Origin of the sequence: Clostridium rhizosphaerae, assembly GCF_016765585.1 — a bacterium.
Classification (GTDB): domain Bacteria; phylum Bacillota; class Clostridia; order Clostridiales; family Clostridiaceae; genus Clostridium_AT; species Clostridium_AT rhizosphaerae.
This window is the reverse complement of sequence record NZ_JAESWC010000002.1, coordinates 1,441,785-1,499,455: the sequence shown is the minus strand read 5'-3', so window position 1 is coordinate 1,499,455 and position 57,671 is coordinate 1,441,785. Positions and strand designations below refer to the sequence as shown.

Here is a 57,671-nt window from a genome sequence, read left to right as displayed (position 1 = left end):
CTAATTATGGTGCTCTTAAGGATACATCAAAATTAAGTATATTCCTTATAATGCTTACTGTTACTACATCATCTATTTTCTTAATGTGGCTAGGTGATCAAATAACGGTAAAAGGGCTTGGAAATGGTATATCGTTGTTAATATTTGTTAATATTATTTCAAGACTTCCTTTCCAAGGTTATCAAATTGCGGGACTCCAAAGCGCGGAAACAGTTAATATAGTAGAGGTTATAATATTTATAGCAGTTGTTGCAGCACTATTAGTTGCAGTAGTTGTAATGAGTTTAGCAGAAAGAAGAATACCAGTTCAATATGCTGGTAAAACAGTAGGAAATAAGACTTTTAAAGGTCAAACTACTCATATTCCAATTAATATGAATAGTTCAGGGGTTATTGCTATAATATTTGCATCATCAGTTATGGCATTTCCAGAAACTATTGCTCAGTTTTGGCCGAATTCAACTGTGTTTAAGGCAATTACAAGTAGTATCTATAGTCCGTTTAGAAGAAATTCCTGGGAATACGCATTAGTATTCTTTATATTAATTTTATTCTTTGCGTGGTTTTATACTCAAATTACCTTTAAACCAGATGAAATGTCAGAAAACATGCATAAGTCCTCTGGATTTATACCTGGAATAAGACCTGGTGAGCAAACTGCAAAACATATAGAAAAAGTATTAAGCAGAGTTTCGATAATTGGTGGAATATTTGCAGGCATAATAGCAGTGTTCCCTGTAATACTTGAAGGCTACACTGGGTTTAAAGGAATACAATTTGGAGGAACTAGTATATTAATTGTAGTAGGAGTTGCTCTAGATACATTAAGACAAATGGAATCACAATTAGTAATGCGTCATTACCAAGGATTTTTAAAATAATAAATTGGAGATGGTGCTGTTGAAAATTGTTTTATTAGGCCCTCCTGGAGCTGGAAAGGGAACTCAAGCTAAGTCAATTTGCAATAGATTTTCCATACCTCATATATCGACAGGTGATATCTTTCGAAATCATATTTCTAAAAGAACTCCACTAGGAATTGAGGCAAAGAAAAGCATCGACAGAGGAGAGCTTGTATCTGATGAATTAACTATTAACTTAGTTGAAGAAAGATTAATGCAAGAAGATTGCAAAATCGGATTTTTACTCGATGGGTTTCCAAGGACAGTTATTCAAGCCAAAGCTTTGGATGAGTTCTTAGAAAATAAAGGTGAAAAGTTAGATACTGCTTTACTTATTGATGTTCCAAAAGATTTTATTATTGAACGTATGAGTGGAAGAAGAGTTTGTCTTTCTTGTGGAGCCAGCTATCATATAAAATTTAACCCTCCGAATTATGAAGGTAAATGTGATGTGTGTGGTAGTGATGTTACTCAACGAAAAGATGATAAAGAAGAAACCGTTAAAGATAGGTTACAAATTTATCATGATCAGACTCAACCATTGATAAATTACTACAAAGTAAAAGAAATGCTTTCTATAGTAGATGGAACTCAAGCAATAAACGATGTTTTTAAAAATATTTGTGACATTCTAGGGAGTGGTAATAAATGATAATTATAAAAAATGATATAGAAATAGAATATATGAGACATGCAGGAAAACTTGTTGGAGAAACTCTGGCAAGACTTGAAGAGATAGTGAAGCCTGGAATAACCACTGCAGAGTTAGATAAAATAGCAGAAGAGTTCATACTAAAACATAATGCTAAACCATCATTCAAAGGTTATAATGGATTCCCTGCCTCTATTTGTGCGTCAGTAAATAACGAGGTTGTTCACGGAATTCCTGGCAGTAGAGTTTTACAAGAAGGAGATATAATCAGCGTTGATTGTGGTGCTATTTTAAATGGTTACCAAGGTGATGCAGCAAGAACTATTCCTGTTGGTAAAGTTTCTAGTGAAGCTCAAAAGCTGATCGAAGTAACTAGGGAAAGCTTTTTCAAAGGAGTAGAATATGCTAAAGTTGGCAATAAGCTTTCTGATATATCTTCAGCAATACAAACTTATGTTGAGAACTTTCACTTTTCAATTGTGCGTGATTTCGTAGGACATGGAATAGGTAAAGATATGCATGAAGATCCAGAGGTACCTAATTTCGGTAGACCTGGTAGGGGACCGAAATTAAGGCAGGGAATGGTTCTTGCTATTGAACCTATGGTAAATATTGGTCAGTATGGAGTTGATGTACAATCAAATGGATGGACAGTTGTAACTAGGGATGGATCTCTTTCAGCACATTACGAAAACACTGTAGCCATTTTAAATAATGGTCCAGAAATACTTACTCTTATCTAATGAGGTGGTTACATTGACAAATGCTGAATACATTGGCAATGTTGCTTTATCAAAATCTGGAAGAGATGAAGGTCGTTACTTTATCGTCGTAGGTATAATTGATGAGAATTATGTCTATATTTCAGATGGGGATTTAAGAACTATTGAAAAGCCAAAAAAGAAAAAGATAAAACATCTTAATATTACTAATATTTCAGCAGATGAAATAAAAAACTTGCTTTTAGCAGGTAAGAGAGTTAGTAATAGTATGGTAAAAAAGTTCTTACAGTATATGAACTCTAGTGAGGAGGTTTGATTACCTTATGTCTAAGGATGATGTTATTGAAATGCAGGGTAAAGTTTTAGAAGCTCTGCCAAATGCTATGTTTAAAGTTGAACTTGAAAGTGGTCATGAAATATTGGCACATATATCAGGTAAACTAAGAATGAATTTTATAAAAATAATTCCAGGTGATAAGGTCACAGTGGAGTTATCTCCATATGATTTATCACGTGGTAGAATAACATGGAGAGCAAAGTAATAAGGAGGGTTAACCATGAAAGTTAGACCATCAGTAAAACCAATATGTGAAAAGTGCAAGGTTATAAAAAGAAAAGGAAGAGTAATGGTTATTTGTGAAAATCCTAAGCACAAACAAAAACAAGGTTAGTAGATGTTAATAATGTTTTAGGTGCGGCTGACGATAGAAGATATATTAATTTACTATTGGCCTAAAACTTAAAATATATATAAATAAATTTGCTTTCAATTGATTAATACCTAGGAGGTGTAAGATTTAATGGCAAGAATAGCAGGTGTTGACCTACCAAAGGAAAAAAGAGTTGAAATAGGTCTGACATATATTTATGGTATTGGATTACCAAGTTCACAGCGAATACTAAAGGAAACTGGAGTTAATCCAGATACAAGAGTTAGAGACCTAACTGAAGAAGAAGTTAATGCACTTAGAGATTATGTAAACAAGAACTTTAAAGTTGAGGGTGATCTTAGAAGAGATATCGCTCTTAATATTAAGAGACTTGTTGAAATAGGATGCTATAGAGGCATGAGACATAGAAAAGGTCTTCCAGTAAGAGGACAAAGAACAAAAACTAATGCAAGAACAAGAAAAGGCCCAAAGAGAGCTATAGGGGCTAAGAAAAAGAAATAGTAGGGAGGTAAGAGAATGGCAGCTCAGTCTAAAGTAAAAAAGACTAGAAGAAGAAAAGAGAGAAAAAATGTTGAGCATGGCGCTGCACATATTAAATCCACTTTCAATAACTCTATAGTTACACTTACTGATAAAAACGGAAACGCTTTATCATGGGCGAGTGCAGGTGGATTAGGATTTAGAGGCTCAAGAAAGAGCACTCCATACGCAGCTCAAATGGCTGCAGAAACTGCAGCAAAGGCAGCAATGGAACACGGATTAAGAAGTGTTGAAGTATATGTAAAGGGACCAGGAGCTGGTAGAGAAGCTGCTATCAGATCACTTCAAGCTGCTGGATTAGAAGTAACTTTAATTAAAGATGTTACTCCAATTCCACATAATGGCTGCAGACCACCTAAGAGAAGAAGAGTTTAATTTTTCTCTTAGTCGTATAGAATAATACAGGAGGTGTAGATTTAATGGCAAGATATACTGGAGCTCACTGCAGAATATGCAGAAGAGAAGGAATGAAGCTATTCCTTAAAGGGGATAGATGCTATACAGATAAGTGTGCATTTGCTAGAAGAGGCTATGCACCAGGACAACACGGACAAAGTAAAAAGAAGTTATCAAACTATGGTGTTCAATTAAGAGAAAAGCAAAAGGCTAAGAGAATCTACGAATTACTTGAAGGTCAATTCAGAAGATACTTTGAAAAAGCTGATAGAATGAAGGGAATGACTGGTGAAAACTTGTTAAGACTTCTTGAAATGAGATTAGATAACGTAGTATTCAGACTAGGTTATGGTTCATCAAGAAGAGAAGCTAGACAGTTAGTAAATCATGGACATTTCTTAGTTAATGGAAAGAAAGTCGATATTCCATCATATGGACTATCTGCTGGTGATGTTATAACTGTTGCTGATAAGAGCAGAAGCAGCGAAAGATTCAAGATGTTCGCTGAAAATCCAAAAGCTCTTCCAAATTGGTTACAAGGTAATGTAGAAAACTTTGAGGCTAAGGTTGTTGCTGAACCATCAAGAGCTGATATAGATGTTCCAGTAAATGAAACACTAATAGTTGAGTTATATAGCAAGTAATTAAATTAGAATCAGTTGCCCTCAAAATAACATTAATTCAAATAATAAGGAGGGTTATAGTATGTTAGAAATAGAAAAGCCAAAAATAGAATGTGTCGAACTTAAAGAAGATGGCAGCTATGGCAAGTTTGTAATAGAACCATTAGAAAGAGGATATGGTATAACTCTAGGTAATTCATTAAGAAGAATATTACTTTCTTCATTACCTGGAGTTGCTGCAACCTCCGTTAAAATTGAAAATGTTCTTCATGAATTCTCTACTGTTCAGGGAGTTAAGGAAGATGTTACCGAGCTTATTTTAAATATAAAGGGCTTGGCATTGAAGATGAATGGTGAAGGTGCTAGAACCATATATATAGATGCAAAAGGTGAAGGTGAAGTAACTGGTGCAGATATAAGAACAGATGGAGATGTAGAAGTAATAAATAAAGATCTACATATAGCTACTTTAGATGCTGATGGAAGACTTTATATGGAGATAGCTGTTGATAGAGGCAGAGGTTATGTATCTCAGACTAAGAATAAGTCTGAGAATCAAGGTATTACAGTAATACCTGTAGATTCTATATATACTCCAGTAAAAAGAGTTAACTTTACAGTAGAAAATACTAGAGTAGGTCAAATTACTGACTATGATAAATTATCTCTAGAAGTATGGACCAATGGAACTATAAAACCAGACGAAGCTATTGGTTTGTCTGCTAAAATACTTATTGAACACTTTAAGTTATTTATGACACTAACTGATCATGCTAATAATGTTGAAATTATGGTTGAAAAGGAAGAAGATAAAAAAGAAAAAGTCCTTGAAATGACCATAGAAGAATTGGATCTTTCTGTTAGAAGCTATAACTGCTTAAAAAGAGCTGGAATTAATACAGTTCAAGAACTTACACAAAGATCTATGGATGATATGATGAAAGTTAGAAACTTAGGCAAAAAGTCTTTAGAAGAAGTTGAACAAAAACTTGCTGCTTTAGGACTTGGCTTAAGAATGAGTGATGAATAATACACAAGTATATGGTGTACCGACGATTGTAAAAAGGAGGTAAAGACATGGCAGGATATCGTAAATTAGGTCGTCCAACTGACCAAAGAAAAGCAATGTTAAGAAACTTAGTAACTAGTTTTCTAAAACATGGTAAGATAGAAACTACTGAAACAAGAGCTAAAGAAACTAGAAATATAGCAGAAAAAATGATTACTCTTGCAAAAAGAGGAGATCTTCATGCTAGAAGACAGGTTCTTGCATTTGTTACTGAAGAAACTGTAGTAACTGATTTATTTGAAAAGGTAGCTCCAAAGTATGCTGAAAGAAATGGTGGATATACTAGAATGTACAAAGTAGGTCCAAGAAGAGGCGACGGAGCTGAAATAGTTATACTAGAGTTAGTATAATATGAAAAGGGATTAAGTTAAACTAGCTTAGTCCCTTTTTTGTAATAGAGGTGTTTTTAATGAATGAAAATATGGTAGAGTTTAGAAACCTTACTTATAAATATACTGCTAATGAAGGTGAACAAGAAAAGACAGCTGTTAATGACGTTAATCTCGACGTCAAAAAAGGTGAGTTTCTTGTTATTCTAGGACGTAATGGTTCTGGAAAATCTACTTTAGCAAAACATGTTAATGCATTGCTTCTACCAAGCGAGGGAAAAGTTTTTGTTGACGGACTAGATACTTCAGATAGCAACCATTTATGGAATATAAGAAATAAGGCTGGAATGGTATTTCAAAATCCTGATAACCAGATAGTTGCAACTATAGTAGAAGAAGATGTTGCTTTTGGTCCAGAAAATTTAGGGATTGATCCATTAGAGATAAGGCGCAGAGTTGATGAGGCTTTAAAAAATGTTGACATGTATGATTATAGAAGGCATGCTCCTCATTTACTTTCAGGTGGGCAAAAGCAAAGAATAGCTATTGCAGGAATTTTAGCAATGAGACCAGAATGTATAATATTTGATGAACCTACAGCGATGCTTGATCCATCAGGAAGAAAAGAAGTTATTAAGACAATAAAGAGTATAAATAAAACATATGGAATTACCATAATACTTATCACTCACTTTATGGAGGAAGCAGCAGAAGCAGATAGAATTATTGTTATGGACCAAGGTGAAATAATAATGGAAGGAATTCCGAGGGATATCTTCAGCCAAGTTCCAGCAATGAAAAAGATAGGACTTGATGTTCCACAAGTAACGGAACTGGCTTATGAGTTGAAGCAAAGTGGAATTAATATAGATACTAATATATTAACAATAGATGAGATGGTGGAAAAGATATGTCAATTGTAATAGAGAATCTGTCACATGTTTATATGAAAGGATCACCTTTTGAAAAAAAAGCCTTGGATAATGTTTCACTAACTATAAATGAGGGAGAATTTGTTGCACTTATTGGTCATACTGGTTCTGGTAAATCTACTCTTATTCAGCACATAAATGGACTTTTAAAACCGTCAAGTGGAAAAATATTAGTTAATAATATTAATATAACTGAGAAAGGTGCTAAATTAACTGATATAAGAAAAAAAGTTGGTTTAGTTTTTCAATATCCAGAATATCAACTTTTTGAAGAAACAATTGAGAAAGATATAGCCTTTGGTCCTAAAAATTTAGGGTTAAGTGATGAAGAAATAAGTAAAAGAGTTAAGCGTGCTATGGAAATGGTTGGCCTCGAATATGAAACTTACAAAGATAAATCTCCATTTGATTTAAGTGGTGGTCAAAAAAGAAGAGTTGCTATTGCAGGAGTAGTTGCAATGGAACCGAATGTTTTGATATTAGATGAACCTACAGCAGGATTAGACCCTAAAGGTAGGGATGATATATTAAATCAAGTGAAAATTCTTCATAAAGAATACAATATGACGATAATTTTGGTTTCACACAGCATGGAAGATGTAGCTAAAGTTTCCGATAGAATATTAGTTATGCATAAAGGTAAATGTATTTTAGATGGTAGACCTAGTGAGGTATTTAAGGAAATTAATACATTAGAAGATGTTGGTTTGGCTGTACCACAGGTTACATACTTGATGAAGGAGCTAAAGGACAGAGGCTTTAATATATCAGAAGATGCATTTACAATAGAACAAGCTAAGGAACAAATACTAAAGAATGTAAGGAGAGGTAAAGATGATTAAAGATATTACAATTGGTCAATATGTGCCTGGAGACTCCTTTATTCATAAGTTAGACCCTAGAGTTAAAATACTAATTTCTATTGTTTATATAGCAGCTCTTTTTATAGTTAATAACTTTGAAGGATACATCTTTATTATTGCATTTACCGGTTTATCAATTGCAATATCTAAAGTTCCGGTAAGGTATATATATAAAGGCTTGAAACCTATATTTGTATTGCTTCTATTTACAGCTTTAATAAATATATTTATGACCAGTGGAGATGTGATTCTATTTAGATGGAAGTTCCTTAGAATATATCGTGAAGGTCTTGTTTTGGCTGCCTTTATGGTATTAAGGTTAAGCTTTTTGATAGTTGGAACCTCATTATTAACGCTCACTACATCTCCTATTGAGCTTACAGATGGAATAGAGAAGCTATTAAATCCCCTTAAGAAGATAGGGGTGCCAGCTCACGAACTTGCCATGATGATGACTATAGCTTTAAGATTTATTCCTACACTTATGGATGAAACTGACAAGATAATGAAAGCTCAAATGGCAAGAGGGGCGGATTTTGAAAGTGGTAACATATTTAGAAGGGCTAAAAATTTAATTCCTTTATTAGTACCATTGTTTATAAGTTCATTTAGAAGAGCTGATGAACTAGCAATGGCAATGGAGGCAAGATGCTATAGAGGAGGAGAAGGTAGAACCAGGATGAAACAATTAAAGCTTACAGGCAGAGATGTTACAGCTACCTTTGCAACTATGGTATTCGTTGCTTTGTGCGTTGCAGGCAGATTTTGGTGGAAAGCAGTATAATTTTTTCTTGGAGTTAAATTATGAAAAATATAAAACTTATTATTGAATATGATGGAACAAATTATGCTGGCTGGCAAAGGCAAAAAAATGCTGTTACAGTGCAACAAAGATTAGAGGAAAGCATAGAAAAACTGACAAATGAGAGGCTTGAAGTTATAGGTTCAAGCAGGACTGATGCCGGGGTACATGCTAGGGGTTTTTGCGCTAACTTTTTTACAAACAGTACAATTCCACCACAAAAATTTAAAGAGGCTATAAATAGTAAATTGCCAGAGGATATAGTAATAATAAATTCAGAAGAAGTAGAAACAAATTTTCATGCAAGATATTCTTGTTTAGCTAAAAGTTATAGTTATACTATATTAAATAGGGAACAGCCACCAGCAATAGATAGAAAATATGTATATCACTATAAAAAAGTATTAGATCATGAGTCTATGAACAGGGCTTGTAAATACTTTATTGGTACTCGTGATTTTTCAGCTTTCAAAAGCACAGGAAGTTCTGTGAAAACTTCGATAAGAACTATAAATGATGCTGAGATTATAAGAATTGGAGATAAAATTATATTTTCTGTTAAAGGTGATGGATTTTTATATAATATGGTAAGAATAATGACTGGAACTCTCATTGATGTTGGGGTAGGTAAATTAAAACCTCATGATGTTTCAGATGTTATCAATTCTAAGGATAGAAACAAGGCAGGGAAGACTGTACCTGCAAAAGGATTATGCTTGGAAGTTGTATATTATAATTAAAGGAAATTTATTGACACACCTGGTAGAATGTATTATAATGAGTAATGTTGTATTATGTAGTGTATAAGATCCACTAGCCCCGGATCTTGACATAGATAAACGTTTTTTATGTAGAGCTCAGGGAGGGAAAAAGATGAAATCATACTTAGCAAAGAAAAATGAAGTTGAAAGAAAATGGTATGTTGTCGATGCAGCTGGAAAACCACTAGGAAGAGTAGCTAGCCAAGTTGCAACAATATTAAGAGGAAAGCATAAGCCAGTGTTTACACCAAACGTTGATACTGGAGATTTCGTAATCATTATAAACGCTGAAAAAGTTGTTTTAACTGGAAAGAAATTAGATCAAAAAATGATGAGACATCACTCATTATATCCAGGTGGATTAAAGGAAACTCCTTACAGAGAAGTTTTAGCAAAGAAACCTGAATTTGCTTTTCATGAAGCAGTAAGAAGAATGCTTCCAGATGGACCTTTAGGAAGAGATATGCTTAAGAAATTAAAGGTATATAGAGGTTCAGAGCACAATCACGAAGCACAAAAACCAGAAGTACTTGAGTTAAAGTACTAATCGGAAGCAAAGGGAGGATTAATAATGGCTAAAGTTCAATATTTTGGAACTGGTAGAAGAAAAAAATCTATAGCAAGAGTTAGACTTGTACCAGGAGAAGGTAAAGTAACAATCAATAAGAGAGATATAGAAAACTACTTTGGATTAGAGACATTAAGATTCATAGTTAATCAACCATTAGTATTAACTGGAACTAAAGAAAAATTTGACGTAATAGTTAATGTGCATGGTGGTGGATTCACAGGTCAAGCAGGTGCTATCAGACATGGTATTACTAGAGCATTAATGAAATCTGATGAAAATCTTAGACCAGAACTTAAGAAAGCCGGTTTCGTAACAAGAGACCCAAGAATGAAGGAAAGAAAGAAATACGGTCTTAAGAAGGCTAGAAGAGCTCCACAATTCTCAAAGAGATAGTATTTAAAAAAGAGGAAATTTTCCTCTTTTTTTTATTTTTTCAATATATATAATGCAAAAGTTCTAATATATTAACTATGTCGGAAAAATTCTTGAAGATTGGGTATTTTGTAACATCATTAATGTAAAAATGTTATTGTTTTACATATAAAGTCTTGGTTTTTTCCAATAGTTTAATAAACTAAAATTTGTATTATAACATAAACTAAAATAATTAATTTATAACTATTCTATCGTATTAAAGGGAGGGATTTTATTGCATTATGATAAAGTATAGGTGTACGCTAATTTTAGTAATAATGATTTTAATATTTTGTGCAATTTGTAGTGAAACAAAAGCAAAAGCAGAAGGTACTGTTAGAGAAAATAAAAAAACAATTTTGATTGATGCAGGTCATGGAGGATATGATGGAGGTGCAGAAGGTAAAAGTGGTATAAAAGAAAAAGATATTAACTTGCAAATAAGTCTAAAACTTAAAGAGAAGCTTAGTAAAAATGGATATAATATTATAATGATAAGAGATGAAGATAAAGATTTATTAGAAGGTAAAAAGAGAGGGGGTAGCAAGAAAGCGGAAGATCTGGCAAATAGGTGTAAGATTAAAGAAAAGTCGGATATAGATATGTTTATAAGCATACATCAAAATCATTTTCCACAAGGCCAATATTATGGTGCTCAGGTTTGGTATTCTGATTTTAAAGAAAGTAAATTACTAGCTCATATAATACAAGAAAACTTTAGAATTGATTTAGATAAAAATAACAAACGAGTAGAAAAGCCAGCAAAGGATAATTATAAGATATTAAGATGCAATGATCAAATGCCTTCAGTTATCGTAGAATGTGGATTTTTATCTAATACTGAAGAAGAAATAAGATTAAAAGATGAAAAATATCAAGAAAAAATAACTGATTCCTTAGTTAAGTCTATAAATAGCTACTTTGAAGAAGATTAAGAAATTTATAAAAAGCGACATATTCCCTAGGAAATATGTCGTTTATTTAATAGGTATGATTTTTAACTATCATAATCTATAAAATTTGAAATAAAAATTTCAAATTCTCTTAAAACTTATTGAAGTTGAAGATACAATATGGTATTATTAAGTTGACTAATGGATTAGTCCATTAGTCCATTAATCTTGAGAGATAGGGAATAAAAAGCTTACTTTAAATTAATAAAATAAAGAAGTAAAGGTTTTTATTGCATGAATTATTAGGTTTGGAGGGATTTGTATAGAAATACAATTGAATAAAGAAAGTGGAGTTCCACTGTATTTACAAGTAAAAAAACAAATAATGGACCTTATAAGAAACGGATCTCTCAAGGTTGGAAATAAAATGCCAACAGAAAGGGAGCTTTCAGAAAAACTGAAATTGAGCAGAAATACTGTAAGCACAGCTTATAAGGAACTTGAACAAGATGGTGTTTTAAAATCTTATCAGGGACGTGGGACATTTGTAGCCGAAGAAGCTAAACCTTGGAAAACTGAGGGCATAAAAGAAAAGATAATTAAATTTGTAGATTTAGGGCTTGAAGAAGCTTTAGAAATTGGAATGGATGCTGACGAGTTTCTTGAAATTGTAGCACAAAGAGTAGAAGAAAAGAAAGAACATATGAGTAAAATGACGGCTGTTTATGTTGAATGTAATGTTGAACAAGCTAAAATGTTTAGTCAGCAGTTAAGCAGCAGTACAAATATGAATATTTCTCCTCTTACTTTATCAGATTTAGCACAAATGGATAGCAAAACTAAAGAAACTATTGAAAAATCTCAAGTTATAATTGCAACCTTTAATCATGTGAATGAGGTTAAAGAACTTACGCAAGATTTTGGACGAGATGTACTTGGAGTAGCTATAAATCCAGATTTAAGCACTATAGTAAAAATTGCAAGGTTTCCAGATGGAATTAAGTTCGGATTTATTTGTATATCAGAGGAGTTTAAATTTAAGATAAGAGGTGCTTTGGAAGAAGCAGGACTTGGAAACTTGAATATTGTGTATTCAAATACTCAAAATGAGGAAGAATTAAAAACAATAGTAAATAATTCTGATGTGCTGATAGTATCTCCAGGAAGATACAATGAAGTTAAGAAATATAATAAATTTAATAAAGAAATTATAAGATTTTTATACAGTTTGGATAATGGCTCAGTAAAAGCCTTGAAGTCTAAAATTGTAGAAATAAATTATCAAAAATAATGACTAGAAGTTATTATAATACAGGAGGAATAATATGAAAACTATAGTTCTTGGTGTAATAGGATCAGATTGTCATGCAGTAGGAAATAAGATTTTAAATCATGCATTAACTGAGGCTGGTTTCAATGTAATAAATATAGGGGTTCTTTCACCACAAGAAGACTTTATTAATGCAGCGGTTGAAACAAATGCTGATGCAATATTAGTATCATCATTATATGGACATGGCGAAATTGACTGCAGAGGATTAAGAGAAAAATGTGACGAAGCAGGACTTAAAGGAATAAAGCTATATGTAGGTGGTAACATAGTTGTAGGAAAGCAGAATTGGCAAGATGTTTATAATAGATTTGTAGAAATGGGATTCGATAGAGTATATCCACCAGGAACATCAACTGAGATTGCTATAAAAGATTTAAGAGAAGACCTGGGAGAGTAATAAAGGATTAAGAATAAGAAATTAAGAATTACACTAGATAAAAGATGATTAACTATAGTTCTTAATTATGAAATTCTTAATTTAGGAGTGATAAAATGAAAGCATATTTGCTGATTGATTTTGGCAGTACTTATACAAAGCTTACTGCTGTTGATATTGAAAGTGAAGAAATATTAGCTACAGCGAAAGATATCACAACTGTTGAAAGTGATATTATGACAGGTTTTGATAAGGCCTATGAAAATTTAATGAAGCAGCTTGAGGAAAAGAATGTAGAGTTTGTAAAAAAGCTGGCATGTTCTTCTGCAGCAGGTGGGTTAAAGATGGTTGCTATAGGCTTAGTGCCTGAACTTACTGCGGAAGCTGCCAAAAGAGCTGCTCTTGGTGCTGGTGCAAGAGTACTAAAAGTATATAGTTATGAATTGACCTCTAGAGAAATAGAAGAAATAAAAAATTCTAATTTAGATATTATACTATTAGCTGGAGGAACCAATGGAGGCAATAAGGAATGCATAATCCATAATGCAAAAATGCTTGCTGATGGAGGGGTAAAGCTTCCTATAGTAGTAGCTGGAAATAAGGTAGCAGTGGATGAAATAGAAAAAATATTTAATACGACAGATATATATTATAGAGTTACAGAAAATGTTATGCCAAAACTAAATACATTAAATGTAGAGCCTGCTAGAGAAGAAATAAGAAAAATATTTATGAATAAAATTATTGAAGCTAAGGGTATGAAAAATGCTGAAAATTTTATAAGCGGAATTTTAATGCCTACACCTGCAGCTGTACTTAAAGCAGCAAGAGTTTTAAGTGAAGGCAGTGATAAAGAAGAAGGAATAGGAGATTTAGTAGTAGTAGATATAGGTGGAGCAACTACTGATATACATTCTATTGCAGATGGGGAACCATCAAAGCCTGGAGTTACGTTAAGAGGTCTTGAAGAACCTTTTGCAAAAAGAACCGTAGAAGGTGATCTTGGTATGAGGTATTCTGCTCTTTCACTTTGGGAAGCGGCAGGGACAAGAAAAATACAGAAATATCTGCAGAATAAAGCCATTAATGTAGAAGAAAATTGTAAATACCGTTCAGAGAATATTAAGATGGTGCCTGAGACAGAGGAAGAAATAAGATTTGATGAGGCAATGGCAAAGGTAGCAACTGATATGGCTATGGAGAGGCACGTAGGAGTAATTGAAAGCGTATACACACCTATGGGAATAATATATTCGCAAGTAGGTAAAGATTTATTATCGCTAAAATATTTAGTTGGAACGGGTGGTGTTCTCGTTCATAGCAATAATCCAGCAGAAATATTGAAAGCAGGAAGCTTTGATATAAATAATCCTACTTATTTAAAACCACAAGCCCCTGGGTATTTATTAGATAAAACTTATATAATGTCTGCTATGGGATTATTAGCAGAGGAGTATCCAGATATGGCAGTTAGAATTATGAAAAAGTATTTAATTGAGTTGTCATAATACAAGAGGCATGACAATTGATAATTGTCATGGACATATAAGGAATACAGGAGGGTAATAATGGAACTTAAAAATAAAAGATTAACAGAGGAAGAATTTTTTAGTCAAAGAAATGAAGTCTTAAATCAATGGCCAACAGGAAAAGGTATAGATCTAGATAAAGCAGTTGATTATTTGAAAAAGGTACCTGAGCATAAGAACTTTTCTGCTAAACTTAAAAAAGCAAAGGAAGAGGGAATTACATTAGCTCAGCCAAGAGCAGGAGTTGCTCTAATAGATGAACATATAGAACTTTTAACTTTCCTTCAAGATGAAGGCGGAGCAGATTTGTTGCCATCTACTATAGATAGTTATACAAGACAAAATAGATATGATGAATGCGAAGTTGGTATTAAGGAAAGTATAGCAGCAGGACGTTCACTTTTAAATGGATTTCCTGGAGTAAATCATGGTGTGGAAGGCTGTAAAAGAGTATATGAATCAGTAAATCTTCCTCTTGAAGCGAGACATGGTACTCCAGATGCTAGGTTACTTTCTGAAATAATTCATGCAGCAGGATGGACTTCAAATGAAGGTGGAGGAATATCCTACAATATACCATATGCTAAAAGCGTAACTATGGAAAAATCTATACTTGACTGGCAGTATTGCGACAGACTTGTTGGTTTTTATGAAGAGCAAGGAATCGCTATAAATAGAGAACCATTTGGACCATTAACAGGAACATTGGTACCTCCAAGTACTTCTAATGTTGTAGCAATAATTGAAGCATTACTTGCAGCAGAGCAAGGCGTTAAAAACATTACAATAGGATACGGACAATGTGGAAATATAGTTCAAGACGTAGCTGCTATAAGAGCACTTGAAGAGCAGGCAAACGAATATTTAAAACAATATGGATATAATAACGTTTATATAACTACAGTTTTCCATCAATGGATGGGAGGATTCCCACAGGATGAAGCTAAGGCTTTTGGTCTTATCTCAACTGGTGCAGCAACTGCAGCACTTGCAGGAGCTACAAAGGTTATAGTTAAAACTCCTCATGAGGCTATCGGAATACCTACAAAAGAAGCTAATGCTCAGGGAATAAAAGCAACTAAGATGGCGTTAAACTTACTTAGAGGACAAAAAATGTCAATGTCTAAGGAACTTGAAACAGAAATTGCTATAATAAAAGCAGAAACTAAGTGTATGCTTGATAAAGTATATGAACTTGGAAATGGTGATTTAGCTGTTGGAACAGTTAAAGCATTTGCTAATGGAATAGTAGATGTTCCATTCGCTCCAAGCAAATATAATGCTGGAAAAATGATGCCAGCAAGAGATAATAATGGAGCAGTAAGATACTTAGAGTTTGGAAATATTCCGTTTACTGCTGAGCTAAAAGCTTATAATAGAAGAAAGCTTGAAGAAAGAGGTAAATTTGAAAGAAGAGATGTAAGCTTCCAAATGACAATAGATGATATTTTCGCTGTTGGTAAAGGTGTTCTTATTGGAAGACCCGAAAAATAATGAAGAATGATTGCGGAAAATCCCTTAGGGGATTTTCTATAACATAATATTAATATTTTAACGGAAGAAGGTTTATTATTATGAAAATTATTGATGTTGTTTGTTCTGGTGGAAGAACAGGATTTTATTTTGATGACCAAAGAGCTATAAAAAAAGGAGCAAAGCACGATGGTTTCACATATGTAGGTGAAACTGTAACAGAAGGCTTTAAGGCAGTAAGAGTAGCTGGAGAATCTATATCTGTTATGCTTATACTTGAAGATGGTCAGGTAGCACATGGCGATTGTGCTGCAGTTCAATACTCAGGTGCAGGCGGAAGAGATCCTCTATTCTTAGCAGGTGATTTTATACCAGTTATTGAAGAAAAAATAGCTCCAAAGCTTATAGGAAGAGAATTAACAAGCTTTAAGGAATTGGCAGAAGAATTTGATCACATGACTATAGATGGCAAGAGACTTCATACAGCTATAAGATACGGTATAACTCAAGCTATACTTGATGCTGTAGCTAAGGCTAAGAAAGTTACTATGGCAGAAGTAGTTAAAGATGAGTACAATACTGAAGTAGATATTAAGAGAATTCCTATATTTACTCAATCTGGAGATGACAGATATGATAATGCAGATAAAATGATAATTAAAAATGCAGACGTTATGCCTCATGCACTTATAAATCATGTTGAAGATAAACTAGGTCTTAAAGGAGAAAAACTTTTAGCTTATGTTGAATGGTTAAGAGATAGAGTATTAAAGCTTAGAACCAGCGAGCAATATCTTCCAGTATTTCATATAGACGTGTATGGAACTATAGGAGTTGCATTTAATAATGATATTAAAGCTATGGCTGATTACTTAGGAACTTTAGAAGAAGCTGCAAAGCCATTCCATTTGAGAATTGAAGGTCCAATGGATGTTGAGCACAGAGAAAGACAGATGGAGGCTCTAAGAGACTTAACAGCTGAACTTGACAATAGAGGAATAAATGTAGAGCTAGTTGCTGATGAATGGTGCAACACTTATGAAGATGTAGTGTTCTTTGCTGATAACAAGGCTGGGCATATGCTTCAAATAAAAACTCCAGATTTAGGAGGAGTAAATAATATAATAGAATCAATACTATACTGTAAAAAGAAAGGCGTAGGAGCTTATTGCGGAGGAACTTGTAATGAAACAAATCGTTCTGCAGAAGTTACAACAAATATTGCTATAGGCTGTGGAGCAGATCAATGTCTTGCTAAGCCAGGTATGGGTGTTGACGAAGGATATATGATAGTTAACAATGAAATGAATAGAGTAGTTGCACTTGTTAATAGAAGAAAAAACAAGTAGCAGAGCTAATGAAGAATGAAGAATTAAGAATGAAGAATGAATGATGGGAATCCCTTAAGGGATTTCCTATGAATAATATTATTAAAAAGTCTTATAGTGACTTTTCTCCAACATTCTTCATTCTTCATTTTTTTTATTCTTCATTTGTTTTATATTTTTAATAAAAAGGAGAGTTAGAGATGAGAGAAATTCATGTTGATGAAATAATAAAAGCTGTTAGAAAGCTTTGCATAGATGCTAATTACTATTTGTCAGATGATATAAAGCAAAAGCTTGAAGAGGCTTATAAGGAAGAGAATTGGTCTATAGCTAAAGATATACTTGAAAAGATACTTGAAAATGCAGGTATTGCTAAGAATCAAAATATGCCTATGTGTCAGGATACAGGAATGACTTGTGTATTTGTTGATTTAGGGCAGGATGTACACATTGTTGGCGGAATGCTTGAAGATGCTATTAATGAAGGAGTACGACAGGGATATGCTGATGGATATTTAAGAAAATCAGTAGTAAAAGATCCTTTAGATAGAGTTAATACAGGAGATAATACACCAGCAGTTGTACATTATGATATAGTACCTGGAGATAAAATTAAAATAACAGTTTCTCCAAAGGGCTTTGGTTCAGAAAATATGAGTAAGCTTAAGATGCTAAGACCTGCTGATGGTGTTGAAGGAGTTAAAAACTTTATTTTGCAAACTGTTAAAGAAGCGGGACCTAACCCATGTCCTCCTATAATTGTTGGAATTGGAATAGGTGGTACTTTTGAAAAATCAGCATTACTTGCAAAGAAGTCTCTTCTTAGACCAGTAACAAAGAGAAACGATAATCCTTTCTACGCAGAGCTTGAAGAGGAATTGCTTCAAAAGGTTAATGCACTTGGAATAGGACCACAAGGCTTTGGAGGAAGAAGCACAGCTCTTAGCGTTAATATTGAAGCTTATCCAACTCACATAGCAGGACTTCCAGTAGCAGTAAATATAAGCTGTCATGCAACAAGACATGCTGAAATTGAGCTATAAAAATTATTAAGGGGGACAAAAGTTATGGAAAAGAAAATAACAACTCCGCTTACAGAAGAGAAGGTTAAAGACCTTAAGGCAGGAGACAGCGTATTTATTACAGGTACTATATATACAGCTAGAGATGCAGCTCATAAAAGATTAGTTGAGCTTTTAGATAAAGGAGAAGAGCTTCCTATAGATGTTAAGGATGCAATAATATATTATGTTGGACCAACTCCTCCTAAGCCTGGAGAAGTAATAGGTTCTGCAGGACCTACTACAAGCTATAGAATGGATCCATATTCTCCAAGACTATTAGATATAGGGCTTAAAGGAATGATTGGAAAAGGCTTGAGAGGGCCAGAAGTAATAGATTCAATAAAACAAAATACAGCAGTATATTTTGCTGCAATAGGAGGAGCTGCAGCACTTATAGGAAAGTCAGTTACCGAAGCTGAGATAGTAGCTTATGAGGACTTAGGTGCAGAGGCTATAAGAAAACTTGAAGTTAAGGATTTTCCAGCTGTAGTTGTTATAGACTCTGAGGGAAACAATTTATATGAGATAGGACAGAGACAATACTTAGACAGCATTAAGTAAATTAATAATAATAATTAACAATTAAGAATTAAAATGAATTTAAATAGATTAATAGTAAAGTTTATAGTAGAATTATCATGTATTTAAACTAAGGCTTTGCTTAGCAAAGCCTTTTTACATTGTTAATTATTAATTAAAAAGAGGTTGGTGATTTTATGAAGATAACCAAAGTAGCAAAAGCAGGTACATTAGAATCTAACGATATACTAATCATGGTTATGCCTAATGAGGACGGTGGAATAGAGCTTGAACTTGAGAGCATAGTTATGAAACAGTTTGGTGAGCAAATAAGAAAAGTTATTTTAGATAAAATAAAAGCTATGGGAGTAGAAGATATTACAATTAAGGCTCAAGACAAGGGTGCTTTAGATTATGCTATTGAAGCAAGAGTTGAGACTGCTGTTAAAAGGGCGGTGAGTGAGTAATGAAAAGATTAAGAAGGACTATGCTTTTTATGCCTGGAAATAATCCTGGAATGCTTCTTAATGCAGGAATACTTGGAGCTGACTCTGTAATACTAGATTTAGAGGATGCTGTAAGTATATCGGAGAAGGATAGTGCAAGAATATTAGTTAGGGAAGCAATAAAGAATATAGACTATTCGAATGTAGAAGTAGTAGTAAGAATAAATCCATTAGATAATGAATTTGGAGCAGATGACGTTGAGGTGATAGCGAGAGTAAAACCTGATACTCTTATGGTTCCAAAAGCAGATGAACAAGAAATAAAGACTGTAGATGAAATGCTAAATAGAATAGAAAAAGAAGAAGGCTTTGAAGAAAACAGTATTAAAATAATACCATTGGTTGAAACAGCTTATGGACTTGAGACAGTTTATGATGTAATAAGAGCTTCAAAAAGAGTTGTAGGTGTTCTTTTAGGTGGTGAAGACTTAACTGCTGATTTAGGAATTAAAAGAACTAAAGAAGGAGAAGAGATTTTCTATGCCAGAAATAAAGTAGCTACAGCTTGTAAAGCATTAAAGGTAGATTCAATAGATACACCTTTTACAGATACAAATGATTATGAAGGTTTGGCTTTAGATACTGCAAAAGCAAAAAGTCTCGGCATGACAGGAAAAGCTTCTATAAATCCAAGACAAATAGACACTATACACTCCGTATTTGCTCCTACAGAAGCAGAAATTAAACATGCACTTAGAATTCTTGATGCTATGGAAGAGGCAAAGAGAGAAGGCAAAGGCGTATTTTCAATAGACGGAAAAATGGTAGATGCTCCAATAATAAATAGAGCAACCAATACAGTGGAGCTTGCCAAGATGTTGGGAGTGATAAGATAATGAAAAACGTATTAGGAAGAGAAATTCCGGAATATATAAATGGATATGGATCAGTTAATCCTTTTGAAGGCGCTTTTTCAAACATGGGGATAAAGGAAAAAAAGGCTGTTAAAGTTACAACTGTTACTCCTTTTGATAACAAGGTATTGGAAAGTATTGAAGAAGCCATAGAAAAGATAGGACTAAAGGATGGAATGACAATATCTTTTCACCATCATTTAAGAAATGGCGATTACGTTTTAAATATGGTTCTTGAGGTTATACATAAGAAAGGCATAAAAGACCTTACAATAGCAGCAAGTTCTATATTCCCTGTACATGCGCCTATGGTGGAACTTATAAAGAATGGTACAATAACAGGAATATATGCTAACTACATGTCTGGCCCTGTAGCAGAAGCAGTATCAAGAGGATATCTTAAGAACTGTGCTGTCATGCAAACACATGGTGGAAGACCTAGAGCTATAGAAAGCGGCGATTTACACATTGATGCAGCATTTATCGCAGCTCCAACAGCAGATACCTATGGAAATATAAATGGAGTAACAGGAAAATCTGCCTGTGGTGCATTAGGATATGCAGTATCAGATGCAGAATATGCTGATAAAGTTGTAGCAATAACTGATAATTTAGTTCAGTATCCAGCATGCCCAATTGAAATAAGTCAAATATATGTTGATTATGTTGTTAAAGTAGATTCTATCGGAAACCCAGCAGGAATAGTTTCAGGAACTACTAAAATAACAAAGGATCCTGTAGGACTTAAAATTGCTAAAATGGCTGCAGAAGTTATGAAAGCCTCAGGCATAGTGAAGAATGGTTTGTCTTTTCAGACTGGCGCAGGTGGAACCGCCCTTGCAGTAGCAGCCGAGCTTAAGGAAATTATGAAGAAGGAAGGCGTTGTTGGAAGCTTCGCTGCAGGCGGAACAACAGGATACATTGTAGAAATGCTTGAAGAAGGTCTGTTTAATTCTTTGCTGGACGTACAATGCTTTGATTTAAAAGCTGTTGAATCCTATAGAGAGAATCCTAAGCATCAAGCAATGTCAGCTTCCATGTATGCAAATCCTCATAACAAAGGTGCAGTTGTAAATAATCTGGACGTTATGATATTAGGAGCAACTGAAATAGATTTAGACTTTAATGTAAATGTAACAACAGGCTCTGATGGAAAGATAATGGGAGGTTCTGGAGGACACAGCGATACTGCTGCAGGCTCTAAGCTTGCTATTGTAGTAACCAACCTTGTAAAGGCAAGGCTTCCAATAATTAAAGAAAATGTTACTACAGTAACTACACCAGGTGAAAGCATAGATGTTTTAGTTACTGAAAGAGGCATAGCAGTTAATCCTAAGAGAACTGACTTAATTGAAAAGCTTAAGGAAACTAATTTGCCTGTTATGACTATTAAAGAACTAAAGGATTTAGCAGAAAAAATTACAGGGAAACCTAATAATATAAAATTATCTGAAGACATAGTTGCCGTAGTTGAGTACAGGGATGGAACAGTTATTGATGTTGTTAGAAAGGTAATTGATTAGGAGAGAGTAAAATGTATGGATTAGAAGTCCAGAGATTAAACTTAAATTCTAAAGAAGATAAATCTGAATTAGAAAAATTCTTAAATAAATTTGATTTAGGTTTAGATAATGATATAGATTATTCCTTAGTTATAAAAGAACAAGGTGAGATTAAAGCAACCTGTTCTAAAGCTAAAAATATACTTAAATGCTTTGCGGTAGACGAAGCTTTAAGAGGAGAGGGAATAACATCCACTTTAATAACAAGTTTAATAGACAGGTTATTTGAAGAAGGAATATACCATAGTTTTATTTTTACAAAGCCTAAAAATATATCAATTTTTTCATCACTAGGATTTAAGACTTTGTATAAGGTTAAAGATGTAGCGCTGCTTGAAAGTGGAATGTATAATATTAATACTTATATTGAAAAAGTGATTAAAAAATACGATATAAGTACTAATAAAAAGGCAGCTCTTGTCATGAACTGCAACCCTTTTACTCTTGGACATAAATATCTGATTGAAAAAGCATCAGAGGAAAATAAGGAAGTTTTAGTCTTTATAGTAGAAGAAAATAAATCCTTATTTCCTTTTGATATAAGATACAAATTAGTAAAAGAGGGAACAGCTCATCTAAAAAACGTTAAAGTTATACCTGGTGGGGAATATATAATTTCTTCTGCCACCTTTCCTTCTTATTTTCTAAGAGAAGAGGGAGAAAAACTAAGAGCATACACAGAACTTGACGCGGGTATTTTTGCAGAATATTTTTGTAAAAAACTTAATATAAAAAGAAGATATGTTGGCACAGAACCTTATTGCAGGGTAACCAATGCATATAATGAAGCTTTAGGAGAAACACTAAGTAGCAATGGAATAGAGCTGCGTGTAATTCAACGTAAAATATATAAAGAGCATGCTATAAGTGCTTCTGAAGTAAGAGATTATATAAGACAGAATAGGATGCATGAATTGAAAGATATAGTACCAGATGTAACTTGGGATTTTTTAAATTCAGATGGTGCCAAAGAGATAATTGAAAAAATTAAATCCAACAATACACCACATTAATTTAAATTTATATACGGAGATTCTTTATGAATAAAGCTTATAAAATATCGGATATTGCTTTTAAAATCAGTAGTTTTGCTATACAGGCTATTTCTTATGAAGCAGCCTGTTTTCCTTCTCCTGGTCTAGTTTCTCCAGTGTCAGATGGGGCTCATAAGGACATGGAGTATTTTATGTTTCTTGATAGTACTGTTTCACTCATCAAGCCATTAATTCTCTGCTGTGAGGCAGGACTAACCAATGATGCACCTAAAGAAATTTTTAAAGCTATTCGACAGATTGGTATTATTGGTGAAAATGAAATGTTTAAAGCAACGGGTGGGATAAATACTCATAAAGGAATGTTGTTTTTGATGGGAATAGCTTGTGCAGCTGTATCTAAGGCTTTATACGATAACAAGGATTTTAAAGCAGTAAGGCAAATAATAATGGATATGACTGAAGGAATGACACAAAGAGAATTAGAAACTAAAAAAGGTTTTCCTGATGACAAGTTATCACACGGTGAAAAATTATTTAAACAGCATGGAATTTCAGGAGTTAGAGGAGAAGTAGAGAAAGGTCTTCCTATAGTCTTTGATTTTGCTATAGACTTTTATAATAAAACCAAAGAACTTTATATAAATGATAGACTAATACATACTCTAATTGGGATAATGCAGTTTTGCGAAGATACAACAATACTTCACAGGCACTCCATAGACGTGCTTAAAGAAGTTCAGGCTAAGGCTAAATTCGTAACAGCCTTAGGAGGAATGAAAACAGATTTTGGAGTAGATGCTGTTTATGAAATGGATAAAGAATTTAAAAGAAGAAATATAAGTCCGGGGGGAAGTGCGGATCTGCTTGGACTTACTGTTTTTCTGAGTTTAGCAGAAAGTTATTTTGCAGAAAAAGGCACGGAGTAAATCCGTGCCTTTCACTGTAAAGGTAAAAGTCCTAAATGGACTTTTACGGGTATCCTGCGAGTAGAACGAGCAAGATTAGGATACCTAGTTGGCGAAGCCAAATTGTATAATATATTTAAAAAGAAACTAGCAATATTTATTAATTATTTTGTATAAAGCTCGTTGTAATATTGTTCAAGCATTCTCTTTGTTGCAAATTCATCTCTAGTTGTTCTGATGCTTTCTCTCATCATCTCTACCCATTTAGTTCTATTTTCATAGTAAGTAGGAACAACTCTATTAAGAAGTGTGTCATATAAAGCTTCTCTATCATGTTCATTAATATCTGGAACTTCACCTTCTGAAACTCCATCACCAAACTGCCATCCGTTAACTCCATCGATGCAGGCTTCTGGCCACCATCCATCAAGTATAGAGCAGTTAAGAACACCATTCATAGCAGCCTTCATTCCTGAAGTACCTGAAGCTTCTAGTGGTCTTATAGGATTATTTAGCCAAATATCAGAACCTCTAGTTAACATTCTACCTATAGTCATATCATAGTTTTCAATGAATACTACAGCATTTGGATACTTCTTCATCATAGCAACTAAGTTAGCTACTATTGCTTTTCCAGTATCATCAAGTGGATGAGCTTTTCCTGAGAATACGATTTGAACTTTTCCATCTCTTAAATATGGCTCGATAACTTCTGGTTTGCTGAAGATAAGGTCGCTTCTCTTATAAGGCGCTGCTCTTCTTGAAAAACCAATAAGGAGCTTGTCAGCATCAAGCTGTATTCCTGTTCTTTCTTTTACAAAGGATACAAGTTCTTTTTTTACTTCCATGTGAGAAGCCCAAAGATTTCCATTTTCTTCATAAGCTTTTGTTATTCTTTTATCTACCCAAGTTGGGGTATGTATAGCATTGGTTATTCCTATAATCTGTGAACGACCAGCTACTTCTTTCCACATCTTGTTAGCAGTTTCAGCATGAAGCTGAGCAACAGCATTAGCTTTTCTGGAAAGTCTAAGACCTGCCACAGTCATATTAAATGGATCTCCACCAAGTCTAACCATTTGATCCTTAGTTAATCCATTGAAGGCTCCCATAAATTCAAGCTTATCAATTGGATGAGATTCATTTCCTTGAACTATTGGAGTGTGTGTTGTAAATACGACCTCTTCTCTTGTTGCTTTCCAAGCTTCTTCAAAGCTCATTCCGGAACACATCTTTTCTCTAATAAGCTCAATTGCAGCTAAATCTGCATGACCTTCATTAAAGTGATATACATCAACTGGTATTTCAAGAGCTCTAAGTGCCTTAACTCCACCAATACCAAGTACTATTTCTTGTGCTATTCTTTCTTCACCGAACCAGCCATAAAGCTGTCCAGTTATCCATCTTTCTCCGTTTTCAGGAATGTCTGTGTCCAAAAGATATAGTGGGTTATTTCCAAACTTTTCAGTTTTCCAAACCTTGCATACTACATCTATGTTTCTTACTTTAACTGTTACTTTAACTCCAGTATCTTCTAAGAAATCATATTCATAATTTTTATAAGCATCATATGGCTTTCCGTCAGTACCAATTACTTGATCTCCGTAGCCTTGTTTCCATTTAAGTCCTATAGCTACTAAAGGTAAGTTCAAATCTTTAGCTCCCTTTAGGTGGTCTCCAGCAAGAATCCCAAGTCCTCCTGCATACATTTTAAAATCAGATTGTAGTCCATATTCCATACAGAAATAGGCAACTCTAGGAAGAGTTTTATTATCCATAGTATCCTCCTTATATTAAATAAATTTTTAGCAATATTAGTATTTACTTCTAAGGAAATTATACACGAAAAAAAGTATTTGTGCAAGCGATTGCATTAAGATTTTTAAAAATTTTAATCATGTTGTAGAATATAGACAACAAATAAAAAAATGTAAAAGGCTATGGCTTCATTTTTTTATTCTATACAGTATTGGACTAAATTTAGTATAATAAAAACGTCAAACAAAAATAGAAATAATATTTTATAAGGGGGATAAATATGTTTAATAAATACTCTTTAAAAACCAAGATTATTATATTTTTAATTGCTGCTGTTGCTGCTGTAGCTTTAATAATAAATACTGCTATAAATAACAGACAGAATATAAAAAACTATAAATTCGATGAAGGAAGCCAGTCATCAGCAAATGGGGTAATTAAGCCAAGCGAGAGCAACTCAAAAGAGAAGGTAGAAGAAGAGAAAAAGAAACAGGAGGAAGCCTTAAAAATGGAAAAGCAAAAAGCTCTAGAGGACAAATATCAAAATGGTTATGAGGCTTTCCAAAACAAAAATTATGGTGATGCTATTAAACTAGAAGATGAGGTAATAAACGAAGATGATAAATTTTATAAAGCCTACAACGTAAAGGGAATTGCTCAGTGCTATAATAAAAAGTATTTAGAAGGAATGAATAATATAGATAAGGCTTTGGAAATAAAGCCTGAATATGGGTATGCCAGATTTAACAAGGCTCTTGCTTTTGAACTTTATGCAAAGTATGATGATGCTTTAAAGTGGTATGATAAGGCTTTAGAAGTTGAAAATTTTGTGTGGAGCTACTATGGAAAGGCTAGTATTTATGGCAGAAGAGGAGATGTACCAAATACAGTTAAGAATTTAAAAACAGCCATTGAAATGGATGCTGCTGTAAAAGATGTTGCAAGGGATGAAGTGGATTTTAATAATGTTAAAAATAGCAAAGAGTTTCAAGAACTAATCAAATAAATATTTATGCTATTTTAAAATTAATAGCAGTACCCTCTTAAAAGCATTACACATATAATGAATAAAGGGGGTGGATTTCTTGGAGGCGAACGTACAAACAGTGAAATCTTCAGACATAGCAACTTTAGCCAGCAGATTAAATCTTATATCATCAATACTTAATAATTTTAATATTTCTAAACAAGATGAAATTTATGTTATAGCGGGAGTAATAGGACTAATATCTACTAATCTAGTAAGAAAATCAGCTATCCTAGAGGCTAATGAGCAGCAAATTGCTCCAGGAGTAACAACCTTTGCAAATAATCTAAAATTGATAGGAACCTCTATAGCTTTAATTTCAAGCAGTATTTTGTTTTGGGCACTATTAATTGAAGTTTCTTTGAGAGCACAGGGTATACAGGCGCCGCAGTCTTCAGCTACAGGGATAAATACAAATTCAGGAGCGGTTCTTGCCCAATAATTCAAATTAAAATAAAGGCACTGAAAACAAAATATATGTTGTTCAGTGCATTTACTTATTCACTGGCTTTAATTAGTTATTTATGAAAGCTAGAGATTTGTTATTCAACTTTTATATTATATTTCTCACACTTTAATGAAACAGTTCTATGAGTTAAACCTAGGGCTTTTCCTGCCTTATTATAGCTTTTATATTTTTGCATTGCTAAGGTTATAAGTTCTTTTTCATATTCTTCAATAGGAAGAAGTTCTCCATTTCTTAGATTAATAAGTCTTTCATCAGTTTGAGAAGAATTTGTTATATAAAAGGGCAAGTCCTTTGAAGCTATTGTTGAGCCTTCACAGAGATTAATTGCTCTTTCAATAATATTTTGAAATTCACGTATGTTGCCTGGCCAATTGTATTTTTGGAAATAGTTTATGCATTCAGATTCTATATTGTTTATGCTTTTATTTAGACTTTTGCTTATAGTTTTTACAAAATACTCAGTTAATAGATTTATATCTTCTTTTCTTTCTCTTAAAGGAGGAAGCGTTATAGTTATTACATTCAGACGATAATATAAGTCTTCTCTAAACTCGCCAGTTTTCATCATTTCTTCAAGGTTTCTATTAGTAGCTGCAATAACTCTTACATCTACTTTTTGTGTCTCAATTCCTCCTATGCTTTCAAACTCTTTTTCTTGAATCACCCGCAACAGTTTAACTTGCATTTGCTTTGGTAAATCACCTATTTCATCAAGGAAGATAGTTCCGCCGTCTGCTAATTTGAACTTTCCAGGCTTACTTTTAACCGCACCAGTAAAAGAACCTTTTTCAAAGCCAAAAAGTTCACTTTCAAGTAAGTTTTCTGGAATAGCTGCGCAATTTACTTTTATAAAAGGCTTATCTTTTCTTGTGCTATGATTGTGTATTGCTTTAGCAATCAGTTCTTTCCCAGTGCCGCTTTCTCCCCTTACCAGAACTGTTGAGGTTGACTTAGCGGCTTTAGCTGCGATTAAAAGAGCATCTTTTAAACTGCCGCTGGAGCCTATTATGTCAGTAAAAGAACCATTTAGTCTAGTATGCTTCTGAAGTTCTTCTCTGTAATAATTAATTTCTTCCTGGTAATGTTCCAATTTTTTAGCAAGTTCAGATATATCTTGAAACGCACCAATAGCACCTATAAGCTTATCATTTGAAAATATAGGTGCTCTATTTGCAATAACTATATTTTCGTTAATATTTAAAAATTCACCTGAGATTGAATCTTTAGTCTTAAGAACCTCAGGCAGCTTAGAGGCTGGGATAATATTTTTAATATTTCGCCCTACAACCTCCTTAGATGCCTTATCTAGCAATCTTAGTGCATACTCATTAGCAGAGGTTATATTAGAATTTACATCAATAACTATTATACCTAAAGGAAGGCTCTCCAAAATCTGTTCATTAGCAATTGTATTTTCTTCAATAAACTCATCTATATTTGACATAAAAGAATTATTAGGTTCAATTTGAGTCGTGATAAAATTACAAAGTTCAAGCACAGCATTTCTGCCCTGAAGACTATCCTCATAGCAGGAAATTTCAATAATTTCATTTTGTTTAATTTTTAGGGATATAAGTGCAAGCATGCTTATAGCAATGGGTTCTTTGTTTTCTAATTTCCGAATATATAAATTTATATTATATTTTGCCTTAAGCTCGGAAGCTTTGTTAACTATCATTGCCGCAATTCTTGTGTGAATTCCATAGGTTATATTTACGATAATACTATTTTTGTACATGGCCACTCCTGTATGATAAAAAATATCAATAATAGATTTATACTTGATAAAAAGTATCAATTTAATAATACAATAATAAATACAGCATGTCTATAATATATTTATAATAAAAAAATATACTTTACAAATAATATACTATGGAAATTTGATAAAAAATATCAATATATAAATTATAGAGCTAGTAAAATAGGCGTTTTAAACTTGGCATGCAAATTGCTAATAATATAATTTGTATGCACTTTTATTTGAATAATTAAATCTTATTTTGATATTTACATAAACAGGAGGAAGATGTATGAAAAAAGGTATTGCAGCTTCAAAAGGATATGCAATTGGTAATGTAGTGCTTAAGGTTAAGGAAGAAGAAATAATAGTTGAGAGAAAAATTGATAACTTAGACTCAGAAAAGGAAAGATTGCAAAAGGCCTTAACGACATCCAGAGATCAGCTTGAAAGAATAAAAGACAAGGCAGAAGCTGAAATGGGAGCGGATAAAGCCGCAGTATTTGAAAGTCATATGATGCTTCTAGATGATCCAGAATTTGTTGGCGCTATTGAAAGCGGTGTAGAGGCTAATATGATAAACGCCGAAAAAGTTTTAAAAGATGTTGTAGACATGTACGTTAGCATATTTGACTCTATGGAAGATGAATATATGAAGGAAAGAGCTGCGGATGTAAAGGACGTTGGTAACAGAATTCTTAACAATCTTCTTGGTAAATCAATGAATGATATAGGAGAACTTAAAAATAATACAGTTATAGTTGCACATGATTTAACCCCTTCTGATACAGCTGAGCTTGATAAGAGCAAGGTTATTGCTTTCTTGACAAATATAGGCGGAAGAACATCTCATAGTGCTATCATGGCAAGAACACTTGAAATTCCTGCTATAGTTGGTATGGGAGATATAACTGACACAGTTAAAAATGGAGATTTCATTATAGTGGATGGAATCGAAGGAATAGTTATAATAAATCCTACCGAAGAGCAGATTAATGAATATAATTTAAGAAAAGTTGAGTTTGAAGCTGAAAAGGAAGAACTTAAAAAGTTAGCTAATGTTGAAACTAAAACTAAAGCAGGTAGAAGAATAGAGGTAGTTGGAAACATAGGAAAACCTGAAGATGTTCATAAGGTATTAGAAAATGGAGGAGAAGGTGTAGGATTATTTAGAACAGAGTTTTTATATATGGATAGAGAAACTATGCCGACAGAAGAAGAGCAGTTTGAAGCATATAAATATGCAGCAGAAAAGTTAGATGGAAAGCCTTTAGTTATAAGAACTCTTGATATAGGAGGGGATAAGAAGCTTCCTTACCTTCCAATGCCAGAGGAAATGAATCCGTTTTTAGGCTATAGAGCTATAAGACTTTGTCTTGACCAAGTTGATTTATTTAAAATTCAACTTAGAGCACTCTTAAGAGCTTCAGCTTTTGGTAACCTTAAAATAATGTTTCCAATGATATCTTCAGTGCAGGAGTTTTTAGAGGCTAAAAAAATATTAGCTGAATGTATGGGAGAACTTAAGGCTCAGGGAAAAGCTTTTAACGAAAGTTTAGAAACAGGTATAATGATAGAAATACCTTCTGCTGCGGTAATGGCTGATGAGCTTGCAAAGCATGTTGATTTCTTCAGTATAGGAACAAATGATTTGATTCAGTATACCTTAGCCGCTGACAGAATGAATGAGAAGGTTTCATATTTATATGATCCAATGCATCCGGCTGTTTTAAGACTTATTAAAATGACTATAGATGCAGCTCACAAGGAAGGAAAATGGTGCGGCATGTGCGGGGAAATGGCTGGAGATGAAACAGCAGTACCTACTTTATTAGAGTATGGATTAGATGAATTTTCTATGAGCGCTTCTTCAATACTTAGAGCAAAACAGATAATTATAAATAGCTAGTTTGATAATATTACAAAGCCTTGAGAAGAAATAATCTTAATATCTTCTCAGGGCTTTTGCTTTTGAATTAATCTCATATTTTATGTAACTATTCTATTTAATTTCCGTATATAATTATGACTATAAAAGAAAGCAAGGGGGTACTTGCCTTGGAAGAAGATTTAAAGCTTGTTCAAGAAGTATTAAAAGGTAATATAGATAGCTTTAATATATTAGTAAACAAGTATGAGTTTACTGTATTAAAGTTTGTTTATAATACAATAAGAGATAGAGAGGCGTCAGAGGATATAACTCAAGAAGTTTTTATAGCAGTTTATAATAAGCTCTATACCTTTAAAAAGGAATATAAGTTTTCAAATTGGCTTTTTCAAATTGCTAAAAATAAGTGTATAGACTATGTAAGAAAATATAAAAGGGTCTATGAAGCTAATGTAGAAGATTTTTATGATATTGCATCTAGTGAAATCTCTCCGGAGCAAAGTGCAGAATATAAAGAAATTAAAAAGCTAGTAGAGAGTTACATAGGTACACTAAATGAATTAGACAGACAAATAATTATTTTAAGATATTTAAATAACAATATAACCTTCTTGGATATTGGTGAAATTTTAGATATGAATGAGTCAGCCGTAAAACGAAGATATTATAAGTCAAGAGAAAAGTTTAAAGAGTTTAGACTAAATAGAGAGAAGGGGTGTAAGTAATGGACTGTAGTGTGTTTAAGAAAAAATTACCGGATTTAGTTGAAGATAATCTTTCTTATGATATAAAGGAGGCCATGCTTAAGCATATAAAGGAATGTGAAGAGTGTAAAAATGTTTATGAACAAGAACTTTCATTTGACAAAGCTATGAAAATCGGTCTTTTTGTAGAGCCACATTCATTTAGAAGTTTGCGAGGTGATATAATGAAAAATATTGATAAAAGAAGGTACGGAAGAAACCCTCTTAAAAAGTTTCTATATCATTTAAATAAGTATAGGGGGACATATACTTCGATAGCAGCATTTGTAGCGGTAGCGGTTTTTATAACTCCTTATATTTCTAAAATGGGTTTTGGAAGCTCAATGAAGAAAGCTGCAAGTTATGAAAGTGCAAACAAGTCATCAAAGTCTATAGTTTCGGGTTCAACAACACAAGATTTATCTATTGATACTCCTAAAGCAGCAAGTAAAGAGAGTGCAGCCGCAAGTGAAACTTCTGGCAAGCCAACTTTATATCTTCCTAAATTTGAAAAGAAAGAAATGCCCAATGATTTTAAGGTTTCTTTTGGTACAGCTTGGAAAAATTCAACTGATAAGCAATATGGTGCTTCAATTGACGGGAAAGGGGATAAAGCTCAGGAGGAAGGAATAGGAAGTATAATAGTAAAAGATTTAAAGAACGATAAGCAGTATTCTTTTGAACTTGTTAATAATGAAGTAAATCAATTTAGCCCATTAGCTTTAGAGTGGATTAACGATGATAAACTTTTGATTATAGTAGGAAGCGGTTATGGCACTATAAGTCATGGCGGAGATTTATTTATATTGGATATAAATAAGAATGAAACACAAAAGGTAAATACTCAGGAAGTAATAAAGCTTGATCAAAAGGTATCTATTACTAAAATACTGTCAGTAAATATAAACGCTAAGAAGGAGCTTGTTGTTGAATTTGAATATTTAGTATACGAAGATTCAAATTATACAAAAATGCATACTGAAAAAGCAAGTATAACTACAGCATTTTATTAAACTTTCCAGTAGATAAAATATTTAAATCTTACTATAATGAATAAGGGACATTCTATTTATAAGAGGTAAGATTTGATGAATAAATCTATTAAGCTATATAATAAGGCAGTTGAATATTATAATAGAGGAAATATTGAAAAAGCCTTAGATCTTTGTGAAAAAAGTATATCAGAAAACTTAAAAAACACATCTTCTATAAACTTAAAAGGACTTTTATACTATTTAAAGGGAGAACTTGATAATGCTCAAGGTCTATGGAAGATGAATTCTCAGGTAAATAAGGACTCTGTGTCAAAAAAATATTTAGAAGATAGCAAAAATGACGAAAAAAAGATGGTTATTTATAATGCAGCACTTAAGGAAATTAAGGAACTGAAAATACGAGAAGCTCTTAATTTTCTTAATGAGTGCAGTGAAAGTGACTTTAATTCAATAAATGTAAATAATTATCTCGCCTTTTGTTATATTAAGTTAGGAGAATATGCAGCAGCTCTAAAGCACATAAATATAGTTTTAGGAATTGATAAAAAAAATCAATTTGCATTAAAAAATAAGAAAGAGCTTGTAAGTTTTGGAGTAATTAAAAAAGAAATCAATTATAGATATTTAGTTATAGCTTTTGTAATTATAATTTTTACAGGTCTATTTTCCATAGTTTATAAAAGCTCAATGATTAAATTTGCAGATAAAAATTCCTTGAAAAACAAGCAGACCCCTAAAATATCTGCTGAAGCAAAGTTGGAAAAACAAAGTGAAAATAAACAGCTAGATGAACAGAAGAAAGAACAGCTTGCAGATAAAAAAAATTTAGAAGTTTTTCCTGCTGAGGATATTAATAATTTAATAGCTGCAAAAGATTATGAAAAGCTCTATGCGATATATAATACTTGGAAAGATAAAGATTTAAATATAAATAACAAAACACTTTTAATGAAAATTAAAGATATTATTTCAGGTGAGGGCATTGAGTATTTTTATAATAAAGGCAGTCAAGCTTTATCAACAAAGGATTATAATAGTTCTATTAATTATTTACATATAGCTTATAATTACGGAGAGAAGAGCTATTTGTATTCTCATACCATTTATCTTTTGGCTGTGAGCTATAAAAATGCGGGAGATATTGAAAATTGTATAAAATACTATGAAGAGTATAGTTCTAAATATCCCAATGGAGATTATAATGATGCAGTATTATATGAATTAACATTAATTTATAAAAATATTGATAATAATACGGCAATAAATTATGCCAAAAAGCTCAATAAACAGTACCCTAAGTCTATGTATAATAACTCTATTATTAAATCTATTATAAGTAAATAAAAAGAACTTCTATACAAATATTTGTATAGAAGTTCTTTTTATTTATATGTATTTGGTATAAAATGGTAACGTATATATGGTAATATATGGTATTAAAGGGGGCTTTTATGAGAAAAAAAGTAAAAAATATTTTAATTTCATGTACTTTTCCGATTATAACTATAAGTGTTGCAACTAGCTGCAAAAGGATTGAGTCTGCTTCTGCTAAAATTGATAATATACAAATAGTTGATTCAAGCAAAGAAGAGTATGAAAATAATTTTAGAGAACATATTTTAGCTCTAAAACAAAACTATAAAACCAATATTTTTGGTTTCGTACCTGATGAAAAGGCTAAAATATCAAATCTAGGTATGAAATATTTTACTAGTTCAAGTATTGATAAGCAAAGGGATATAAACATGATAAATCAACTTACCTATTCTGATTTGCCAGGGGTTACCTGCTTTAGAGGAAACAATATGAGGGACGGAGGAAGTTTTGGAACAGCAGAAATTAAGGAAGGTAAGCTTGAATTGCAATGGAAAAAGAAAATAGGATGCATAGATGAATGGACTGGAGTTGGGTGGAATGGTCAGCCGTCTATAGTTCAGTGGGATAAAAAAGTTATTAATAGTATGAATATAAATACTGATAAAAAGAATAAAGATAATTTAAAAGAGATTATATATGCAACCTTAGATGGGAATGTATATTTCTTAGATTTAGAAGATGGAAAGGAAACTAGAACAAAATTAAATATAGGCGCACCGATAAAGGGAAGTCTAACTGTAGATCCAAGGGGGATACCTTTATTATATGTCGGACAAGGCATAAATAAAAATGGAGGAAGATTTGTAGATTTTGCTTATAGAATATTTAGTTTGACTGACTATAAAAAACTTTATGAAATTAAAGGCAGCGACAGTTTTTCAAGAAGAAGCTGGGGGGCTTTTGATTCAACAGCATTAATTGATAAAAATACTGATTCAATTTTTATTTGCGGAGAAAATGGTCTGTTTTATTCAGGTAAATTAAATACAAAATTTGAAAATGAAAAAATTCAAATAAACCCTGAGCTAGTTAAATATCGTTATGATGTTCCTGGCAAGGAAAAAAGAGGAATTGAAAACAGCATAGCCATATATAAGAATTATGGATACTTTGCAGATAACGATGGAATACTTCAATGTGTAGATATAAATACACTTATTCCAGTATGGGCATTGAATATAAATGACGATACTGATTCTACAGTTGTTTTAGAAAAAGAGTATGCTAATTTAAATTTATATACAGCCTGTGAGGTCGACCACCAAGGTAATAATGGATACAGTTACGTTCGAAAAATAGATGGTACATCAGGTAAAATATTATGGGAAAATAAATATAGATGTTCCTTTAATGATGGAGTCAACGGAGGAGCCTTGGCAACACCTGTTTTAGGTAAAAATGATATATCCAATTTAGTTATATTTAATATAGCAAGACATCCACAATACAATGAAGGTATTCTGATTGCAATTGATAAAAATAGCGGTAAAGAGGTATGGTCATATAAGCTGAAAAATTATTGCTGGAGTTCACCCGTTGCTCTTTATACTGATAGCGGAAAGAGTTATTTAGTACAATGTGATTCTACAGGAAAGGCTATGCTTATTGAAGGCTCTACAGGAAAACTATTAGATAATATAGAACTAGGGGCTAATATAGAGGGAACTCCTTCGGCATTTAATGATACCATTGTAGTTGGGACCAGGGGTGCTGAAATAGTAAGTTTTAAAGTGAAATAAGCTTCTGGCTATTTGACTAGCATTGTATTTTATGTGATAATTATTATTGATATTAAAAATAACAAAATAAAAGTATAAAATTACATAATACCTTTTATAGGTATATTAGGAGGTAAAATAAATGATTAAAGAAGTTATGGATAATAATTTTAATGAAGAAATATCAGAAGGTGATGCTCCAGTTGTTGTAGATTTCTGGGCACCTTGGTGCGGACCTTGCAAAATGCTTGGACCAGTTATAGAGGAACTTTCAAGTGAATATGATAATAAAGTAAAGTTCTTAAAAGTGAATGTAGATAATAATCCGGTTGTATCACAAATGTATAGAGTTTCAAGTATTCCAACTGTTATGGTGTTTAAAAATGGTTCTACAGCTGATACTATGGTTGGTTTTAGGCCTAAGAATGCATTAAAGGAATTAATAGACAAACATATTTAGGTAAACTTTATATCCAAGTTCAGCTCGATTTAATTGATGAACTTGGATATATTTATAATCAAATGAATGAGGTGGAAAAGAGTTGTCTGATAGATACGATATAGCCATAGTTGGGAGTGGACCGGCAGGATTGTCTGCTGCTATCAATGCTAAAATCAGGAATAAAGATATTATAGTTTTTGGCAGTAGAGATTTTAGTGCCAAACTAATAAAAGCTCCTAAGATAAATAATTATTTAGGTTTTTATAATGTCACAGGAGAAAAATTAAAAGAAGAGTTTGAAAATCATATTAAAGCCATGGACATAAGTATAAAATATGAAAGAATAAATGCAGTTTATGCCATTGGTGATTATTTTGTTCTCATGGTTAACGAAAAGATGTATGAAGCAACTTCCATTATACTTGCTACCGGAGTAGAGTATACAAAACCTCTTAAGGGAGAAGAAGAGTTTTTGGGAAAAGGGGTAGGTTATTGTGCTACTTGCGATGCTCCTCTATATAAAGGTAAAACTGTAGCAATTGTAGGATATAATGATGATGCTGAAGAAGATACGAACTTTGTTAATGAGTTAGCTTCTAAAACCTATTATATACCTATGTATAATGGCAATTATAAGCTGAAAGATAATATTGAAATAATAAAAGATAAGCCAATAGAAATCAAAGGAGATATGTTTGTAAATAAGCTTCTTCTTAAAAATTGTACGATAGAAACGGATGGAGTCTTTATATTAAAAGACAGTGTTCCGCCAGGGCAGTTAGTACCTGGACTTGAAATTGAAGATGGGCATATTAAAACAGATAGAAATATGAATACCAATATTCCTGGATGTTTTGCTGCAGGTGATTGCGTTGGAAAGCCCTATCAATATATTAAGTCTGCAGGAGAAGGACAAATAGCTTCATTGAGTGCAGTTTCTTATATAGACTCATTAAAAAACTCTCGAAAGTAATTTTTCGAGAGTTTTTTAATGAGTTTTATTTGTTTACCACAAAAAAAACATGGTTTCCAATAGGTTTAACATTGGACTTGCTTACCTGCTTCATCCAAGTTGAGGTTGCGATTTTAGGGTTGTAAAAGAAAATTGCATTGTTAGTTGGATCATTGCCTTTTAATGCTTCGATAACTGCACTATAACTAACTTTATCGGGTACTACATCAATTTTTCCATCTTTCAAACAGGAAAAAGCACCTTTTTGCTTAATAACCCCTTCTACAGATTTTGGAAAACCAGGGTTTTTTAATCTGTTTAGTATAACAGAGGCTACCGCAACCTTTCCTTCGTAAGGCTCGGAGCGGCTTTCAGCATAAACTATTTGCGACATCAAATATACATCTTCATCAGTTATATATATAGTTTTATCTGAAACATTAAATACTTGAACTGCACCTATCTGCTCTTTATATAGGTGTTGTTCTTCTTCAGCTGCTGTAACTTTAGACATTGGTATTATAAGTAAAGTTAAAAGCAGTGTAAAAATAATAAAAAATTTTTTCATATTTATATAAGTTTCCTCCTTTTACCTACGGGGTTAGCTGACGGGTTCGGTAAAGGCATAACCTACGTAAAAAACGATTCACCCCAAGAAAATGGTTTCCCCGCGTTTTATAAAAAACTTAGGCTAGGAGTATTATTCCTCATTTTTTTAAAAAAATACCAATTTGAATAAAAAAAGTGACATACTACTTAAAGTGTGTCACTGCATTTCTTAATTTATATTTGACTGCTTAAATTCTTTAAAAGTTTTTGTGAAATTATCAAAAGCTTTTGAAGCATCACTAAGCTTAGAATTCGGTACGGCATATAATTCGCTTATCTTATCAGTAGTTATTTGGTTGCCTAGTAGTTTCTCATTATTTGCTGCATATATAAAACTTTCTAGATAGCCATTATAACATTCTAATGTGGTGTTTAAAAGCTTATAACACTCCACTCCATTAGATGGTGCTGCTATATTTGAAAATTCTTGATTTATTCTATCAAGTTCATCTTTATTTTTATTTGCAAGAGCAATAATATTATCTATATTCCCTTTTTCTTGTCTAACCTTTGTCAGCTGAGAACTCAAATCTATATTTATTGGTGTGAATTTTGATAACACTGAATCAATACTTGATTCGAAATCTGAACTTTGAGATTGATGAATTTCTTTATCTCTGACAACCTTAACCATCTCGTTAACATAAGTTGTAACATTATCAATAAAAGCTGTTGTACTTTGAGGCAAAGAAATTTTTGCATTTTTAATGTTTACTAAAGCATAGTACTTAACACAATCATTTGTATATTTTTTTAAATCTTCACTTGCTTTATCTACATCCTTACCTTCAGGGTTTCTTAGGATAGCATCTATTTGTCGATAAATTAATATATTCTTATCTAAACCCAATAAAAAGTTCTCATTATCCTTAGTGTATTTATCTGTTGCTGTTAATCTCTGGGCTTCTTCTTTAAATTTTGATAAAGTATCTATTTTATTTGGGAGCTCTTTTCTAACAGCTTCATTGTCTTTTAAAGCTTGTCCGTTTTTATTGTTAAATGAAGACACACTGTCATTGAGCTTGTTAATCTGTGAAATAATGTTTTGAATATTAGCCTCGTAGGAATTGGAGGATTTCCCTATAAATAAATAGTAAGTGCCAAAAAAAACTCCGGCTACTAAGAGTACGAATACTAAAATTTGTAGTATTACTATAACTGTCTTATTTTTCTTTTTCGTAGATTTCATTTTTATTTCTCCTCTCACTTGAAACACTTGGCATCTTATTTCTATTAGAAAGATGCTCAGTAAAGATTATTTAGACCTTAGTGTCTTGATATATATTAAAATAAATGTCAATAATTTTATAATGCTAGGCAAATTAGCTTATAATATAATATTCTACTTGATAAATCAAAATTCCTGCAAATTATATTTTAATATAAATTACAATAAATTTATATTAGATTTATACTAATAAGTCATGGATTAGTGTATAATTGTATGTATATAATAAAAATATTTGATCTTTACATAAGAAATGTTTAAGGAGGGTATAGCTTGACGGAGTTTTTTAAGGTTTTAATAGATAGTATTAAAACAATAAGTATATTTTCAATATTAGATATTATTGTGGTATCATACATTTTTTATAAGGGATATATGTTAATTACAGAAACAAGGGCGGAACAATTACTAAAAGGTATTTTGCTTATAGTTGTATTGATACCAATAGCTAAGATAGCAAAGTTAAACATGCTTTATTGGATATTAAGTAAAACTATAACAATAGGTGTGCTTTCTATAATTATTATTTTTCAGCCTGAAATACGAAGAGCTCTTGAACATTTAGGAAGAAGTGCTTTTAATGAAATTCATATATTAGAAGACGTAGAAGCTATGGAGAAGGTAGTAACGGAAGTGACAGAGGCGGTTGAGAACCTATCTAAGTCTAGAACTGGTGCTCTTATTATAATAGAAAATCGAACTGGACTTGGTGATATTATTGCCACGGGTACAAGACTTAATGCTGTAGTATCCGCTGCACTCTTAGAAAATATATTTGTAGTAAATACTCCACTTCATGACGGAGCTACAATTATAAGAAATGATAAAATTATATCTGCAGGGTGTTTTCTTCCGCTTACTGGCAATGATAGTATAAGCAAGCAGCTGGGAACAAGACACAGGGCAGGTATTGGAATATCAGAAAACTCTGATGCGTTAACAATAATAGTGTCAGAGGAGACAGGAGTAATCTCATTAGCAGTTAATGGAACTCTAACAAGAAACTACACAAAAGATAGATTGAGAGATATATTAATTAGAATCTTAAAGAGCAGACAAAGCAAGAAATTAACCTTTAGGGAGAGGGTGACGATGTGGATAAAAAAAATACGTGGCTGATTAAGATTTGCTGTGTAATCGCAGCTTTTTCCCTATGGCTTTACACATCTAACTTAGAAGGAAGTCAAGTTCCGCAGCAGGTTACAGTACAAGTAACGCTTCAAGGACTTGATAATGTAACCGAGCAAAAGCTTAAAGTTTTGCCTCCAGCAAAGCCATATACAGTTACACTTAAGGTAACTGGATCGCTAACAGACGTTCAGTTAGGAAAGGAACAATTTAAGGCAGTAGCGGACTTAAGTGAATGGGTATTTACAAAAGGTGAAAGAGATATACCAGTAAGAATAGAAAGACAGCCTGCTAATGTAACTATCCTAAATAGCAGTATTTTATCTATAAGAGTAGCCTTTGATGATTTAAAACAAAAGAATCTACCTATAAAAATTAGTACTGACGGCAGCAAGGTCAAGGAAGGATATTTTGCTTTGACACAAAATATAACACCCTCCGATGTTGTGGTCAGCGGTGCGGCAAAATTTGTAGATCAAGTTACTAGTGTTGGAGTGTCATTAGATTTAAAAAATGCAGATAAGGATTTAAATTTAAAGCTTCCTTTAAAAGCATTAGATTCTTCAGGAAGAGAAGTTAAAAATGTGGATATATCGCCAGATACTGTGGATATTTCAATTCCGGTAAAGAAAACGAAGACTGTGGGAATTAACGTTGTTACTAAAGGAAACCTGGGAAAAGATTATTCATTAAAAACAATAGTAACTCAGCCTGATAAAATAGATATTGCAGGAGGAGATGCAGTTAATAATATTACGGTGCTAAACACTGAGCCTGTGGATTTAAGCACTTTATCTCCAAATAAAACTATTACAGCCAAACTAGTAGTTCCTGATGGTATAAGCTTAATAAATAGTGATGGCACAGTAAAAATAAAAGCAACAATGGATAAAATAATTCAAAATAATTATACTTCTGATATTCAGATAAAAGGAGTAAATGAGGCATTTACGGCAACTTTAGATAATAGTAAGCTAACTTTAACTCTATCAGGTCCAGATACTATAATAAGCACTATAAAAAATGAAAATATTAATGCTAATATTGATGTAAGTACTTTAACGGCTGAAGGTGAATACTCAGTAAAAGTAAATTATACGATACCTGATGGTGCATCTAAAGTATCAGCTAATCTGGAAAATGTAAAAGTAACTTTAAAGAAGAAAGCATCTACTCCTACTACTACACAGCCAACAAATACGAATGGAGGGCAATAATTTTTATGTCCATAAGGGTAAATAACATTATATTAGATATAGAAGAAGATATTACAATATTAAAAGAAAAAGCAGCAAAAAAATTAAAAGTTTCAACGAAGGATATAAAAAGTTTTAAAATACTAAGGGAGTCTATTGATGCAAGAAAGAAAGATTCTATCAAATTCAACTATACTTTAGAAGTTTATTCAGATAATGAGAAAAAACTTGTGGATAGACTTAATGATAAGGATATAAAGCTTGAAGAAAGTCAGTACATTGATGAAATTTCTTTAGGTAATAAAGAAATTAAACATAAGCCTGTAATAGTTGGAATGGGACCGGCAGGAATGTTTGCCGGTCTTTTATTGGCTAGAAAAGGATATAAGCCAATAATAATAGAGAGAGGACAAAAGGTTGAGGAAAGAACTGAAACTATAAATAAATTCTGGAGTACAGGAAGTTTGAATACCGAATCTAATGTGCAGTTTGGTGAAGGGGGAGCAGGAACATTTTCAGATGGTAAACTTACTACAAGAATAAAAGACAACAGATGTGATTATGTTTTGGAGTCTTTTGTAAAGGCTGGAGCGCCTGAAAAAATTTTATATTCCGGGAAACCTCATGTAGGAACAGATATACTAAAGACTGTGGTTAGAAATATTAGAGAAGAAATAATAGCTCTTGGCGGTGAAGTTAAATTTAACAGTAAGCTAGAGGAGTTAGTCGTTAATAATAATGTTTTAAAGGCAGTAGTGGTTAATGGTCAAGAGATAGCTTGTGATAATTTAGTTCTCGCTATAGGACACAGTTCTAGAGATACTTATGAAATGATATATAGAAAAGGTATAACTTTAACACAAAAGCCTTTTGCCATAGGAGTTAGAATAGAGCACTTACAAAGCTTAATTGATGAAAGTCAGTATGGTAAGTTTGCTGGTCACAAAAGACTCAAGGCCGCAGACTATAGACTTAGCCATAGCTGTGATAAACTAAATAGGTCTGTTTATAGTTTTTGCATGTGCCCAGGTGGTGAAGTTGTAGCGGCTGCTTCTGAAAATAATAGATTAGTTACAAATGGCATGAGTTATTATAAAAGAGATAAGAAAAATGCCAACTCAGCTTTAGTAGTTACAGTAAGACCAGAGGATTTTGGCGGAGAAAACCCTCTTATGGGAATGGAGTTTCAAAGGCATTACGAAGCCCTTGCTTACAGCTTAGGAGGAGGAAATTATATTGCGCCAGTACAGCTTGTTGGTGATTTCCTAAATGATAAAACCAGTATGAGTCTTGGTAATGTTAAACCTTCCTACACTCCAGGATATGAATTTAGAGATTTAAGACAATGTCTGCCCCCATATGTTTCTGAAGCACTAAAAGAAGGCATAATAAGTTTTGATAAAAAAATTAAGGGGTATGCTTCGCAAGATGCTGTACTTACAGGTATAGAAACAAGAACTTCTGCACCAGTGAGAATAGAAAGGAAGGAAAACTTTCAAAGTACATCTCTAATAGGACTATACCCTGCAGGAGAAGGTGCTGGATATGCGGGAGGTATAGTATCTGCAGCTGTTGATGGAATAAAAGTAGCTGAAGCTATAATGAAGGAATGGGCGCCTAAAGAATAATTTTTTGAAGGGTTGAATTTCATTTATAATCTGATAAAATAGAATTATAAGTGAAATTTTTATTTTCTGAATAATTATTATTTTATGGATGGGGGAGCAATATGGGTAACAAGGATTATATATTAGTTATTAATCCAGGTTCCACTTCAACAAAAATAGCGCTTTATAGTGAAAAGCAATGTTTGGCAATAAATAACCTTTCACATAGTTTGGATGACATTAAAAAATATGAAAAAATTTATGATCAAAAAGATATGAGGACTAATGTTATTTTAGATTGGATTAAAGAACAGGGGATAAGTTTAGAAAAAATAAGTGCAGTAGTTGGACGCGGGGGACTTTTAAGACCAATGCCTGGAGGAACCTATAAGGTTACAGAAACAATGCTTAAAGATTTAGAGCTTGGTTATCAGGGAGAACATGCTTCTAATCTTGGGGGTATAATTGCCTATGAGATTGCAGAAAAAGTAAATATCCCAGCGTTTATAGTTGATCCTGTAGCGGTAGATGAGTTTGAAGATATTGCAAGAATATCAGGTCTTCCAGAGCTTCCAAGACGATCTTTAGTACATGCCTTAAATATAAAGGCTGTATCAAGAAAGGTATCTAAAAAACTTAATAAAAAGTTTGAAGAAAGTTCTTATGTTGTAGCACACCTAGGTGGTGGAATATCTATAGCACCAGTTAAAAATGGAAGAATAGTTGATGTAAATAATGCAAATGAAGATGGTCCATTTTCTCCTGAAAGAGCAGGGGGGCTGCCAATAGGCGATGTTGTAAGGATGGCCTATAGTGGAGAATACTCGCATAAGCAATTAAAAAAGAAGTTTATCGGCGGGGCCGGTCTTACAGCTTATCTTGGTACGAATGATGGAAGAGTGGTAGATAAAGCTATTGAAAGTGGAGATAAAAAAGCTGAATTAGTATTAAAAGCAATGGCTTATCAGATAGGTAAGGAAATTGGATGCTATTCAACAGTCTTAAAAGGCAAGATAGATGCTGTCATTCTTACAGGAGGACTTGCCCACAATAAAAAGTTGACAGGTTGGATAAGTGAAATGATTGACTTTATTGCTCCTGTTGAGCTTGTTCCAGGAGAGGATGAAATGCAGGCTCTTTATGAAGGTGCAGCAAGAGTTTTAAGAGGTGAAGAAGCTGCTAAAATATATGAAAATGAAGTTTTTATCAAGGAGGTTAAAGTCCTAAATGGACTTTAACGGGCAATCTGCGAGGCTAAAGTCCATTTAGGACTTTAGCGGGTAACTTATGAGCGAAGCGAATGTTATAAGTTACCCAGTGCCCAAAGGGAAACGAGCGCTTTAGATTGCCCAGTGTTTCGAGTGAAAGGAGAACGTTAATGATAAAAAGTTTTGATGAAATAATGGAAAAAGTAAAAAAACAAAAGCAAAAGAGAATTGTTGTTGCAGCTGCTCAAGATGAACCAGTGTTAGAAGCTGTAAGAGATGCTGTTTCTGAGGGTTTTGTTGAGGCGATTTTAGTCGGAGACAAAGAGAAAATAGTTCAAATAGCTCATAAAATTAATTTTAATGTAAACGATTTAGAAATGATTGATGAAACAGATAATACGAAGGCGGCTTTAAAAGCAGTTGAGCTGGTTTCAACGGGAAAAGCAGATATGCTCATGAAAGGGCTTTTGGAAACCTCAACTATCTTAAAGGCTGTTTTAAATAAGGAAATAGGGTTAAGAACAGGAAGATTGATGTCTCATGTAGCTGTTTTTGAAATACCGGGCTTTGACAGACTTATATTTATAACTGATGCAGCCTTTAATATGTATCCAGATTTAAAAGCCAAAATAGATATTTTAAATAATGCAGTTAGTGTTGCTCATGCTGTCGGGATAGAAACTCCTAAGGTTGCACCGATTTGTGCAGTAGAAGTTGTAAATCCAGATATGCCAGCCACAATTGACGCTTCTATTTTATCAAAGATGAATGAAAGAGGTCAAATTAGAGGATGCATTGTAGACGGACCTTTAGCTGTAGATAATGCATTATCAGAAGAAGCAGCAAAACATAAAAAGATAAACAGTCCAGCGGCAGGAAAGGCTGATATACTTCTACTTCCAAATATTGAGGCTGGAAATGTAATGTATAAAACTTTAACATATACTACAAAAGCTAAAAATGGAGGCATATTAGTTGGAACATCAGCTCCAGTAGTATTAACCTCGAGGGCAGACAGCCCAGAATCAAAGCTTTATTCAATAGCTTTGGCAGCTTTGGTAGCAGATTCAAATAAATAAAAAACTAATATTACTATAGGGGGACCAAAATGAGTTATAAGCTTTTAATAATTAATCCAGGTTCTACTTCAACAAAAATAGGTGTTTATGAAGATGAAAATCCTATTATAGTTGAAACTTTAAGACATTCCTCTGAGGAAATAGGAAAGTTTAAAACTATATATGAACAGTTTGAGTTTAGAAAAAATGTAATTTTGGATATTTTAAAAGAAAAAAACTTTGATATAAATACCTTAGATGCAGTTGTTGGCAGAGGAGGACTTTTAAAGCCTATAGAAGGTGGTACTTATGAAGTTAATGAGATAATGCTCAATGATCTTAAAATAGGTGTTCAAGGACAGCATGCATCAAATTTAGGTGGAATTATTGCAAGTGAAATAGCAAAAAAAATTGGCGTTAAAGCTTTTATTGTAGATCCGGTTGTTGTTGACGAGCTTGATGAAATTGCTAGAATATCTGGAATACCTGAAATAGAGAGAATAAGCATATTTCATGCACTTAACCAAAAGGCTATAGCTAAAAGATATTCAAAAGAAATAGATAAAAAATATGAAGAACTAAATTTAATAGTTGCTCATATGGGTGGAGGAATATCTGTAGGGGCACACAAGAACGGAAGAGTTGTTGATGTTAATAACGCTTTGGATGGAGAAGGGCCATTTTCTCCGGAACGTTCAGGAAGTCTTCCTATAGGTGACTTAGTAAAGCTTTGCTTTAGTGGTAAGTATACTTATGATGAAGTCAAAAAGATGATTACAGGCAAAGGCGGCTTTGTTGCCCACTTGAATACTAATGATGCAAAAGTTGTAGCTGAAGCTATGAAGGCTGGTGATAAGAAAGCTGAGCTTGTTTTAAAAGCAATGGCATATCAGGTATCAAAGGAAGTAGGAAAATGTGCTGCTGTACTTCATGGAAAAGTTGATGCTATATTATTAACAGGTGGAATAGCTTATGGTAAGGACATAGTAGAGCTTATAAAGGAAAGAGTTGAATTTATAGCTCCAGTTATAGTTTACCCAGGAGAAGACGAGCTTCTTGCTTTAACTCAGGGAGGAATAAGAGTTCTAAAAGGCGAAGAAGAAGCAAAAGAATATAAATAAGCAAGCAGGGGGTGACTTATGAGCAGAATAAGAATATTTACAGGACATTTTGGAAGCGGTAAAACTGAAATAGCTATAAATTATGCAATAAACTTGGCTAAGCAGGGGAAAAAGGTAGCAATTGTAGATATAGACATAGTTAATCCATATTTTTGCGTAAGGGATATAAGTGAGTTATTAACAAAGGAATATGGAATACGAGTAATAGCTTCTAATCCTCATTACTCTAATGCAGAGCTTGCAGTAGTACCAGCGGAGATAATTTCTGTGTTTAATGATAAGTCCTATGAAGTTGTAATGGACATAGGAGGAGACGACTCTGGGGCAGTTGTATTAGGACAGTACAATAGATTTTTTAGAGAAGAACCTTATGAAATGTACTTTGTAGTCAATAATAATAGACCTATGACTTCAAATTTAATCGATACAGAAGAATATATAAGAAATATTCAATATTCTTCAAGACTCAAGGTAACATATTTGGTATCCAATACAAACTTATCGTATGAGACAACCATTGAAGATATATTAAAAGGCGATAAGGAAGTAGCGGAGTTATCAGAAAAGGTAGGCATACCATATAGATATACGGTTTGCAGAGAGGACTTATTTTCGGACATAATAGGCAAAGTACAAGGTGAAATTTTGCCAATAGACATATATATGAAACCACCGTGGAGATAAATAAGATGGAGGGGATTTTATGCCAAGAGTTACTTTTAAAGAAGAGAGATGCAAAGGATGTGGAAACTGCATTCTTGCTTGCCCTAAAAAGATAATTGCTTTTTCCGAGAAGTTAAATAACAAAGGGTATCATCCTGCAGAGGTTACTGAAGACAGAATGAGTCAATGTATCGGCTGTGTATCCTGTGCCAGAATGTGTCCAGATTGTGTTATAGTTGTAGAAAAGTAATTAATTAAAAGGAGGTTAAAGTCCTAAATGGACTTTAACGAGCAATTTTCGAGCGGAAGCGAGAGTCTTTAATTGCTCAGTGCTTTCGACTAAAAGGAGGAGGGTTTCAAATGGGTGAAAAGGTATTAATGAAAGGTAATGAAGCCATTGGAGAGGCAGCTATTAGAGCTAACTGTCAGTGCTTCTTTGGTTATCCAATTACACCTCAGACAGAAGTAGCTGCTTATATGTCAAAAAAGATGCCAAAGATTGGAAGAGTATTTTTACAAGCTGAAAGTGAAGTAGCTGCTATAAACATGGTTTACGGAGCGGCAGGAAGCGGGGTTAGAGTTTTAACTTCTTCTTCAAGCCCAGGAATAAGCTTAAAAGCTGAAGGAATTTCCTATATAGCAGGAGCAGAGCTTCCATGTGTTATTATAAACATAGTTAGGGGTGGCCCAGGCCTTGGTGGAATCCAACCAGCTCAGTCAGATTATTTCCAGGCAACTAAAGGTGGAGCACATGGTGATTTCCAAATGCCAGTTTATGCACCAGCATCAATTCAAGAAATGGTTGATTTAGTTCAAGAAGCTTTTGATGTTGCTGATATGTATAGAACCCCATGTATGGTTATGGGAGATGGAATGCTTGGTCAAATGATGGAACCTGTTGAGTTTAAAGAAAGAGAAAAAAGAGAGCTTCCAGAGAAAGATTGGGCTGCTAATGGCTTAAGAGGAAGAAAGACTCATAATGTTATAAATTCCTTATTCTTAAAACCAGAAGAACTTGAGCAGCATAACTTAAAGCTTCAAAGAAAATATGATGCTATAAAGAAAAATGAAGTGAAATATGAATTGTATAATTGCGATGAAGAATGTGACTTAATTATAGTTGCTTATGGAACAACATCAAGAATATGCAAAAATGTTGTTAAAATGGCTAAGGAAAATGGCATTAGGCTTGGTTTAATTAGACCTATAACTTTATGGCCATTCCCTGTTGAAGCATTTGAAAAAACTATATCTAAAACAAGACTTGGCTATATTTCAGTTGAAATGAGTATGGGTCAAATGGTTGAAGATGTTAGATTATCTGTAAATGGAAGAAAGCCAGTTCACTTCTATGGAAGAACAGGCGGAATGGTTCCTCATCCAGAAGAAATCTTAAGCAAAATAAAAGAAATAGTAGGCTTCAATAGCGAAGCTAAAGATGAAGTTGCAGGGGGGATAAAATAATGGCTATAGTATTTCAACCACCTATTTCTTTGTTAGATGTACCTACCCATTATTGTCCAGGATGTACTCATGGAGTAATTCACAGGCTTATTGCCGAGGTAATAGATGAGTTGGGAGTTTTAGATAAAACAATAGGAGTAGCACCAGTAGGATGCTCAGTGCTTGCATATGATTATTTTGCTTGTGATATGTTCCAGGCAGCTCATGGAAGAGCTCCAGCAGTTGCAACTGGTATAAAAAGATCTCATCCAGACAGTGTAGTATTTACTTATCAAGGTGACGGAGACCTTGCTGCAATAGGTACAGCAGAAATTGTTCATGCAGCAACAAGAGGAGAAAATATAGTTACTATATTCGTGAACAACTGCATCTATGGAATGACAGGAGGACAAATGGCTCCAACAACTCTTCCGGGACAAATTACAGAAACATCACCATACGGAAGAGACGTTAAGACAGCAGGATACCCAATAAGAGTTTCAGAAATGATTTCAACTCTTGATGGTGCATGCTATGTTGAAAGAGTTTCCGTTGATAGTGTTCCAAATGTAATTAAGGCTAAAAAAGCAATAAAGAGAGCTTTTGAAAATCAGATAGCAGGAAAAGGATTTTCTATGGTTGAAGTGTTGTCTATATGCCCAACTAACTGGGGATTATCTACAGAAGAATCCTTTAAATGGTTAAAAGACAATATGATACCTTACTATCCATTAGGTGTTAAAAAAGATACTACAGGGGAGGTAAAATAATATGGCTTCACAAGAAATATTATTTGCTGGCTTTGGCGGTCAAGGTATTCTCTCTATGGGAAAATTCTTAGCTTATGCGGGAATGGATGCTGGTCTTAATGTTTCATGGCTTCCATCTTATGGTCCGGAAATGAGAGGAGGAACTGCAAACTGTTCAGTCATACTTACTGAAGATCCAGTGGGTTCCCCTATAGTTAATGAAGCTACTACACTAGTAGTTATGAATAGACCTTCATTAGATAAATTTGAAGAGGCTATTAAGGAAAATGGACTTTTAATAATAGACAGCGATTTAGTAAATAGGCTTCCAGAAAGAAATGATATAGAAGTTATTAGCATACCAGCCCAAAGCATAGCAGAAGAAATTGGAAGTAAAACTATAGCTAACATGGTACTCTTAGGAGCATTGGTTGCAAAAACAGGTATAGTTTCTATGGAAGACTTGCTTAAAGCTTTAAAGGAACACGGAAAAGAAAAATTCTATGAAGCTAATAAGAAGGCTTTAGAAAAAGGTGCGGAATTCGCTGCTTAATAGAATTAAGAACATAAAGTAAAAATACCTAGAGAAAAAGCTCTAGGTATTTTTTTACATTGTAATAAAATGACACTTGTAATATAATTATTTTGTATGTTTATATGTATAAGAGAAAAAGCGAGGTTACAATATGAGTAGAATGTTTGGAACAGATGGAGTTAGGGGAATTGCAAATACAGAGCTTACAGCTCAGCTTGCGTATAATTTAGGAAGAGCTGGGGCTTACGTACTTACAGAAGGAGCTCATAAACCTAAAATAATAGTTGGTATGGATACAAGAATTTCTGGAGATATGCTTGAAGCTGCTCTCGTTGCTGGAATACTTTCAGTTGGAGCTGAGGCTGTTCGTTTAGGTGTAGTTCCTACACCAGCAGTTGCATATTTAACTAGAAAATATGGTGCTGATGCAGGGGTAGTTATTTCAGCTTCACATAATCCCGTTGAATATAATGGTATTAAATTCTTTAATTCACAGGGTTACAAGCTTTCAGATGAATTAGAAGATAGAATTCAAGCTGTAATAGAAAGCAATTTTGAAGGAGTACCTTCACCGACGGGTGGCGATTTAGGAAGAAAGAGGACTGAAGAAGCTGCTCTAGAAGACTATATAAAATTCGCAAAGTCAACTATAGATGTTGATTTTAAAGGGATGAAAATTGCTTTAGACTGTGCAAATGGAGCTTCTTATGAAGCAGCAGTTGAAACATTTAGAAGTCTTGGAGCAGAAGTAGTTGTGATAAACAATGATCCAGATGGTGTGAATATAAACAAAAACTGCGGTTCGACACATCCAGAAGAATTGATGGACTATGTAGTCAGAAAGGGCTGTAATTTAGGCCTTGCTTTTGATGGAGATGCCGACAGATGCCTTGCAGTAGATGAAAAAGGTAATTTAGTAAACGGTGATTTTATGATGGCTATTTGTGCTAAATATTTAAAGGATCAGGGTAAGTTAACCAAAGATGTATTGGTTGTAACAGTAATGAGCAATCTTGGTTTAGATATAGCTTTAGCAAAGGAAGACATTAAAACTGTTAAAACAAAGGTTGGAGATAGATATGTTCTAGAGGAAATGGCTAAGGAAGGCTACAAGCTTGGCGGAGAGCAGTCAGGACATGTTATTTTTCTTGAACATAACACAACAGGAGACGGTCTTGTAACAGGACTTCAAATTGCTGCTGTTGTTAAGAAAAGTGGAAACACACTATCACAGTTAGCTTCAATAATGAAGGAGCTTCCACAAGTATTAGCAAATGCTAAAGTTCCAAATGATAAAAAAGATATTCATGAGAAGGACTCAGAAATAGCAAATGAAATAATGAAGATGGAAGAAAAGCTCCACGGATGCGGACGAGTTTTAATAAGACCTTCAGGTACAGAACCTTTGGTAAGAGTTATGCTTGAGGGAGAAAATCAAGCTGAAATTGATGAAATGGCGCACTCACTGGCTAAAATGATTGAAGAAAAAGCAAATAAATAAAATATTAATTAAATTTTACAAACTGCTGATTGGTTTATACTATTCAGCAGTTTTATTTTGAACTATAATAAAATAAAATATAACTTTGATATTCCTACAGGAGTGTAAAATATATATGGAATTTATAAATATTGATAGAAATTCAAATATTATTAAAGCAGAAGAAAATAAACAAAAAGGAGATATACTTTTTGACGATAAGTACTATTTTGAAGCGGCTTTATATTATGTTGATGCATTAGATTTATATAATAAAGAGCAGTATGAAGTTGAGTTTTCTGATATATATAATAAGCTGGGAGCTTGTAAGGCTAATACCTTTCAATATCTTGAAGCATTATTTTACTATCATAAGGCATACTATTATTCGTCTGCTCATAATGATAGTCAAACATTAGAAAAATCTATATATAACTTAGCTTGGTGTTACAAAAAACTGGATAAGTTTGATGAAGCCATTCAATATTTAGATGAATATTTAGAACTGATAGATAAATCAAGTAACTTTGTTAATTATGTCTATGCTCAAATACTAGTTTCCAATTGTTATGAATGCAAGAAAGAATATAATGAAGTAATTAAGATATATAATAAGCTTATAATAGAATGTAAAAATAATAATGAAGATTTATTAGGGTATATATATACTAATCTCGGTGTTCTATACACTTACCTAGATGATTTAGATAAAAGCATTGAATATTATGACTTTGCTGAGAAATTAAGGAGAGATAAAAGTCCATATGATTTGGCATACACGTATTTAAGTAAGGCTGAAGCTCTTATGAAGCGTGAAAGTTATTACGAAGCATTAGAACTTATATATGACAGCTTGAGCCTACTTAAAGATAGCCCTGATGAAGAGCTTCAGATAAAAGCTTCTTATACACTTTCAGAAATTTACTTAAGAATGAATGATAAGAAAAACTTGAAAAGGATATATCAAAATTTAGTTGAACTCTTAAGTAAGAGTAATAGAAAAGACGAACTTATTAAAATATATTCAAAGTTAGCTTTAATCTATTTGGATGAAAAAGATGAGATAATGTGCAAAAAATACATTGAATTAGTAGAAAGAACATATTGAATATTCTGAAAATTGTGATATAATAAGATATTATATGAGATTGGGGGAAAACATATGAAAAAGAAAAAAAATTTAGTATTTAGTATTTTTCTTAGTTTATCACTCTTAATTGCTGTTGTAGGAGTAGTTGTGCCAAATGGACCTGGCGGGCAAGATCCGCCTGTACTTGTTACTAACAGCATAAATACATATAATATTTAATTTAAAAAACTATATCAATTTGAGAATTTTGTAATTATCATGTAAAAAGACCGCTTTAATTAGCGGTCTTTTTACATGGCAGAACCTATTAATAATATATAAATATTAATAATAGGTTATTTGCTTATTCAAATATTATAGTGGTTTAACGTTTATGGCTTGATCTCCCTTTTGCCCTTGAGTTAAGTCAAAGGAAACCTTATCGCCTTCGTTAAGAGTCTTGAATCCACCAGATTCGATACCTGAGTAATGAACAAATACATCTTTTCCGTCATCTGTTGTGATGAAACCGAAACCTTTTTGTGAGTTGAACCATTTTACTGTTCCTTGCATTAAAAAAACCTCCTAAATGTATAAAAAAACTATAATAGGCTAACTATACATACCTACTAATGTTATTTATTTTACCAAATAAGTAGAATTTTATTCAGTTAAAAAATATTTAAATATAAAAATATTTTTATATTTAAATATTTTAGATGAATTATTTACTTATAATTATAGTGTTTACTATTTTTATGAAAACATTTAAAATATATTACGTATACTATAATTTCTCATGGTAAATTACTAAAAAAATGTGGGGTGAGTAGAGGGTGTTTGGAAAAACTATTAGATTTATTCTAGAAGAAAATAAAGTGATTTTTAATTTTGAAAATGGACAAGGATGGATAGAAATAATAAATCCGTGGATTATTAATGTATTTTCACCTTTAAAGTATGATAACCATTATTCGAGAGCAATTGAAGGAGTTTCAGCTGAAAAATGTAACTTTGAAGTAAACGAGACAGATAAATTTATAGAAATAAAAACAGAACAAGTTTCTGTAAGAGTAAGTGATAATTTTTATGTAGATTTTTATGATAAAAATGGTGAACCTATATGCTTAGATTATAAAGGAGATAGAGAACCTTTTGTTAGAAGGGGAAATGTAAGCATAGCTGAGGCTGAAGGTCATAGAGTTGAAACAAACGCAGATTCTCACAAAATCGAAGTTGTTAAGAAGATGTTTGGAGATGAGAATTTTTACGGATTTGGTGATAAAACCGGCCATTTAAATAAAAGAAACTACAGCTACGAGATGTGGAATACGGATGATCCTAGTCCACATGTTGAAAGTTATAAATCGCTTTATAAGTCTATACCTTTCTTTGTAACCTTAAATAAGGGAAAAGCATTTGGAATATTTTTTGATAATACTTTTAAAACTTATTTTGATATGGGTAAGGAAAATAGTGATTATTACTATTTTGGTGCAGAGGATGGTAATTTAGACTACTATTTTATAGCTGGTCCAGATTTTAAAGATGTTATTGGAAGATATACATATTTAACAGGAAAAACTCCTATGCCTCAGCTTTGGACTTTAGGATATCATCAATGCAGATGGAGTTATGCACCTGAAGGAAGACTTAAGGAAGTTGCAAAAGCATTTCGTGATAATGATATTCCTTGCGACGCATTATACCTTGATATAGATTATATGGATGGTTTTAGAGTATTTACTTGGGATAAGGAGAGATTTCCAAATCCAAAAGAAACATTAACTAAACTGAGAGAAGAAGGCTTTAAGGTGGTAACTATAATTGATCCAGGAGTTAAAAAGGATAAAGGCTATTCAATTTATGAGGAGGGACTTAAGAATAATTATTTTGCAACGGATAAGGATGGAGTGCCTTATGTAAATGCGGTTTGGCCCGGAGATTCCTTATACCCAGATTTTTCTGAAGCAAGGGTAAGAGAATGGTGGTCAGATAATCAAAAGATAATGATGGAGGACGGAGTCGCTGGTATATGGAATGATATGAACGAGCCGGCAAGTTTTAATGGCCCTCTTCCAGATGATGTTCAATTTGGAAATGATGGAAGACCAACAGATCATAGAGAAGTACACAATGTATATGGACACTTAATGTCAAAGTCATCCTATGAAGGGATAAAAAAGCATACGGAAAAAAGACCTTTTGTTATAACTAGGGCTTGTTATGCAGGTACACAAAAATATTCTACTGTTTGGACAGGAGATAATCAAAGCTTGTGGGAGCATTTAAGAATGTCAGTGCCCATGCTTTTAAATTTAGGTTTAAGCGGACTAAGCTTTGCAGGAACTGATGTTGGTGGTTTTGGATTTGATTGTACTGGAGAGCTTCTATCCAGATGGATACAAGTTGGGTGTTTCTCACCGCTTTTTAGAAATCATTCTTCTATACATACAAGAGATCAGGAACCTTGGGCTTTTGATAAGCAAACCCTTGATATAAATAAGAAATATATAAAATTAAGATATAAACTTCTGCCCTATTTATATGACTTAATGTGGCAAGGGGAAAGAACTGGACTTCCTGTAATGAGACCATTGGTATTGCACTACTCTCAGGATGAGCAAACCTATAATATTAATGATGAATTTTTGTTTGGAGAAAATATTCTGGTAGCCCCAGTTGTTGAACAAGGCAAAAGTTTTAAAGCAGTATATTTACCAGAAGGAGAATGGATTGATTTTTGGACTGGACAAACTCATAAAGGTAAGGATACTATACTGAAAAATGCACCGTTAGATACTTGCCCTATATATATTAAAGCCGGAAGTATTATACCTAGCTATCCTGAACAAAAGTATATTGGAGAAAAAGTGATAGATGAGTTAACTCTAAATATTTATCCAGGTAAAAGTGAATATATTCACTATGAAGATGATGGAGAAAGCTTCGATTATAAAAAAGGCAAGTACAACTTATATAAGTTTACAATGGAAAATAATAAAAACATAACTATTGGGTTAAATTTCTTAAATGAAGGTTATTCAAAAAAATATAAGAATTTTAGGTTTATCATTAATAATGTAAAAGCAAGACAAATATGCTTTAATGGTGAATCTATAAATTTCAATATATCAAATGGCAGCACTGAATTTGTTTTAAAAGCAGAGGAAGGAAAGCTTAATATAATTTAACTTGGAGGCTAAAGTCCTAAATGGACCTTAGCGGGTAACTTATGAGCGAAGCGAATATCTTAAGTTACCCAGTGCCATAAGGGAACGAGCACTCTTAAACTACCCAGTGATACGAATTAAAGGAGGATAAGGGGTTATGGAAAAGTCAAAAGTATACTTTACAAATCTTAGAACAAAGCCAGGAGTAAATCTTTTAGATAAGGTTGAAAAATTGATAAAGAAGGCTGGAATAGGTGATATTGATTTTAAAAATAAATTCACAGCTGTAAAAATCCACTTTGGAGAGCCTGGAAACTTGGCATATATAAGACCAAATTATGCAGCCAAGGTAGTTAGTGTAATTAAGGAGTTAGGCGGTATTCCGTTCTTAACAGATTCAAATACTCTTTATTCAGGAAGAAGGGCAAATGCAATAGACCACTTAGGAGCAGCTTATGAAAATGGATTTAATCCGCTTACTGTTGGTTGTCATGTTATAATTGCAGATGGACTTAAGGGAACAGATTATAGAGAAGTAGTGATAGATATGAAACACTGCAAAACAGCAAAAATAGGAACTGCAATTGCAGATGCAGATATTATTATATCTATGAATCACTTTAAAGGCCATGAAATGACAGGTTTTGGCGGAGCTTTGAAAAACCTTGGTATGGGATCCGGCTCAAGAGGCGGCAAGCTTGAAATGCATTCTGCTTCAAAGCCAAAAATCGAAGAAGAAAATTGTGTTGCCTGCAGACAATGTATAAATAACTGTGCTCAAGATGCTATAGAGATAAATGAAAACAGAAAAGCAGCTATTGATTATGATAAGTGTGTAGGCTGTGGTCAGTGTGTTGCTGTATGTCAGTTTGATGCCGCTCAGGTAATATGGAATGAAGCAGCTGATACTGCTAACGAAAAAATTGCAGAGTATACCCATGCAGTATTAAAAGATAAGCCAAACTTCCATATAAATTTTATTATGAATGTGTCTCCAAATTGCGACTGTTGGGACAGCAATGATGTTCCTATAGTACCAGACCTAGGAATAATGGCATCCTTTGATCCTGTTGCTTTAGATAAAGCTTCTATTGACATGGTTAATGAAGCTCCAGTAGCAAAAGGAAGTTACTTAGAAGAAAAGGTATGTGAATGTGAAGAACACAATCATGAACATGAAGATAAAATTCACCATATTCATCCTAATACTGACTGGAGAGTAAGCTTAAACTATGCTGAAGAAATAGGGCTTGGAACTCAAGACTATGAATTAGTAGTTATAAAGTAAATAGACTAACTTATACCATATAGGATATAATGTAGTGTGTACTGAAAATTTCAGTGCACACTACTTTTATTTGGGAGTGATACAAATGATAACTATTTTTGATTCACATGCTCATTATGATGATGAATCCTTTAATGAAGATAGAGAGCAAGTAATAAAAGAAATTAAAGAAGCAGGGGTTATAGGAGTTTTAAATTGCGGGGCTTCTATGGATGGAGCAAGATTTTCTTCTAAACTTTCTAAGGAATATGATTTCTTTTATGCTGCAGTAGGAATTCATCCTGAGAATGCAACCGAGCTTAATAATGATACTTTAAAAGAACTTAGAGAATTGGCTTCTAATGAAAAGGTAAAAGCTATAGGTGAAATTGGCCTTGATTATTTCTATGAAGAAAACCCATCAAGAGAAGTTCAAAAGAGAGTTTTTAGAACTCAAATGGAATTAGCAAGAGAACTAAGATTACCTGTAGTAATTCATGATAGAGATGCTCATGAAGATACTTTAAAAATATTAAAGGAGTTTCCTGAGGTTAAGGGAGTGCTGCACTGTTTTTCTGGGAGTGTAGAATTTGCAAGAGAATGCTTAAAGCTTGGATACTATATAGGATTTACAGGAGTTGTAACATTTAAAAATGCTAAAAAAATAGTTGAGGTTGCTAAAGAGATACCGCTTGACAGGATGCTTGTTGAAACAGATTGTCCTTACATGGCCCCAACACCATTTAGGGGAAAGAGAAACAGGTCGGATTATATAAAATATATTATTGAAAAGCTATCAGAAATTAAAGGAATACCCGAAGAAGAAATATCAAGAATTACAATAGAAAACACTAAAAGGATGCTAACTATTTAATTGTAAAATTTAATTTTAAACCCTATTGAAGGCACTAATATACTAAGAAAGTATATTAGTGCCTTTGGCTTTTATTTAGCATTTTAAAATTTGATGATTAAAAATCCAAATATTGGCATATAATTTAATATCTTATAACTTTTTAGGAGATATAAAAATTTTATTAATAAATTATACCTCTATCAAAGACTGCATATCTATAATTTTAATGCAATCATAATATATTTTATTATTTATGCATAGTAATGCATTTTAGCAGTCTAATAAAAGTAACTTTAGTGAGTTTTATGGCTAAACAACATCTAAACTATATTTAAAGTTGTTTGCTTAAATACCGCTTTAGTTTTAAGGAGGTTAGCAGAATGGATAAGTTGAAAAATATGTATAAAAACTATTTTTCAATAGGTCCTAAGGCAGTACTTGTTGTAATGCTTTCACTCATGGTTGTTACAGCAGGTGTTCAAGCCGCCAAAAAGACTATAGTAGTATCAATTGACGGAAAGGAAACTAAAATAGTTACCTTTAGAAAGACATTTAAGGATGTATTAAGTGATAATAGTATAGTCTTA

The 57,671-nt window shown here is 33.0% G+C and carries 62 protein-coding genes and 1 riboswitch (2 of these 63 cut by a window edge); of the genes, 57 read left to right on the top strand and 5 right to left on the bottom strand.

Features of this window, described 5'->3' with window-relative positions:
* From secY to citG, 30 genes are all read left to right on the top strand, one after another.
* Positions 1-881: the 3' portion of a preprotein translocase subunit SecY gene (gene secY / locus JK636_RS10120; RefSeq protein ID WP_202748699.1), read on the top strand. It extends 397 nt beyond the left edge of the window; the window shows 881 of its 1,278 coding nt (coding positions 398-1,278); its start codon lies off the left edge, out of view; it ends in the stop codon at positions 879-881.
* Between the two features lie 19 nt (positions 882-900).
* A complete protein-coding gene (locus JK636_RS10115) occupies positions 901-1,554 on the top strand; it encodes an adenylate kinase (protein WP_202748698.1) in 654 nt (217 codons plus the stop codon).
* Positions 1,551-2,297, top strand: a complete 747-nt coding sequence (gene map, locus JK636_RS10110) for a type I methionyl aminopeptidase (protein ID WP_202748697.1) — start codon at positions 1,551-1,553, stop codon at positions 2,295-2,297. The genes JK636_RS10115 and map overlap by 4 nt, the downstream gene beginning before the upstream one ends.
* 13 nt (positions 2,298-2,310) lie before the next feature.
* Positions 2,311-2,592: a KOW domain-containing RNA-binding protein gene (locus tag JK636_RS10105; RefSeq protein ID WP_243428147.1), complete on the top strand. Its 282-nt coding sequence runs from the start codon at positions 2,311-2,313 to the stop codon at positions 2,590-2,592.
* Positions 2,593-2,599: 7 nt separating this feature from the next.
* The gene (infA, locus tag JK636_RS10100) at positions 2,600-2,818 is read left to right on the top strand and encodes a translation initiation factor IF-1 (RefSeq protein ID WP_202748695.1); all 219 of its coding nucleotides are present in this window, start codon (positions 2,600-2,602) and stop codon (positions 2,816-2,818) included.
* 15 nt (positions 2,819-2,833) lie between these two features.
* Positions 2,834-2,947, top strand: coding sequence for a 50S ribosomal protein L36 (rpmJ, locus tag JK636_RS10095; RefSeq protein WP_003373491.1), 114 nt, complete (start codon positions 2,834-2,836; stop codon positions 2,945-2,947).
* 129 nt (positions 2,948-3,076) lie between these two features.
* On the top strand, positions 3,077-3,448 hold the full coding sequence (rpsM, locus tag JK636_RS10090) for a 30S ribosomal protein S13 (RefSeq protein ID WP_202748694.1): 372 nt from the start codon (positions 3,077-3,079) through the stop codon (positions 3,446-3,448).
* A gap of 15 nt (positions 3,449-3,463) precedes the next feature.
* Positions 3,464-3,862 carry a 30S ribosomal protein S11 gene (gene rpsK / locus JK636_RS10085; protein ID WP_021657080.1) on the top strand — a complete coding sequence of 133 codons (399 nt, stop codon included), beginning with the start codon at positions 3,464-3,466 and terminating at the stop codon, positions 3,860-3,862.
* A 44-nt stretch (positions 3,863-3,906) separates the two neighbouring features.
* Positions 3,907-4,527: a 30S ribosomal protein S4 gene (gene rpsD, locus JK636_RS10080; protein ID WP_202748693.1), complete on the top strand. Its 621-nt coding sequence runs from the start codon at positions 3,907-3,909 to the stop codon at positions 4,525-4,527.
* A gap of 61 nt (positions 4,528-4,588) precedes the next feature.
* Entirely contained in the window at positions 4,589-5,536 is a 948-nt protein-coding gene (locus tag JK636_RS10075; RefSeq protein WP_202748692.1) for a DNA-directed RNA polymerase subunit alpha, read from the top strand.
* Positions 5,537-5,583: 47 nt separating this feature from the next.
* Positions 5,584-5,925 (top strand): 50S ribosomal protein L17, encoded by a 342-nt coding sequence (gene rplQ, locus JK636_RS10070; protein WP_021657077.1) that lies wholly within the window; start codon positions 5,584-5,586, stop codon positions 5,923-5,925.
* Between the two features lie 59 nt (positions 5,926-5,984).
* The gene (locus JK636_RS10065; protein ID WP_202748691.1) at positions 5,985-6,827 is read left to right on the top strand and encodes an energy-coupling factor transporter ATPase; all 843 of its coding nucleotides are present in this window, start codon (positions 5,985-5,987) and stop codon (positions 6,825-6,827) included.
* A complete protein-coding gene (locus tag JK636_RS10060; protein WP_202748690.1) occupies positions 6,815-7,678 on the top strand; it encodes an energy-coupling factor transporter ATPase in 864 nt (287 codons plus the stop codon). Before JK636_RS10065 ends, JK636_RS10060 begins: the two co-directional genes overlap by 13 nt.
* Positions 7,671-8,483: an energy-coupling factor transporter transmembrane component T family protein gene (locus JK636_RS10055; protein WP_202748689.1), complete on the top strand. Its 813-nt coding sequence runs from the start codon at positions 7,671-7,673 to the stop codon at positions 8,481-8,483. The genes JK636_RS10060 and JK636_RS10055 overlap by 8 nt, the downstream gene beginning before the upstream one ends.
* A 20-nt stretch (positions 8,484-8,503) precedes the next feature.
* The gene (truA, locus tag JK636_RS10050; RefSeq protein WP_202748688.1) at positions 8,504-9,241 is read left to right on the top strand and encodes a tRNA pseudouridine(38-40) synthase TruA; all 738 of its coding nucleotides are present in this window, start codon (positions 8,504-8,506) and stop codon (positions 9,239-9,241) included.
* A 133-nt stretch (positions 9,242-9,374) separates the two neighbouring features.
* On the top strand, positions 9,375-9,809 hold the full coding sequence (rplM, locus tag JK636_RS10045; protein ID WP_202748687.1) for a 50S ribosomal protein L13: 435 nt from the start codon (positions 9,375-9,377) through the stop codon (positions 9,807-9,809).
* A 24-nt stretch (positions 9,810-9,833) separates the two neighbouring features.
* Positions 9,834-10,226, top strand: a complete 393-nt coding sequence (gene rpsI, locus JK636_RS10040; RefSeq protein ID WP_202748686.1) for a 30S ribosomal protein S9 — start codon at positions 9,834-9,836, stop codon at positions 10,224-10,226.
* Between the two features lie 263 nt (positions 10,227-10,489).
* Positions 10,490-11,182 (top strand): N-acetylmuramoyl-L-alanine amidase CwlD, encoded by a 693-nt coding sequence (cwlD, locus tag JK636_RS10035; RefSeq protein ID WP_202748685.1) that lies wholly within the window; start codon positions 10,490-10,492, stop codon positions 11,180-11,182.
* A 259-nt stretch (positions 11,183-11,441) separates the two neighbouring features.
* A complete protein-coding gene (locus JK636_RS10030) occupies positions 11,442-12,431 on the top strand; it encodes a GntR family transcriptional regulator (protein WP_202748812.1) in 990 nt (329 codons plus the stop codon).
* A 34-nt stretch (positions 12,432-12,465) separates the two neighbouring features.
* Positions 12,466-12,870, top strand: a complete 405-nt coding sequence (glmS, locus tag JK636_RS10025; protein WP_202748684.1) for a methylaspartate mutase subunit S — start codon at positions 12,466-12,468, stop codon at positions 12,868-12,870.
* A gap of 95 nt (positions 12,871-12,965) precedes the next feature.
* Positions 12,966-14,357: a methylaspartate mutase accessory protein GlmL gene (gene glmL / locus JK636_RS10020; protein ID WP_202748683.1), complete on the top strand. Its 1,392-nt coding sequence runs from the start codon at positions 12,966-12,968 to the stop codon at positions 14,355-14,357.
* Positions 14,358-14,417: 60 nt separating this feature from the next.
* Positions 14,418-15,872 carry a methylaspartate mutase subunit E gene (locus tag JK636_RS10015; protein WP_202748682.1) on the top strand — a complete coding sequence of 485 codons (1,455 nt, stop codon included), beginning with the start codon at positions 14,418-14,420 and terminating at the stop codon, positions 15,870-15,872.
* An 80-nt stretch (positions 15,873-15,952) separates the two neighbouring features.
* Complete coding sequence (locus JK636_RS10010) at positions 15,953-17,200, top strand: methylaspartate ammonia-lyase (RefSeq protein ID WP_202748681.1); 1,248 nt, start codon at positions 15,953-15,955, stop codon at positions 17,198-17,200.
* A 179-nt stretch (positions 17,201-17,379) separates the two neighbouring features.
* A complete protein-coding gene (locus tag JK636_RS10005) occupies positions 17,380-18,222 on the top strand; it encodes a fumarate hydratase (RefSeq protein WP_202748680.1) in 843 nt (280 codons plus the stop codon).
* A 24-nt stretch (positions 18,223-18,246) separates the two neighbouring features.
* Entirely contained in the window at positions 18,247-18,804 is a 558-nt protein-coding gene (locus tag JK636_RS10000; protein WP_202748679.1) for a Fe-S-containing hydro-lyase, read from the top strand.
* 155 nt (positions 18,805-18,959) lie between these two features.
* Entirely contained in the window at positions 18,960-19,229 is a 270-nt protein-coding gene (gene citD, locus JK636_RS09995; RefSeq protein ID WP_202748678.1) for a citrate lyase acyl carrier protein, read from the top strand.
* A complete protein-coding gene (locus JK636_RS09990) occupies positions 19,229-20,104 on the top strand; it encodes an HpcH/HpaI aldolase/citrate lyase family protein (RefSeq protein WP_202748677.1) in 876 nt (291 codons plus the stop codon). The genes citD and JK636_RS09990 overlap by 1 nt, the downstream gene beginning before the upstream one ends.
* Complete coding sequence (citF, locus tag JK636_RS09985; protein ID WP_202748676.1) at positions 20,104-21,645, top strand: citrate lyase subunit alpha; 1,542 nt, start codon at positions 20,104-20,106, stop codon at positions 21,643-21,645. Before JK636_RS09990 ends, citF begins: the two co-directional genes overlap by 1 nt.
* Positions 21,646-21,656: 11 nt before the next feature.
* Entirely contained in the window at positions 21,657-22,697 is a 1,041-nt protein-coding gene (citC, locus tag JK636_RS09980; protein ID WP_202748675.1) for a [citrate (pro-3S)-lyase] ligase, read from the top strand.
* 26 nt (positions 22,698-22,723) lie between these two features.
* Positions 22,724-23,605 carry a triphosphoribosyl-dephospho-CoA synthase CitG gene (gene citG, locus JK636_RS09975; protein ID WP_202748674.1) on the top strand — a complete coding sequence of 294 codons (882 nt, stop codon included), beginning with the start codon at positions 22,724-22,726 and terminating at the stop codon, positions 23,603-23,605.
* A 143-nt stretch (positions 23,606-23,748) separates the two neighbouring features.
* Here citG and glgP read toward each other — a convergent pair whose 3' ends face one another.
* Positions 23,749-25,362: an alpha-glucan family phosphorylase gene (gene glgP, locus JK636_RS09970; protein ID WP_202748673.1), complete on the bottom strand. Its 1,614-nt coding sequence runs from the start codon at positions 25,360-25,362 to the stop codon at positions 23,749-23,751.
* 260 nt (positions 25,363-25,622) lie between these two features.
* Between glgP and JK636_RS09965 the strand changes: the two genes are divergently transcribed.
* Complete coding sequence (locus JK636_RS09965) at positions 25,623-26,348, top strand: tetratricopeptide repeat protein (RefSeq protein WP_202748672.1); 726 nt, start codon at positions 25,623-25,625, stop codon at positions 26,346-26,348.
* Positions 26,349-26,427: 79 nt separating this feature from the next.
* Positions 26,428-26,811 carry a hypothetical protein gene (locus JK636_RS09960; RefSeq protein WP_202748671.1) on the top strand — a complete coding sequence of 128 codons (384 nt, stop codon included), beginning with the start codon at positions 26,428-26,430 and terminating at the stop codon, positions 26,809-26,811.
* 100 nt (positions 26,812-26,911) lie between these two features.
* Here the strand turns inward: JK636_RS09960 and JK636_RS09955 are convergent, their stop codons facing one another.
* Entirely contained in the window at positions 26,912-28,576 is a 1,665-nt protein-coding gene (locus JK636_RS09955) for a sigma 54-interacting transcriptional regulator (protein WP_202748670.1), read from the bottom strand.
* A 295-nt stretch (positions 28,577-28,871) separates the two neighbouring features.
* Here JK636_RS09955 and ptsP point away from each other — a divergent pair, with 295 nt between their 5' ends.
* The 7 genes from ptsP to JK636_RS09920 all read left to right on the top strand — a co-directional run bounded on the left by ptsP (position 28,872) and on the right by JK636_RS09920 (position 36,715).
* The gene (gene ptsP / locus JK636_RS09950) at positions 28,872-30,488 is read left to right on the top strand and encodes a phosphoenolpyruvate--protein phosphotransferase (protein ID WP_202748669.1); all 1,617 of its coding nucleotides are present in this window, start codon (positions 28,872-28,874) and stop codon (positions 30,486-30,488) included.
* Positions 30,489-30,637: 149 nt separating this feature from the next.
* Positions 30,638-31,192 (top strand): RNA polymerase sigma factor, encoded by a 555-nt coding sequence (locus tag JK636_RS09945; RefSeq protein ID WP_202748668.1) that lies wholly within the window; start codon positions 30,638-30,640, stop codon positions 31,190-31,192.
* On the top strand, positions 31,192-32,223 hold the full coding sequence (locus tag JK636_RS09940) for a DUF4652 domain-containing protein (RefSeq protein ID WP_202748667.1): 1,032 nt from the start codon (positions 31,192-31,194) through the stop codon (positions 32,221-32,223). The genes JK636_RS09945 and JK636_RS09940 overlap by 1 nt, the downstream gene beginning before the upstream one ends.
* Before the next feature lie 75 nt (positions 32,224-32,298).
* Positions 32,299-33,549, top strand: coding sequence for a tetratricopeptide repeat protein (locus JK636_RS09935; RefSeq protein WP_202748666.1), 1,251 nt, complete (start codon positions 32,299-32,301; stop codon positions 33,547-33,549).
* Positions 33,550-33,656: 107 nt separating this feature from the next.
* A complete protein-coding gene (locus tag JK636_RS09930; protein WP_202748665.1) occupies positions 33,657-35,321 on the top strand; it encodes an outer membrane protein assembly factor BamB family protein in 1,665 nt (554 codons plus the stop codon).
* 121 nt (positions 35,322-35,442) lie between these two features.
* Positions 35,443-35,760, top strand: coding sequence for a thioredoxin (gene trxA / locus JK636_RS09925; protein WP_202748664.1), 318 nt, complete (start codon positions 35,443-35,445; stop codon positions 35,758-35,760).
* A gap of 82 nt (positions 35,761-35,842) precedes the next feature.
* Positions 35,843-36,715 (top strand): NAD(P)/FAD-dependent oxidoreductase, encoded by an 873-nt coding sequence (locus JK636_RS09920; protein WP_202748663.1) that lies wholly within the window; start codon positions 35,843-35,845, stop codon positions 36,713-36,715.
* Positions 36,716-36,740: 25 nt separating this feature from the next.
* Here the strand turns inward: JK636_RS09920 and JK636_RS09915 are convergent, their stop codons facing one another.
* Together JK636_RS09915 and JK636_RS09910 are read right to left on the bottom strand one after the other, a co-directional pair.
* Positions 36,741-37,262 carry a cell wall hydrolase gene (locus JK636_RS09915; RefSeq protein WP_202748662.1) on the bottom strand — a complete coding sequence of 174 codons (522 nt, stop codon included), beginning with the start codon at positions 37,260-37,262 and terminating at the stop codon, positions 36,741-36,743.
* 7 nt (positions 37,263-37,269) lie between these two features.
* Positions 37,270-37,397: riboswitch (cyclic di-AMP (ydaO/yuaA leader) on the bottom strand.
* Between the two features lie 75 nt (positions 37,398-37,472).
* On the bottom strand, positions 37,473-38,492 hold the full coding sequence (locus tag JK636_RS09910) for a hypothetical protein (RefSeq protein ID WP_202748661.1): 1,020 nt from the start codon (positions 38,490-38,492) through the stop codon (positions 37,473-37,475).
* A gap of 312 nt (positions 38,493-38,804) precedes the next feature.
* On the opposite strand from JK636_RS09910, the gene cdaA reads away from it, so the two are divergent.
* The 14 genes from cdaA to JK636_RS09840 all read left to right on the top strand — a co-directional run bounded on the left by cdaA (position 38,805) and on the right by JK636_RS09840 (position 52,028).
* Positions 38,805-39,650, top strand: coding sequence for a diadenylate cyclase CdaA (gene cdaA, locus JK636_RS09905; RefSeq protein ID WP_202748660.1), 846 nt, complete (start codon positions 38,805-38,807; stop codon positions 39,648-39,650).
* Positions 39,626-40,876: a CdaR family protein gene (locus tag JK636_RS23615; RefSeq protein WP_202748659.1), complete on the top strand. Its 1,251-nt coding sequence runs from the start codon at positions 39,626-39,628 to the stop codon at positions 40,874-40,876. Before cdaA ends, JK636_RS23615 begins: the two co-directional genes overlap by 25 nt.
* A 5-nt stretch (positions 40,877-40,881) precedes the next feature.
* Positions 40,882-42,483, top strand: coding sequence for an NAD(P)/FAD-dependent oxidoreductase (locus tag JK636_RS09895; RefSeq protein ID WP_202748658.1), 1,602 nt, complete (start codon positions 40,882-40,884; stop codon positions 42,481-42,483).
* A 101-nt stretch (positions 42,484-42,584) separates the two neighbouring features.
* Entirely contained in the window at positions 42,585-43,700 is a 1,116-nt protein-coding gene (gene buk, locus JK636_RS09890; protein WP_202748657.1) for a butyrate kinase, read from the top strand.
* 140 nt (positions 43,701-43,840) lie between these two features.
* Positions 43,841-44,749 (top strand): phosphate butyryltransferase, encoded by a 909-nt coding sequence (ptb, locus tag JK636_RS09885; RefSeq protein WP_202748656.1) that lies wholly within the window; start codon positions 43,841-43,843, stop codon positions 44,747-44,749.
* A 29-nt stretch (positions 44,750-44,778) separates the two neighbouring features.
* The gene (gene buk / locus JK636_RS09880) at positions 44,779-45,849 is read left to right on the top strand and encodes a butyrate kinase (RefSeq protein WP_202748655.1); all 1,071 of its coding nucleotides are present in this window, start codon (positions 44,779-44,781) and stop codon (positions 45,847-45,849) included.
* A gap of 18 nt (positions 45,850-45,867) precedes the next feature.
* Positions 45,868-46,533, top strand: coding sequence for a nucleotide-binding protein (locus JK636_RS09875; RefSeq protein ID WP_202748654.1), 666 nt, complete (start codon positions 45,868-45,870; stop codon positions 46,531-46,533).
* A gap of 19 nt (positions 46,534-46,552) precedes the next feature.
* Positions 46,553-46,762, top strand: a complete 210-nt coding sequence (locus JK636_RS09870) for a 4Fe-4S dicluster domain-containing protein (protein ID WP_202748653.1) — start codon at positions 46,553-46,555, stop codon at positions 46,760-46,762.
* A gap of 110 nt (positions 46,763-46,872) precedes the next feature.
* Positions 46,873-47,976, top strand: a complete 1,104-nt coding sequence (locus tag JK636_RS09865) for a 3-methyl-2-oxobutanoate dehydrogenase subunit VorB (RefSeq protein WP_202748652.1) — start codon at positions 46,873-46,875, stop codon at positions 47,974-47,976.
* Entirely contained in the window at positions 47,976-48,725 is a 750-nt protein-coding gene (locus JK636_RS09860; protein ID WP_202748651.1) for a thiamine pyrophosphate-dependent enzyme, read from the top strand. The genes JK636_RS09865 and JK636_RS09860 overlap by 1 nt, the downstream gene beginning before the upstream one ends.
* A gap of 1 nt (position 48,726) precedes the next feature.
* Positions 48,727-49,257 (top strand): 2-oxoacid:acceptor oxidoreductase family protein, encoded by a 531-nt coding sequence (locus JK636_RS09855; protein ID WP_202748650.1) that lies wholly within the window; start codon positions 48,727-48,729, stop codon positions 49,255-49,257.
* Between the two features lie 133 nt (positions 49,258-49,390).
* On the top strand, positions 49,391-50,740 hold the full coding sequence (gene glmM, locus JK636_RS09850; RefSeq protein ID WP_202748649.1) for a phosphoglucosamine mutase: 1,350 nt from the start codon (positions 49,391-49,393) through the stop codon (positions 50,738-50,740).
* Positions 50,741-50,855: 115 nt separating this feature from the next.
* Positions 50,856-51,827, top strand: coding sequence for a tetratricopeptide repeat protein (locus JK636_RS09845; RefSeq protein WP_202748648.1), 972 nt, complete (start codon positions 50,856-50,858; stop codon positions 51,825-51,827).
* A 54-nt stretch (positions 51,828-51,881) separates the two neighbouring features.
* Positions 51,882-52,028, top strand: coding sequence for a hypothetical protein (locus tag JK636_RS09840; protein ID WP_202748647.1), 147 nt, complete (start codon positions 51,882-51,884; stop codon positions 52,026-52,028).
* Between the two features lie 135 nt (positions 52,029-52,163).
* Here JK636_RS09840 and JK636_RS09835 read toward each other — a convergent pair whose 3' ends face one another.
* The gene (locus JK636_RS09835) at positions 52,164-52,361 is read right to left on the bottom strand and encodes a cold-shock protein (RefSeq protein ID WP_202748646.1); all 198 of its coding nucleotides are present in this window, start codon (positions 52,359-52,361) and stop codon (positions 52,164-52,166) included.
* A 263-nt stretch (positions 52,362-52,624) separates the two neighbouring features.
* On the opposite strand from JK636_RS09835, the gene JK636_RS09830 reads away from it, so the two are divergent.
* From JK636_RS09830 to JK636_RS09815, 4 genes are all read left to right on the top strand, one after another.
* Positions 52,625-54,982, top strand: coding sequence for a TIM-barrel domain-containing protein (locus tag JK636_RS09830; protein WP_202748645.1), 2,358 nt, complete (start codon positions 52,625-52,627; stop codon positions 54,980-54,982).
* A gap of 136 nt (positions 54,983-55,118) precedes the next feature.
* Complete coding sequence (locus JK636_RS09825) at positions 55,119-56,249, top strand: DUF362 domain-containing protein (RefSeq protein WP_202748644.1); 1,131 nt, start codon at positions 55,119-55,121, stop codon at positions 56,247-56,249.
* Between the two features lie 85 nt (positions 56,250-56,334).
* Entirely contained in the window at positions 56,335-57,102 is a 768-nt protein-coding gene (locus JK636_RS09820) for a TatD family hydrolase (RefSeq protein ID WP_202748643.1), read from the top strand.
* 362 nt (positions 57,103-57,464) lie between these two features.
* Positions 57,465-57,671 carry the beginning of a 3D domain-containing protein gene (locus tag JK636_RS09815; protein WP_202748642.1) on the top strand. It continues 831 nt past the right edge of the window, so 207 of the gene's 1,038 nt are visible here — the first part of the coding sequence; the start codon lies at positions 57,465-57,467; its stop codon lies beyond the right edge, outside the window.

Excerpts from the sequence above, each read along its gene's own strand:
- JK636_RS09840 (WP_202748647.1), top strand. The coding sequence starts at position 51,882 with ATGAAAAAGAAAAAAAATTTAGTATTTAGTATTTTTCTTAGTTTATCA.
- citC (WP_202748675.1), top strand. The coding sequence starts at position 21,657 with ATGTATGGATTAGAAGTCCAGAGATTAAACTTAAATTCTAAAGAAGAT.
- JK636_RS09990 (WP_202748677.1), top strand. The coding sequence starts at position 19,229 with ATGAAAAGATTAAGAAGGACTATGCTTTTTATGCCTGGAAATAATCCT.
- JK636_RS09870 (WP_202748653.1), top strand. The coding sequence starts at position 46,553 with ATGCCAAGAGTTACTTTTAAAGAAGAGAGATGCAAAGGATGTGGAAAC.
- rplQ (WP_021657077.1), top strand. The coding sequence starts at position 5,584 with ATGGCAGGATATCGTAAATTAGGTCGTCCAACTGACCAAAGAAAAGCA.
- rpsK (WP_021657080.1), top strand. The coding sequence starts at position 3,464 with ATGGCAGCTCAGTCTAAAGTAAAAAAGACTAGAAGAAGAAAAGAGAGA.
- JK636_RS09930 (WP_202748665.1), top strand. The coding sequence starts at position 33,657 with ATGAGAAAAAAAGTAAAAAATATTTTAATTTCATGTACTTTTCCGATT.
- citG (WP_202748674.1), top strand. The coding sequence starts at position 22,724 with ATGAATAAAGCTTATAAAATATCGGATATTGCTTTTAAAATCAGTAGT.
- rplM (WP_202748687.1), top strand. The coding sequence starts at position 9,375 with ATGAAATCATACTTAGCAAAGAAAAATGAAGTTGAAAGAAAATGGTAT.
- glmL (WP_202748683.1), top strand. The coding sequence starts at position 12,966 with ATGAAAGCATATTTGCTGATTGATTTTGGCAGTACTTATACAAAGCTT.
- JK636_RS09940 (WP_202748667.1), top strand. The coding sequence starts at position 31,192 with ATGGACTGTAGTGTGTTTAAGAAAAAATTACCGGATTTAGTTGAAGAT.
- citD (WP_202748678.1), top strand. The coding sequence starts at position 18,960 with ATGAAGATAACCAAAGTAGCAAAAGCAGGTACATTAGAATCTAACGAT.
- JK636_RS09835 (WP_202748646.1), bottom strand. The coding sequence starts at position 52,361 with ATGCAAGGAACAGTAAAATGGTTCAACTCACAAAAAGGTTTCGGTTTC.
- rpsI (WP_202748686.1), top strand. The coding sequence starts at position 9,834 with ATGGCTAAAGTTCAATATTTTGGAACTGGTAGAAGAAAAAAATCTATA.
- infA (WP_202748695.1), top strand. The coding sequence starts at position 2,600 with ATGTCTAAGGATGATGTTATTGAAATGCAGGGTAAAGTTTTAGAAGCT.
- JK636_RS09915 (WP_202748662.1), bottom strand. The coding sequence starts at position 37,262 with ATGAAAAAATTTTTTATTATTTTTACACTGCTTTTAACTTTACTTATA.
- JK636_RS09910 (WP_202748661.1), bottom strand. The coding sequence starts at position 38,492 with ATGAAATCTACGAAAAAGAAAAATAAGACAGTTATAGTAATACTACAA.
- rpmJ (WP_003373491.1), top strand. The coding sequence starts at position 2,834 with ATGAAAGTTAGACCATCAGTAAAACCAATATGTGAAAAGTGCAAGGTT.
- map (WP_202748697.1), top strand. The coding sequence starts at position 1,551 with ATGATAATTATAAAAAATGATATAGAAATAGAATATATGAGACATGCA.
- glmM (WP_202748649.1), top strand. The coding sequence starts at position 49,391 with ATGAGTAGAATGTTTGGAACAGATGGAGTTAGGGGAATTGCAAATACA.
- JK636_RS09935 (WP_202748666.1), top strand. The coding sequence starts at position 32,299 with ATGAATAAATCTATTAAGCTATATAATAAGGCAGTTGAATATTATAAT.
- glgP (WP_202748673.1), bottom strand. The coding sequence starts at position 25,362 with ATGGATAATAAAACTCTTCCTAGAGTTGCCTATTTCTGTATGGAATAT.
- JK636_RS10015 (WP_202748682.1), top strand. The coding sequence starts at position 14,418 with ATGGAACTTAAAAATAAAAGATTAACAGAGGAAGAATTTTTTAGTCAA.
- JK636_RS09955 (WP_202748670.1), bottom strand. The coding sequence starts at position 28,576 with ATGTACAAAAATAGTATTATCGTAAATATAACCTATGGAATTCACACA.
- glmS (WP_202748684.1), top strand. The coding sequence starts at position 12,466 with ATGAAAACTATAGTTCTTGGTGTAATAGGATCAGATTGTCATGCAGTA.
- JK636_RS09855 (WP_202748650.1), top strand. The coding sequence starts at position 48,727 with ATGGCTTCACAAGAAATATTATTTGCTGGCTTTGGCGGTCAAGGTATT.
- JK636_RS10000 (WP_202748679.1), top strand. The coding sequence starts at position 18,247 with ATGGAAAAGAAAATAACAACTCCGCTTACAGAAGAGAAGGTTAAAGAC.
- citF (WP_202748676.1), top strand. The coding sequence starts at position 20,104 with ATGAAAAACGTATTAGGAAGAGAAATTCCGGAATATATAAATGGATAT.
- buk (WP_202748655.1), top strand. The coding sequence starts at position 44,779 with ATGAGTTATAAGCTTTTAATAATTAATCCAGGTTCTACTTCAACAAAA.
- JK636_RS10010 (WP_202748681.1), top strand. The coding sequence starts at position 15,953 with ATGAAAATTATTGATGTTGTTTGTTCTGGTGGAAGAACAGGATTTTAT.
- ptb (WP_202748656.1), top strand. The coding sequence starts at position 43,841 with ATGATAAAAAGTTTTGATGAAATAATGGAAAAAGTAAAAAAACAAAAG.
- trxA (WP_202748664.1), top strand. The coding sequence starts at position 35,443 with ATGATTAAAGAAGTTATGGATAATAATTTTAATGAAGAAATATCAGAA.
- JK636_RS10055 (WP_202748689.1), top strand. The coding sequence starts at position 7,671 with ATGATTAAAGATATTACAATTGGTCAATATGTGCCTGGAGACTCCTTT.
- cwlD (WP_202748685.1), top strand. The coding sequence starts at position 10,490 with ATGATAAAGTATAGGTGTACGCTAATTTTAGTAATAATGATTTTAATA.
- JK636_RS10005 (WP_202748680.1), top strand. The coding sequence starts at position 17,380 with ATGAGAGAAATTCATGTTGATGAAATAATAAAAGCTGTTAGAAAGCTT.
- JK636_RS09895 (WP_202748658.1), top strand. The coding sequence starts at position 40,882 with ATGTCCATAAGGGTAAATAACATTATATTAGATATAGAAGAAGATATT.
- JK636_RS09860 (WP_202748651.1), top strand. The coding sequence starts at position 47,976 with ATGGCTATAGTATTTCAACCACCTATTTCTTTGTTAGATGTACCTACC.
- JK636_RS09845 (WP_202748648.1), top strand. The coding sequence starts at position 50,856 with ATGGAATTTATAAATATTGATAGAAATTCAAATATTATTAAAGCAGAA.
- truA (WP_202748688.1), top strand. The coding sequence starts at position 8,504 with ATGAAAAATATAAAACTTATTATTGAATATGATGGAACAAATTATGCT.
- buk (WP_202748657.1), top strand. The coding sequence starts at position 42,585 with ATGGGTAACAAGGATTATATATTAGTTATTAATCCAGGTTCCACTTCA.
- rpsD (WP_202748693.1), top strand. The coding sequence starts at position 3,907 with ATGGCAAGATATACTGGAGCTCACTGCAGAATATGCAGAAGAGAAGGA.
- JK636_RS09820 (WP_202748643.1), top strand. The coding sequence starts at position 56,335 with ATGATAACTATTTTTGATTCACATGCTCATTATGATGATGAATCCTTT.
- ptsP (WP_202748669.1), top strand. The coding sequence starts at position 28,872 with ATGAAAAAAGGTATTGCAGCTTCAAAAGGATATGCAATTGGTAATGTA.
- JK636_RS09825 (WP_202748644.1), top strand. The coding sequence starts at position 55,119 with ATGGAAAAGTCAAAAGTATACTTTACAAATCTTAGAACAAAGCCAGGA.
- JK636_RS10065 (WP_202748691.1), top strand. The coding sequence starts at position 5,985 with ATGAATGAAAATATGGTAGAGTTTAGAAACCTTACTTATAAATATACT.
- JK636_RS09875 (WP_202748654.1), top strand. The coding sequence starts at position 45,868 with ATGAGCAGAATAAGAATATTTACAGGACATTTTGGAAGCGGTAAAACT.
- JK636_RS09865 (WP_202748652.1), top strand. The coding sequence starts at position 46,873 with ATGGGTGAAAAGGTATTAATGAAAGGTAATGAAGCCATTGGAGAGGCA.
- JK636_RS09965 (WP_202748672.1), top strand. The coding sequence starts at position 25,623 with ATGTTTAATAAATACTCTTTAAAAACCAAGATTATTATATTTTTAATT.
- rpsM (WP_202748694.1), top strand. The coding sequence starts at position 3,077 with ATGGCAAGAATAGCAGGTGTTGACCTACCAAAGGAAAAAAGAGTTGAA.
- JK636_RS10075 (WP_202748692.1), top strand. The coding sequence starts at position 4,589 with ATGTTAGAAATAGAAAAGCCAAAAATAGAATGTGTCGAACTTAAAGAA.
- JK636_RS10060 (WP_202748690.1), top strand. The coding sequence starts at position 6,815 with ATGTCAATTGTAATAGAGAATCTGTCACATGTTTATATGAAAGGATCA.